Origin of the sequence: Pseudomonas syringae pv. tagetis (assembly GCF_022557255.1) — a bacterium.
Lineage (GTDB): Bacteria > Pseudomonadota > Gammaproteobacteria > Pseudomonadales > Pseudomonadaceae > Aquipseudomonas > Aquipseudomonas caricapapayae.
Genome location: NZ_CP092923.1, coordinates 3,156,404 through 3,214,074, shown reverse-complemented (window position 1 = coordinate 3,214,074; position 57,671 = coordinate 3,156,404). Strand labels below are relative to the sequence as shown.

General features: G+C 57.6%; 48 protein-coding genes and 5 pseudogenes (2 of these 53 running past the window's edge). 26 read left to right on the top strand and 27 right to left on the bottom strand.

The window, feature by feature from the left end:
* Both MME58_RS14200 and MME58_RS14195 read left to right on the top strand, forming a co-directional pair.
* On the top strand, positions 1–66 hold the 3' end of the coding sequence (locus MME58_RS14200; RefSeq protein WP_055005027.1) for an L-dopachrome tautomerase-related protein. Its footprint begins 1,119 nt before the window's first position; 66 of the gene's 1,185 nt are visible here — the last part of the coding sequence; its start codon lies beyond the left edge, outside the window; the stop codon is at positions 64–66.
* Between the two features lie 26 nt (positions 67–92).
* Positions 93–401: a putative quinol monooxygenase gene (locus tag MME58_RS14195; RefSeq protein WP_054987387.1), complete on the top strand. Its 309-nt coding sequence runs from the start codon at positions 93–95 to the stop codon at positions 399–401.
* Positions 402–467: 66 nt separating this feature from the next.
* Here MME58_RS14195 and MME58_RS14190 read toward each other — a convergent pair whose 3' ends face one another.
* From MME58_RS14190 to MME58_RS14180, 3 genes and pseudogenes are all read right to left on the bottom strand, one after another.
* Positions 468–1,430: a DUF3829 domain-containing protein gene (locus MME58_RS14190; RefSeq protein ID WP_055005028.1), complete on the bottom strand. Its 963-nt coding sequence runs from the start codon at positions 1,428–1,430 to the stop codon at positions 468–470.
* Entirely contained in the window at positions 1,420–3,093 is a 1,674-nt protein-coding gene (locus MME58_RS14185; protein WP_055005029.1) for a J domain-containing protein, read from the bottom strand. The genes MME58_RS14190 and MME58_RS14185 overlap by 11 nt, the downstream gene beginning before the upstream one ends.
* Before the next feature lie 170 nt (positions 3,094–3,263).
* Positions 3,264–3,605, bottom strand: a pseudogene (locus MME58_RS14180) (OprD family outer membrane porin); the annotation flags it as partial.
* On the opposite strand from MME58_RS14180, the pseudogene MME58_RS14175 reads away from it, so the two are divergent.
* The 9 genes and pseudogenes from MME58_RS14175 to MME58_RS14135 all read left to right on the top strand — a co-directional run.
* Positions 3,592–4,044: pseudogene (locus MME58_RS14175) on the top strand (5-oxoprolinase subunit C family protein); the annotation flags it as partial. The pseudogenes MME58_RS14180 and MME58_RS14175 overlap by 14 nt on opposite strands.
* A gap of 11 nt (positions 4,045–4,055) precedes the next feature.
* Positions 4,056–4,466: a biotin/lipoyl-containing protein gene (locus MME58_RS14170; RefSeq protein WP_054984189.1), complete on the top strand. Its 411-nt coding sequence runs from the start codon at positions 4,056–4,058 to the stop codon at positions 4,464–4,466.
* Positions 4,467–4,470: 4 nt separating this feature from the next.
* Positions 4,471–5,241: a LamB/YcsF family protein gene (locus MME58_RS14165; RefSeq protein WP_055005031.1), complete on the top strand. Its 771-nt coding sequence runs from the start codon at positions 4,471–4,473 to the stop codon at positions 5,239–5,241.
* Positions 5,242–5,368: 127 nt separating this feature from the next.
* A complete protein-coding gene (locus MME58_RS14160; RefSeq protein ID WP_054984191.1) occupies positions 5,369–6,121 on the top strand; it encodes an SDR family oxidoreductase in 753 nt (250 codons plus the stop codon).
* Positions 6,122–6,242: 121 nt separating this feature from the next.
* On the top strand, positions 6,243–6,944 hold the full coding sequence (locus tag MME58_RS14155) for an amino acid ABC transporter permease (RefSeq protein WP_055005032.1): 702 nt from the start codon (positions 6,243–6,245) through the stop codon (positions 6,942–6,944).
* A gap of 6 nt (positions 6,945–6,950) precedes the next feature.
* Entirely contained in the window at positions 6,951–7,691 is a 741-nt protein-coding gene (locus MME58_RS14150) for an amino acid ABC transporter permease (RefSeq protein WP_055005033.1), read from the top strand.
* Positions 7,692–7,710: 19 nt separating this feature from the next.
* Positions 7,711–8,439 (top strand): amino acid ABC transporter ATP-binding protein, encoded by a 729-nt coding sequence (locus MME58_RS14145; protein WP_183139159.1) that lies wholly within the window; start codon positions 7,711–7,713, stop codon positions 8,437–8,439.
* 52 nt (positions 8,440–8,491) lie between these two features.
* The gene (locus MME58_RS14140; protein WP_055005035.1) at positions 8,492–9,325 is read left to right on the top strand and encodes an ABC transporter substrate-binding protein; all 834 of its coding nucleotides are present in this window, start codon (positions 8,492–8,494) and stop codon (positions 9,323–9,325) included.
* Positions 9,326–9,517: 192 nt separating this feature from the next.
* Positions 9,518–11,183: pseudogene (locus MME58_RS14135) on the top strand (PqiB family protein).
* Positions 11,184–11,200: 17 nt separating this feature from the next.
* Here the strand turns inward: MME58_RS14135 and MME58_RS14130 are convergent.
* Positions 11,201–12,475 (bottom strand): glucarate dehydratase family protein, encoded by a 1,275-nt coding sequence (locus MME58_RS14130; protein WP_055005036.1) that lies wholly within the window; start codon positions 12,473–12,475, stop codon positions 11,201–11,203.
* Between the two features lie 18 nt (positions 12,476–12,493).
* Positions 12,494–13,882 carry an MFS transporter gene (locus MME58_RS14125; protein ID WP_055005037.1) on the bottom strand — a complete coding sequence of 463 codons (1,389 nt, stop codon included), beginning with the start codon at positions 13,880–13,882 and terminating at the stop codon, positions 12,494–12,496.
* 88 nt (positions 13,883–13,970) lie between these two features.
* Between MME58_RS14125 and MME58_RS14120 the strand changes: the two genes are divergently transcribed.
* Both MME58_RS14120 and MME58_RS14115 read left to right on the top strand, forming a co-directional pair.
* Positions 13,971–14,870, top strand: a complete 900-nt coding sequence (locus tag MME58_RS14120; RefSeq protein WP_241409102.1) for a LysR substrate-binding domain-containing protein — start codon at positions 13,971–13,973, stop codon at positions 14,868–14,870.
* A gap of 138 nt (positions 14,871–15,008) precedes the next feature.
* Positions 15,009–15,701, top strand: coding sequence for a hypothetical protein (locus tag MME58_RS14115; RefSeq protein ID WP_054984196.1), 693 nt, complete (start codon positions 15,009–15,011; stop codon positions 15,699–15,701).
* Between the two features lie 87 nt (positions 15,702–15,788).
* On the opposite strand, the gene MME58_RS14110 is transcribed toward MME58_RS14115, so the two are convergent.
* Entirely contained in the window at positions 15,789–16,781 is a 993-nt protein-coding gene (locus MME58_RS14110; protein ID WP_055005038.1) for a nucleoside hydrolase, read from the bottom strand.
* Positions 16,782–17,025: 244 nt separating this feature from the next.
* Between MME58_RS14110 and MME58_RS14105 the strand changes: the two genes are divergently transcribed.
* Positions 17,026–18,996 carry a putative bifunctional diguanylate cyclase/phosphodiesterase gene (locus MME58_RS14105; RefSeq protein ID WP_055005039.1) on the top strand — a complete coding sequence of 657 codons (1,971 nt, stop codon included), beginning with the start codon at positions 17,026–17,028 and terminating at the stop codon, positions 18,994–18,996.
* A 72-nt stretch (positions 18,997–19,068) separates the two neighbouring features.
* Positions 19,069–19,779: a GntR family transcriptional regulator gene (locus MME58_RS14100; RefSeq protein ID WP_054984199.1), complete on the top strand. Its 711-nt coding sequence runs from the start codon at positions 19,069–19,071 to the stop codon at positions 19,777–19,779.
* On the opposite strand, the gene MME58_RS14095 is transcribed toward MME58_RS14100, so the two are convergent.
* From MME58_RS14095 to MME58_RS14085, 3 genes and pseudogenes are all read right to left on the bottom strand, one after another.
* Positions 19,780–20,730, bottom strand: a complete 951-nt coding sequence (locus tag MME58_RS14095) for a PDR/VanB family oxidoreductase (protein ID WP_054984200.1) — start codon at positions 20,728–20,730, stop codon at positions 19,780–19,782.
* A gap of 73 nt (positions 20,731–20,803) precedes the next feature.
* Positions 20,804–21,868: an aromatic ring-hydroxylating oxygenase subunit alpha gene (locus MME58_RS14090; RefSeq protein ID WP_054984201.1), complete on the bottom strand. Its 1,065-nt coding sequence runs from the start codon at positions 21,866–21,868 to the stop codon at positions 20,804–20,806.
* Between the two features lie 147 nt (positions 21,869–22,015).
* Positions 22,016–22,919, bottom strand: a pseudogene (locus MME58_RS14085) (LysR family transcriptional regulator).
* A 127-nt stretch (positions 22,920–23,046) separates the two neighbouring features.
* Between MME58_RS14085 and MME58_RS14080 the strand changes: the two are divergent.
* Positions 23,047–23,802 (top strand): gamma-glutamyl-gamma-aminobutyrate hydrolase family protein, encoded by a 756-nt coding sequence (locus MME58_RS14080; protein WP_054984203.1) that lies wholly within the window; start codon positions 23,047–23,049, stop codon positions 23,800–23,802.
* A gap of 125 nt (positions 23,803–23,927) precedes the next feature.
* A complete protein-coding gene (locus MME58_RS14075) occupies positions 23,928–24,476 on the top strand; it encodes a cupin domain-containing protein (RefSeq protein ID WP_054984204.1) in 549 nt (182 codons plus the stop codon).
* Positions 24,477–24,558: 82 nt separating this feature from the next.
* Here the strand turns inward: MME58_RS14075 and galE are convergent, their stop codons facing one another.
* Positions 24,559–25,587 (bottom strand): UDP-glucose 4-epimerase GalE, encoded by a 1,029-nt coding sequence (gene galE / locus MME58_RS14070; protein WP_055005040.1) that lies wholly within the window; start codon positions 25,585–25,587, stop codon positions 24,559–24,561.
* A 431-nt stretch (positions 25,588–26,018) separates the two neighbouring features.
* Between galE and MME58_RS14065 the strand changes: the two genes are divergently transcribed.
* The 5 genes from MME58_RS14065 (at position 26,019) to MME58_RS14045 (ending at position 32,763) form a co-directional block, all read left to right on the top strand.
* Positions 26,019–27,194 (top strand): glycosyltransferase family 1 protein, encoded by a 1,176-nt coding sequence (locus MME58_RS14065; protein WP_055005041.1) that lies wholly within the window; start codon positions 26,019–26,021, stop codon positions 27,192–27,194.
* Positions 27,191–28,372 carry a UDP-galactopyranose mutase gene (gene glf, locus MME58_RS14060; RefSeq protein ID WP_055005042.1) on the top strand — a complete coding sequence of 394 codons (1,182 nt, stop codon included), beginning with the start codon at positions 27,191–27,193 and terminating at the stop codon, positions 28,370–28,372. Before MME58_RS14065 ends, glf begins: the two co-directional genes overlap by 4 nt.
* Positions 28,373–28,374: 2 nt before the next feature.
* Positions 28,375–29,550 carry a hypothetical protein gene (locus MME58_RS14055; protein WP_055005043.1) on the top strand — a complete coding sequence of 392 codons (1,176 nt, stop codon included), beginning with the start codon at positions 28,375–28,377 and terminating at the stop codon, positions 29,548–29,550.
* Positions 29,551–29,658: 108 nt separating this feature from the next.
* A complete protein-coding gene (locus MME58_RS14050; RefSeq protein ID WP_055005044.1) occupies positions 29,659–31,263 on the top strand; it encodes a hybrid sensor histidine kinase/response regulator in 1,605 nt (534 codons plus the stop codon).
* A 480-nt stretch (positions 31,264–31,743) separates the two neighbouring features.
* Complete coding sequence (locus tag MME58_RS14045; protein WP_054984210.1) at positions 31,744–32,763, top strand: hypothetical protein; 1,020 nt, start codon at positions 31,744–31,746, stop codon at positions 32,761–32,763.
* Positions 32,764–33,006: 243 nt separating this feature from the next.
* Here the strand turns inward: MME58_RS14045 and MME58_RS14040 are convergent, their stop codons facing one another.
* Entirely contained in the window at positions 33,007–35,433 is a 2,427-nt protein-coding gene (locus MME58_RS14040) for an RICIN domain-containing protein (protein ID WP_055005045.1), read from the bottom strand.
* 365 nt (positions 35,434–35,798) lie between these two features.
* Positions 35,799–36,005 (bottom strand): hypothetical protein, encoded by a 207-nt coding sequence (locus tag MME58_RS14035; protein WP_054984212.1) that lies wholly within the window; start codon positions 36,003–36,005, stop codon positions 35,799–35,801.
* On the opposite strand from MME58_RS14035, the pseudogene MME58_RS14030 reads away from it, so the two are divergent.
* A pseudogene (locus tag MME58_RS14030) lies at positions 35,992–37,120 on the top strand (hypothetical protein). The gene MME58_RS14035 and the pseudogene MME58_RS14030 overlap by 14 nt on opposite strands.
* Before the next feature lie 33 nt (positions 37,121–37,153).
* Here the strand turns inward: MME58_RS14030 and MME58_RS14025 are convergent.
* Genes MME58_RS14025 through arnB form a run of 8 tightly spaced genes read right to left on the bottom strand, consistent with a single transcriptional unit; the run spans position 37,154 to position 45,974 of the window.
* Positions 37,154–38,548: a UDP-glucose dehydrogenase family protein gene (locus MME58_RS14025; RefSeq protein WP_054984213.1), complete on the bottom strand. Its 1,395-nt coding sequence runs from the start codon at positions 38,546–38,548 to the stop codon at positions 37,154–37,156.
* A complete protein-coding gene (gene arnF / locus MME58_RS14020; protein WP_054984214.1) occupies positions 38,526–38,930 on the bottom strand; it encodes a 4-amino-4-deoxy-L-arabinose-phosphoundecaprenol flippase subunit ArnF in 405 nt (134 codons plus the stop codon). Before arnF ends, MME58_RS14025 begins: the two co-directional genes overlap by 23 nt.
* Before the next feature lie 26 nt (positions 38,931–38,956).
* Entirely contained in the window at positions 38,957–39,301 is a 345-nt protein-coding gene (arnE, locus tag MME58_RS14015) for a 4-amino-4-deoxy-L-arabinose-phosphoundecaprenol flippase subunit ArnE (protein ID WP_054984215.1), read from the bottom strand.
* The gene (arnT, locus tag MME58_RS14010) at positions 39,298–40,947 is read right to left on the bottom strand and encodes a lipid IV(A) 4-amino-4-deoxy-L-arabinosyltransferase (protein WP_055005046.1); all 1,650 of its coding nucleotides are present in this window, start codon (positions 40,945–40,947) and stop codon (positions 39,298–39,300) included. Before arnT ends, arnE begins: the two co-directional genes overlap by 4 nt.
* Positions 40,947–41,831: a 4-deoxy-4-formamido-L-arabinose-phosphoundecaprenol deformylase gene (arnD, locus tag MME58_RS14005; protein WP_371913035.1), complete on the bottom strand. Its 885-nt coding sequence runs from the start codon at positions 41,829–41,831 to the stop codon at positions 40,947–40,949. The genes arnT and arnD overlap by 1 nt, the downstream gene beginning before the upstream one ends.
* Positions 41,828–43,819 carry a bifunctional UDP-4-amino-4-deoxy-L-arabinose formyltransferase/UDP-glucuronic acid oxidase ArnA gene (arnA, locus tag MME58_RS14000; RefSeq protein WP_055005048.1) on the bottom strand — a complete coding sequence of 664 codons (1,992 nt, stop codon included), beginning with the start codon at positions 43,817–43,819 and terminating at the stop codon, positions 41,828–41,830. Before arnA ends, arnD begins: the two co-directional genes overlap by 4 nt.
* Positions 43,816–44,829, bottom strand: coding sequence for an undecaprenyl-phosphate 4-deoxy-4-formamido-L-arabinose transferase (gene arnC / locus MME58_RS13995; RefSeq protein ID WP_055005049.1), 1,014 nt, complete (start codon positions 44,827–44,829; stop codon positions 43,816–43,818). Before arnC ends, arnA begins: the two co-directional genes overlap by 4 nt.
* Entirely contained in the window at positions 44,826–45,974 is a 1,149-nt protein-coding gene (gene arnB, locus MME58_RS13990; protein ID WP_055005050.1) for a UDP-4-amino-4-deoxy-L-arabinose aminotransferase, read from the bottom strand. The genes arnC and arnB overlap by 4 nt, the downstream gene beginning before the upstream one ends.
* A 213-nt stretch (positions 45,975–46,187) precedes the next feature.
* Here arnB and MME58_RS13985 point away from each other — a divergent pair, with 213 nt between their 5' ends.
* Together MME58_RS13985 and MME58_RS13980 are read left to right on the top strand one after the other, a co-directional pair.
* On the top strand, positions 46,188–46,460 hold the full coding sequence (locus MME58_RS13985; RefSeq protein WP_147479893.1) for a hypothetical protein: 273 nt from the start codon (positions 46,188–46,190) through the stop codon (positions 46,458–46,460).
* 76 nt (positions 46,461–46,536) lie between these two features.
* Positions 46,537–47,862 carry an NAD(P)/FAD-dependent oxidoreductase gene (locus tag MME58_RS13980; protein ID WP_055005051.1) on the top strand — a complete coding sequence of 442 codons (1,326 nt, stop codon included), beginning with the start codon at positions 46,537–46,539 and terminating at the stop codon, positions 47,860–47,862.
* A 53-nt stretch (positions 47,863–47,915) separates the two neighbouring features.
* On the opposite strand, the gene MME58_RS13975 is transcribed toward MME58_RS13980, so the two are convergent.
* Genes MME58_RS13975 through MME58_RS13945 form a run of 7 tightly spaced genes read right to left on the bottom strand, consistent with a single transcriptional unit; the run spans position 47,916 to position 55,755 of the window.
* Positions 47,916–49,511, bottom strand: coding sequence for a gamma-glutamyltransferase family protein (locus tag MME58_RS13975; protein ID WP_055005052.1), 1,596 nt, complete (start codon positions 49,509–49,511; stop codon positions 47,916–47,918).
* Positions 49,512–49,542: 31 nt separating this feature from the next.
* Positions 49,543–50,415: an ABC transporter permease gene (locus MME58_RS13970; protein ID WP_055005053.1), complete on the bottom strand. Its 873-nt coding sequence runs from the start codon at positions 50,413–50,415 to the stop codon at positions 49,543–49,545.
* Positions 50,415–51,359, bottom strand: coding sequence for an ABC transporter permease (locus MME58_RS13965; RefSeq protein WP_055005054.1), 945 nt, complete (start codon positions 51,357–51,359; stop codon positions 50,415–50,417). Before MME58_RS13965 ends, MME58_RS13970 begins: the two co-directional genes overlap by 1 nt.
* A gap of 28 nt (positions 51,360–51,387) precedes the next feature.
* Positions 51,388–52,890 carry an ABC transporter substrate-binding protein gene (locus tag MME58_RS13960; RefSeq protein ID WP_055005055.1) on the bottom strand — a complete coding sequence of 501 codons (1,503 nt, stop codon included), beginning with the start codon at positions 52,888–52,890 and terminating at the stop codon, positions 51,388–51,390.
* Complete coding sequence (locus tag MME58_RS13955; RefSeq protein WP_055005056.1) at positions 52,887–54,008, bottom strand: ABC transporter ATP-binding protein; 1,122 nt, start codon at positions 54,006–54,008, stop codon at positions 52,887–52,889. Before MME58_RS13955 ends, MME58_RS13960 begins: the two co-directional genes overlap by 4 nt.
* Positions 54,005–55,021 carry an ABC transporter ATP-binding protein gene (locus MME58_RS13950; RefSeq protein ID WP_055005057.1) on the bottom strand — a complete coding sequence of 339 codons (1,017 nt, stop codon included), beginning with the start codon at positions 55,019–55,021 and terminating at the stop codon, positions 54,005–54,007. Before MME58_RS13950 ends, MME58_RS13955 begins: the two co-directional genes overlap by 4 nt.
* Positions 55,018–55,755 (bottom strand): FadR/GntR family transcriptional regulator, encoded by a 738-nt coding sequence (locus tag MME58_RS13945; RefSeq protein WP_055005058.1) that lies wholly within the window; start codon positions 55,753–55,755, stop codon positions 55,018–55,020. The genes MME58_RS13950 and MME58_RS13945 overlap by 4 nt, the downstream gene beginning before the upstream one ends.
* 1,675 nt (positions 55,756–57,430) lie before the next feature.
* Between MME58_RS13945 and MME58_RS13940 the strand changes: the two genes are divergently transcribed.
* Positions 57,431–57,671 carry the beginning of a hypothetical protein gene (locus tag MME58_RS13940; protein ID WP_055005059.1) on the top strand. The gene runs 1,055 nt beyond the window's last position, so 241 of the gene's 1,296 nt are visible here — the first part of the coding sequence; its start codon is at positions 57,431–57,433; its stop codon lies off the right edge, out of view.

Sequence of the window (57,671 nt, the reverse complement as noted above, 5' to 3'; positions counted from 1 at the left end):
AAGCGGGAAAAACCCTACAGCCTGCTGCGTTTGAAAATAGACGCTGCGCCCGCACCCACCCATTGATCGAATCGAATACCGGAGTATCTATAATGAACACACCTGCAAAACCACTGGCCTTGATGGCAGTCCTGAAAGCCGGCGCTGGCAAAGAGTCTGCGTTGAAAGAAGCGTTATCAGCACTGGTGGAACCGACCCGAGCGGAGCCAGGCAATATCGAGTACATACTGTTCGAAGCGCGTGATGAGCGCGGCACGTTCTACATGCGTGAATGCTTCAAGGATCAGGCAGCACTGGAGGCGCACGTTGCCACGCCGCACTACCAGCAGTTTGCGGCGGCCAGTGGCGAGTGGCTTGCAGAGCCGCCGCAGCTGATATTCCTCGATCAGGTGTCTGGCTGACTTCATTGATCTCTCAAGAGAAATGCATCTGTTGACGCATTTCTCTGCCAGCATCACTTGACGCGGTCAGTACTGCCCAAGCACCGACGCGTTGTATTGCCTCAGAAGTTGATCGTACCGCTGTTCTACCGTCAGCAGACTTTTGTTCAACTGGTCAACATCGGCATGAGCGGCCCACTGCCGTTGCAAGGTATCCAGAGCAGAGAGCCAGTCCTGAGCGGGCGTTTTGATCACAAACCATACCGGACGTTTCCCGTTGGCAGACTTCAGGTTGGGCATATTCTTGAAGTAATGCTCGGCATCCTGCCATGCGTCAGCCAGTTCGGTGCGCAAGGCTTGAAGCCCGTCCGGGTTCAGGTGAACGTTATCTGCGTTCTGGTTCAGGTAATTGATCGTTTGTCGGGCAAGGATCATGAAGTTGAGCGTATGCCAGTGTTGATCGTGGCCAAGCCGATAATCGATGGCGGCGAGCTGCTCGCTGCGTGCCAGAAATTGAGGTTCCTCGAAGCGTTTACGAACCGCAAGACTGCGCTGCTGCAGTTGTTGTATACCTCCGGCAATGTCTGCATCCAGCTGCCGGGCACGCTCGATATCGGGGCGCGGTTGATTGTAGAGCGTCTCGGCATCAAAAGTTTTGTCGCGTAGTGCGTTGAGTGTCTCGCTGTACTCGGTCACGGCAATGACCAGCGGATCGGACTTCGGGTAGAACAGTTGTGAATACCTGATACGGCAGGCCAAGCGCTCATTGATTGCGGTGGAACGACTGCTGCCACCCATTGCAAAGCTTTGGATAAACGGCAGCATGCCCTGTTTGCCATCAACCAGCGCCTGATAGTGCTTGCGATAATCAGCATAGCGTTCAAGCAGAAGAGCATCGTCAAATACCAGACATGCTGCCGCGTCCCGAATCATCGAAGTGTCTGCAATCGTGTCTGTCGAAACGCGGTGAGTGCTGGTCAATCTGTGATGCGCCCAAACGATGGCCGCGAAAACACAGATAGCGGCGATGAACGCTCGATTACTGATCATGGCCAGCTTCCAGAGAGGATGCGGGCGCATACCACTGCTCCCGGGAGGGCGGGCGACAGGGCTGGTTTGCATCGAGGAGGGCTGCGCACAGTCGCTTCGGCCACGCCTGCAGACCTTGACCTTCTTGCACAGGCCGGTAGTTGATGACGGTGCCGGAGATGAATAGCAACGAGACTGTCAGACCCAGTACGGTGCCAATCATCAGTTCTCTGGTCGGCGAGCCTGGAGCGATTGAAAACGTCTGCTTGAGCCATTCCGGCCAGGCAATGCGAGTGCCGGCAGCCGCCACCGCGAGTATTGCGGTGTAAACCAGCAACGCTTTCCATCCCCCGATCAGGTAGGCCGGCAACGCGGGTAGCCAGCTTACGGTGCTTTCTCGCAGCAACAGCGGCACCGGGCGGCGTAGCGTAAGCCAGCGGCCAAGTCGCTTGGTGAGTTGCTCATCAAGGCGCCAGGCAAAAACGCCAAGCGTCTGGCAGCCTACGTAAACCAGACTCGCCACCAGGCCAAGTGCGCCAATAATCAGCAACAGGGCGATCATTGTTTCACTCGGACCACTTCCCAATCGGTAGTAACTCTGCCATGCCGTCATGGACGCTGCGCCGATGATTGCAAACGGCAATGCCCAGTACGATGTACGTCGGCGCAGCGGTCGCCAGAAGTACAGATCTTTGCCGGGCACATGGCTCGCCAAATCCGGGTAATGTCGCGCCACGGTGTTGGCCAGCGATTCACAGGTTTGCCAGTCATCTGGGGTGAAACGGATGGTCATTGACACGCGAGCATCATCGCTCATTGGCACGAACAGCAGGCGGGCTGCACGTGAGCCTGTGCTGTCGATTTTCTGCGTGGCAAGACGATGCTGCTCTTCGAGAAACAAGGCTTGACGACTGCGTGCCAACAGCCGACTCCAGAAGGGCTCCGGGCAAAAAGCGCGCCCGTCGGGTTTCTTCCAGCCTTGCCACTCGCACACCGCATCGAAAATAGGGCTGGACCAGACTTCAGAGTGGGCCAGCAGTCCGGCGAGGTATCTGTTAAGCCAGATACGCCGGTCGAGAGTCTGCATCCAGGCTGCCTGGTCAAGGTGTAGATACAGACTGGAGAAGGACTTGGCATCGCTGCTATTCAGCGCCTCTGCCAGCTTCTGTTCGGTATTGCGTAACAGGTTGTTCAGCACATTATTCGTTGCCCGCAAGGGCAGGTCGATGCGTTGCCAGGCGCTCAGCCACTGAAAGCGCCCGATTGCGCGTTCGGCCAGCTCGCAGACCTCGGGATCATCCGATTGGCAATATTCCAGCAGGCCCTCTTCGAACGCCTGCTCACACCCTGTCGCTCGGGCGAGTTCCAGTCGCTGGTCCAGATTCTCTGTACTTATACCTTCGAGCAGAACGTCAGCCCTTTGGCGCTTCGGGTCCGGCGTGCTGAAAGCCTGAGCTGGCGACGACAGTTCGGAAACCGGCACAAGCAACGGGTGTTGTTGTGCCATCGGCTGTTCTTGAGCTTCGGCAGCCCGGCTCAGCGCTTGCTCATAGGCATCACGCAGCCGCTGAAAGCCTGCCGGATCCTCGTCCGGGCGGTTCTGTTTGAGCAGCGCAGCATAACGGCGCTTGATGCTGCGCACATCAGAATGGGCGTCCAGCCCCAGAATAGACCAGCAATTCACTGCATTGCGCTCAGGTCTTTATCTGCAACCATGGGGGGCACGAACTCCTTGTATATCAACACAGAGGTGCAAAAACGTCCGGGCAGGATGCCTGGACGTGAAAAATAGCGGCGAGGAGTCTAACAGGTGCATGAACAGCAGACACGTCCTGCATCTGCTGTCCCGTTGCCTCAGAAAATATTGATCGGGTAACTCACGATCACCCGATGCTCGTCGGAATCACGCTGGCTGGCGAATTCGGTGCGCAGTTGCGCGTGCCGCAGCGCGACGCTGAGGTTTTTTGCCGGGCCGGACTGCACCACGTAACTCAGGGTCACGTTGCGTTCCCATTCCTTCTTGTCGCCGTCGGACGTCTGGATGTTCGAGCCGCTTTCATACATTGCCAGGAAGTTGAGACCCGGTACGCCCAATCTGGCGAAGTCGTAGCCGTAGCGAACCTGCCAGGTACGTTCTCCGGCGCGCTGGAATTTACCGATCATTGATTCGGTCATGAAATAGGCGGCCTTGCCGTTGAAGGTCGACGGGATGCCGGCCATCCGCGTGCTGCCGGCTGCGGAATTCGACTGTTTCAGCGCAGAGGCCCAGGAAACGTTTTTTGCCGGCGAGTGGAGAATCACCACGCAAAGCAACCGGTACGGTTACCGCATGGAAGGTACGCCCTTGCTGGCACGCGAGGCAGTGGAAATCCGCTCTCATGGCATTGGGCCTGGCGTGATTCAGGTGCCCCACGGCGGTCAGCCAATCGTGCAAATGCGTGATGCCCAGCCCAGCGGCGGCTACCCCAAGTTCGCGACGGTCATCGAGGCCGATCTGTGGCGTCTCGGTCAGGCCCCTATCGGCAGCAAGGTGCGTTTTGTGCAGTGCGGCTACGACGAGGCGGTCGACGCACTGGAGACCAATCAGGCTTTCATCGAGGACGCCCGGCGCATGCTCGCGCTGCGCGGTCTGTAAGGACATTGCTGATGAACATCAATGAGATTCGCCAGCTGGCAGTCTGGATCCGGGATGCCGGGCTTACTGTGCTCGAACTGAAACGTCCGGGGTTCGAACTGTTGATCCGTCGCGGCGAGCCCGGGCAGAACCGTGCCCTGGAACCTGCTGCGGTGCGCATCGCCGCCGAGTCGTCTGCGGCGTCCGCCCATGTGATAACAGCCAGCAACCCTGGCGTGTTTGTGTCGACTCATCCCGATGAACGCAACAGCTACGTAAAACCTGGAGATACCGTGGCTACAGGGCAGTTGCTGGGGCTGTTGCGCATCGGCCTGCTGTATCTGCCGGTGCGCAGCAAACAGGCAGGACGCGTGGTGCGTTTTCTGGCCGCCGAGGAAGAATGGGTCGGTTACGGCCAGCCGCTGATAGAACTGGAGGGATAACAGAATGCGCATCGATCTGAATGCCGATCTGGGCGAAGGCTTTGGGCCGTGGACCATGGGCGAGGATGAGGCCCTCATGCAACTGATTTCCTCGGCCAATGTCGCCTGCGGGTTTCATGCGGGTGATCCGCTGATCATGGACGGCACCGTACGCCGCGCAAAGGCGCTGGGCATTGATCTCGGCGCACACGTCGGCTTTCCTGATCTGCAGGGATTCGGGCGGCGCCGGATGAACATCGAACTCAACGAGCTGTGCAGCATGGTGGTGTATCAGTTGGGCGCTCTGGCAGGCATTGCAGCGGCTGCCGGTTACCGCGTGACGCACATGAGTTTCCATGGCGCGCTGGGCAATATGGCCGCAGCCGATGCCGAACTCGCCAGGCCGTTGGTCAACGCGGTCGCCCGCTTCGATCCGCAGATGATCATCAGTTCATCCAGCAGCGCCGCCATCGAACAGGCCGCCGAGGCGTGCAACCTGAGGGTGGCGACGACCTTTCTGGCCGATCGTGCCTACGACGAAAACTGCCTGCTGGTGCCGCGAGGCATCACGGGCGCGGTGGTCAAGGACCCCGAGCAGGTCCGCGCCAGGGTTGCGCAACTGCTTCAGGACGGAACCGTTACCACCCTTGGCGGCAAGCGTGTGGCGGTCAATGCCCAATCGATTCTGCTGCATGGCGACACACCGGGGGCGGTGGAGCTTGCGCGCAGCATTCGGCACAGCATCGAAGAGCAGGGCGGTGTCATTACCCCCGTTTCCAGCTTGCTCGGGTCATAAGCGCAGCTTATTGCCACACAACCATTGTGTCTTGGTCGCTGCCCATGACGCTCGTTAAAGTCCAGTACAAGGCGATCAGCATTAATAGCCAAGCGGCTGATCGACGCTTATTCAAGGAAACCCCGACATGCCTTTTTCCGATTACAAAACCGCGCTGGTCACCGGCGCATCTTCCGGCATTGGCGAAGCCGTGGTGGAACGGCTGTGTGCCGAAGGTCTGCAGGTGCATGCGCTGGCGCGCAGCGCAGACAAGCTGGCAGCGCTGGCGCAGCGCACCGGTTGTGTTGCGCATGCTATCGATGTGACTGATCTGGCTGGTCTGACAGCGTTGTTTCAGGCTCATCAGTTCGACGTTGTGGTCAACAATGCCGGGGTCGACCGGCCCGGCTCACTGCTCAAGGCTGACGCCGAAGGGATCGATCTGCTGGTTGATGTAAACCTGCGTGCAGTGTTGCAGATCGCCAGGCTTTCGTTGCCGGGTATGGTCGAGCGTGACTGCGGGCACATCATCAACATCAGCTCGATCGCCGCCGCCTACAACTTCGGTGGCAACTCGACGTACCACGCGACCAAGGCTGCCGTGAGCATGCTTTCCCGCCAGTTGCGTATCGATGCCTTCGGCAAGCGCGTACGGGTGACCGAAATCTGCCCGGGCCGCGTGGCCACGGACATTTTCGCGCATGCGCATGGCGACTCCGAGGACGTGCGTAAACGCTTCATCGAAGGGTACGAGTTGCCTGTTGCCAAGGACATTGCCGACGCGATCGCTTACGTGATTGCCGCGCCCATCGCGGTCAACATTGGCCATATGGAAATCACCCCGACGCTTCAGGTCCCGGGCGGGCTGTCAACGGCGCGTCCGCAGGACTACGAAGGCTGAGCCCGCGCCTCGTTGCACGCGCTGTACCTATTACGAGAGCGGCATCAGCCGCCACGCCACATTCGCGACAGAACCTCTGTCGCCTTGTTTCTGCCCTGGCTGAATGTCTATGGAACACACCATGACCAACGACTTCGATCTTTCAGCGATCCTGCAGGGCGGGTACGCCGGGCTGATCGTCAAGGGTATAGAAACAACCGTGCAACTGGCGTTTGTTGCCTGGTGCATGGCCATGGCGGTTGCCTTGCTGCTGGTGTCGATTCGCCTGACGGGAAACAAATACGCCGAACGCCTGGTTGCGGGTTACGTGTCCTACCACCGCAATGTGCCCACGCTGGTGCAACTGATGCTCTGGTATTTCGGTATTCCGACGCTGCTTTCCGAGAGTACCCAGATCTGGTTGTCCAACTACAGCACCGAATACCTGTTCTCGGTCATCGCGCTGGGACTGTGCCAGGCGGCTTATTTCAGTGAAGACATACGCAGCGGGTTGCGTGCCATTCCGGCCGGGCAAGTTGAAGCGTCGCGAGCCTTGGGCCTGGGCTATGTGCGCTCGATGCGCTACGTGATTCTCCCGCAAGGGATACGCAACTGCCTGCCTTCGTTGATCAATCACTCGGTCCTGCTGTTCAAGAACACCAGTCTGGTCATGGCCATCGGCGTCGTCGAGTTGACCTACGCCACGCGTGAAGTCGAGAACTACACCTTCCGCACTTTCGAAGCGTACCTGGTCGCAACCGTGGTCTATCTGGCCATTTCATTGATGCTGATGGGCCTGGGTGCGTTGCTCGCCCGGCACTTCAGCAAAGCCATGGCGAGGTAGGCGGCGATGTTCGATGTACTTACGATTGTTCGCGAGAACTGGACCTTGCTGTTGGTCGGCCAATACCCGCACGGGCCGATGGGGGGGCTGGTTTCGACGCTGATTCTGGCTGCGCTGGCATTGCTGCTAGCGTTTGCGCTGGGCCTGCTGCTGTCGCTGGCGCGGGTCTCGCCGTGGCGCTGGCTGCGTTATCCGGCGACGGTGTGGGTCTACGTGATGCGTGGCATTCCGCTGTTGATGGTGATTTTCTGGACCTACTTTCTGGTCCCGTTGCTGATCGGCTACAACATCACAGGCTTCACCACCATGCTCTGCACGCTGGTGGTCTATCAAAGCGCCTACCTGTGCGAAATCATCCGCGGTGCGATTCAGGCACTGCCGACCGGGCTGTACGAAGCGTCCCGGGCTTTGGGCATGGGCTACCCGCGCACCACGGTCTGGGTCATCCTGCCGCAGGCGCTGTACAACGCATTACCGAGCCTGATCAGTCAGTTCATTTCGATCATAAAAGAGACGTCGCTGGGCTATGTGATCAATGTCCAGGAAGTGACCTTCGCTGCCAATCAGATCAACAACCAACTGCTGACCAAGCCGTTTCAGGTGTTCTTCATCCTGGCGATCACCTACTACGTGTTGTGTTACGGCCTGACCCGTCTGGCCGCAGTGGTGGAACAGCGGATTGCCCGCAAGCGTGAAGGCAGCGTGTTGCCTGCACCCGTTCCCCGGCCTTTGACTACCGACAATTGAGGGTTGCCCGATGCATCCTATGATCATGTTTTCCAGGATCAACAAATGGTATGGCGAGTACCAGGCCCTGACCGAAATCACCGCTGAAGTGCAGCGCGGCGAAGTGGTGGTGCTGTGCGGGCCTTCGGGCTCGGGCAAATCGACGCTGATCCGCACCGTCAACCGTCTTGAAGAGGTTCAGCAGGGCCAGATCCTGTTTGACGGTCATGACGTGAACGGCACTGACGCCAACGTCAATCGGTTGCGCAGCCGCGTGGGCTTCGTGTTCCAGAGCTTCAATCTGTTTCCGCATCTTTCGGTGCTCGACAACATTATTCTGACCCCGACCAAGGTACGCGGCTTGAAGAACAGCGAGGCACGCGCCAGAGCAATGGAACTGCTGGATCGGGTAGGGATGGCTCACAAGGCCGGCGCCTATCCGGCACAGTTGTCCGGCGGTCAGCAACAGCGTGTAGCGATTGCCCGGGCGCTGGCCATGGAGCCGCCTGTGATGCTCTTTGACGAGCCCACCAGTGCACTCGACCCAGAAATGGTCGGCGAGGTGCTCAGCGTCATGAAAGGCCTGGCCAAAGAAGGCATGACCATGATGTGTGTCACTCATGAGATGAATTTTGCCCGGGAAGTGGCAGACACCATCTGGTTCATGGATGCGGGGCAGATTCTAGAAAAATCCAGCCCCGAAGCGTTCTTTCAGCAACCGGACCATCCGCGTGCCCAGCGCTTCATTGCCGACCTGCGCAGCCATTGAGCGCAGGTCCTGATTTCCCCGAATTCGTTCATTCATTTCCAGGAGTCTCACCATGCCTATGAAGTCTTTGCTGGCTGCACTGGCGTTGTCGCCATTGGCGGTTTCGATTGCCCACGCTGATCAGCTCAGTGATGTGATGAGCAAGAAAACCCTGAGTTGCGGCGTGTATGCCGACGTCCCGCCGTTCTCGGCACCTGACCCGAAAACCCGCGAACTGGTGGGCATGGACGTCGACCTGTGCAGGGCTCTGGCCAAGCACATGGGCGTCGAACTGGAATTGAAACCATTATCGGTCGAAGCGCGTATTCCAGAAGTCAAAATGGGGCGCGTGGACGTGATTTTCGCCAATCTGGCGTACACCAGGAGCCGCGCTGATCAGATCCAGTTCAGTGATCCTTACTACATCGCCAAGGAAACCCTGGTGGTGCGGGCCGCCAACGCCGATCAGCCCAAGACTTTTTTCAAGGGCAAGCGCATCAGTTCGACCAAAGGCTCTACGTCCGAACAGTCGATCCGCCTGGCTGACGCTACGCCAGTGACCTTCCAGGACACCGGCTCTGCCTACATGGCGTTGCAACAGAACAAGGTGGTAGGTCTGGTGACCAACACCATGACCGCGATCAAGCTGGTCGGGCAGGCCAAGGCCAGTGGTGTCGAGCTGGCCATCGCCAAGGAGCCGATGGCACTGGAGCCCATTGGTGCCGGCATGCGCCAGGGCGAACCGGCGTTCCTGGCAAAGGTCAATGAATCGCTGCGGGCGATGGAGGCGGCGGGCGAAATCGACGCGATATGGGCGCAGTGGATCGGCCCGAATACCGAATACAAGATGGTTCGTGAAGACAAGGTGCAAAGCCTCAGCGAATTGAAGTTCGATCCATTGCCCTGACACGCAGCATGAAGCCGGCTGGAAAAACGTCGGCTTCATGACCTGCCGACCTCGGGACCCTGCCACGACGGTGCAGCAGCGTCTTGATCAAACCTTGATAGTTCCTTGAAGGTTTATTGATAGTCGACGTTCAAAGTGCTGCCAACCGTCTGAATCGTTGGCAGTGCCCGTGTGGGTGCCTGAAAGGAAAAAATGTCTGATCGCTCAGGTTGCGCTCCTCCGTTGCCGGTCGGCGCCTTCAGGCGCCAAACCCAAGCGTTTCGGCCTATCGCCGGTATGGCTGGTTCCTGTCATTGCGGCCCTGATATGCCTGTCGCTGTTGATCAACAGTGCGCTTTCGAAAGGCCCGAGAATTTTTATCAGCTTTCAGAGCGCCGAGGGACTTGAAGCGCACAAGACAAAGGTCAAGGTCAAAAATGTCGTCATCGGCGAGGTGTCAGCCGTTGCCCTGAGCAAAGACCGCACAGGTGTGGTGGTGACGGTGGATCTCAACGCCGACGCCCGGCCTTTCACCGCTCAGGACTCCATGTTCTGGGTAGTTCGTCCACGTATAGGCACCCAGGGCGTGACCGGTGTGGATACGTTGCTGTCCGGGTCATTTATCGCGGCAGACAGTGGTACTTCCACGCACATGAAAAAACACTTTGTCGGTCAGGAAAGCCCGCCACCCCTTACGTTTGGCGTAAAAGGCACGCGCTTCACCCTGCACGCCCAGGATATGGGCTCACTCGATGTCGGTTCTCCGGTCTACTACCGGCGCATTCAAGTCGGTCAATTGGTTGCCTGCCGTCTGGCCGATGATGGCAAAGGGGTGGACGCCGAGATCTTCATCAATGCCCCCAACGACAGGTTTGTAACCACTGACACGCGGTTCTGGAACGCCAGCGGCATCGGCATGACGGTTGATGCCGATGGATTGAAGATAAAGACCGAATCGGTCTCGACGGTATTGGCCGGAGGTGTGGCCTTCGTTGAACCGGATTACAGCGCTCATGCGCCCAGGGCTGCAGAGCATGCACGGTTCAACTTGTTCGAAGATCAGCAAAAGGCGCTGTCGCCGCCCGATGGCGAACCCGGTTACATCCGCATGATGTTCAGTCAGTCGTTGCGTGGTCTCGAGGTCAACTCGCCCGTAGAATTCATGGGGATCAATCTGGGGCGAGTGGTCTCGGTCGATCTGGACTACGACGCTGCCCGCCAGTCGTTCTCCAGTATCGTGGGGGCGGTGATCTACCCGGACCGCCTGGGGATGGCCAATGAAAAGATCGTAAGGACATTGGGCACTGCCGACGACTCGCGCACTGCGCAGTTGATCGCCGACTTCGTCAAGCGAGGCCTGCGTGCGCAGCCTCGCAGTGCGAGTCTGCTCACGGGACAGCTCTATATTTCTCTCGGGTTTATCGCAAACGCTGCGCCAGCGCAGTTCGATGTCAATGCACGGCCGCTTATAATTCCCACCGTACCCGGAGAGCTGGAAAAGGTGCAGGAGCAGGTGCAACTTATCGTTGAGAAGGTCGGTAAACTGCCGCTGCACGAAATCGCCGGGCATCTGGATAGCAACCTCAACGAGGCGCAAAAGACGTTCAAACTGTTCAACACTGACGTGATGCCTGAACTTCGCAGCATTCTGGCGCAATCCCGAAGCACGGTGGCGATTGCCGGTGCGACGCTTGCCGAGGACTCGCCGGTACGCCAGCAAGTCAACCGGACAATGGATGAAGTTCAGCGCACGGCACGCTCGGTGCGGGTGCTGACAGACTATATAAGCCGCAACCCCGAAGCATTGATCCGTGGTCGCAGCCAGCAGGATGAGCCCGGTGTCTATCCGGCGGCCAATCCTGCCCAAAGGTCTGATTGAGCTGGAGTCAAACGCGTTTAGTATCTCGGTTTTACTGCCTTCCATTCCGGCTTGTACTTCTGCATCTGCTTCACATCATCACGCTGACGGATGCCACAGCTGAGGTACTGGTCATTGAGCTTGCCGAGTTGATCATAATCCAGTTCAAGGCCCAGGCCCGGCGCGCGGGTGATATTGACGCAACCGTCGACAATCGGCAGCTTTCCGCCCTTGATGACTTCCTCGTCCGGCTCCTGCCACGGGTAGTGCGTGTCGCAGGCGTAGTCAAGGTTGGGTACGGACGCGGCGACGTGTGCCATGGCCATCAGACTGATCCCCAGGTGCGAGTTGGAGTGCATCGACACACCGAGGCCAAAGGTGTCACACATTTTCGCCAGCGCCTGAGTGTCGCGCAGGCCGCCCCAGTAATGATGGTCGGCGAGCACGATCTGCACGCTGTCGAGGGCCACACTGCGACGGAATTCGTCGAAATCGGTCACCACCATGTTGGTGGCCAGCGGCAGGCCCGTGCGTTTGTGCAGTTCCGACATGCCATCCAGGCCCGGTGTAGGGTCTTCGTAATACTGCAGATCATCGCCCAGTAGCTCGGCCATGCGGATTGAGGTTTCCAATGACCAGTTGCCATTGGGGTCGATGCGCAGCGGATAACCCGGGAAGGCCTTTTTTAACGCTTTGATGCAGGATACCTCGTGTTCCGGTTGCAGCGCTCCGGCCTTGAGCTTGATGCTCTTGAAGCCATAGGCTTCGATCATGCGCCGAGCCTGGGCAACAATCTGTTCCTCGTTCAGCGCTTCACCCCAGTTGTCAGGCGCATATGGCGCGTCGGTGTGCTGTGCGTATTTAAAGAAGAGATAGGCGCTGAACGGTATCCGCTCGCGAATGGCACCCCCGAGCAGGTCAACCAATGGCAGCTCCATGGAACGTGCCTGGAGGTCCAGAAACGCCACTTCGAATGCCGAATAAGCATTGCTTACCGCCTTGCTGGCGTGCGAGCCGGGCGCCAGTTCGGCACCCGCCAGGCTCGCAGGCTTATGCGCCGCGACCGTGGCCTGAACGATGCTGCGCAGTTGATTGAGGTTGAACGGGTCGATGCCGATCAGCTGGTTCTGTACGTGTTGCTGAATCAGCAGTGCCGGGGCGTCACCATAGCTTTCACCGAGTCCGATGTAGCCGTTATCGCTTTCTACCTCGATGATCGAGCGCAGGGCGAAGGGTTCGTGAATGCCGCTGGCATTGAGCAGTGGCGGATCGCGGAACGCGATAGGGGTGACGGTCACACGTATGATTTTCAAGGGGCTGTCTCCCGGTGGTCAGGGTTTGAGGCTGGAAGGGGTGCCAGGCATGGCAGCACTGTGAGTCGCAATCGGCTGTGCGCTGGGTGGACTGCCGACCTGCGGCGTGGTGCGGGCAAAGAAAATCACGACGGCAGCCAGTAATGAAGTCGCCGCCAGTCCGTAAAGCCCACCCTGAATCGACCCGGTGGTCTGTTCCAGAAAGCCGAACGTGGTGGGCGCAACAAAGCCGCCCAGATTGCCGATGGAGTTGATCAGCGCGATGACCGCTGCGGCAATGCGTGCATCCAGATAGCCCTGAGGAATCGGCCAGAACAGGGCAGACGCGGCCTTGAAGCCGATGGCCGCGAAGCAAATGGCTACAAACGCGAATACCGGGCCGCCAATGGTGGACATGAACATGCCGACGGCGGCGATGATCAGCGTGACAGCGACCCACGCCTGTTGGTGCTTGAAGCGCGCCGCCAATGCCGCAAAACCATACATGGCCACAATGGAAATGATCCACGGCACCGAGTTGAACAGCCCGACCTCGAAGTCATTGAAGCTGCCCATCTTGCGGATCATGCTCGGCAGCCAGAAGGTAGCGCCGTAGATCGTCAGTGCCACCGAAAAGTAAATGAAACAGAACAGTAGGATCTGCCGGTCCGCCAGCAAGCGGAACACCGACGGCCTGACGGTCTGTGCTGCTTCACGCAGCCTTTGTTCTTCAGCTAATGCAGTGCTGAGTGCGGTCTTTTCTTCTTCACTCAGCCAGCTGGCCTCGTGGGGGTATGACTGTAGCCAGAACCAGACGAAACCGCACAGCACGATCGAGGCGAAGCCTTCGATGAGGAACATCCATTGCCAGCCATGCAGGCTCAGACCCTCGATGCCGAGCAATGCACCGGACACCGGCCCGGAAATCACCGAGGCAATTGCCGATCCGCTGAGAAACAGCGCCATCGCCTTACCGCGATCGCTGGAGGGTAGCCACTGGGTGAAGTAATAGATGATGCCCGGAAAGAAGCCGGCTTCGGCCGCGCCAAGAATGAAGCGCAGCACGTAGAAACTGGTTTCTCCCTGAACGAACGCCATGGCCATGGCGGCTGCGCCCCAGGTAAACATGATGCGGGTCAGCCAGGCGCGGGCACCGTAACGCTGCAGCAGCATGTTGGACGGCACTTCGAACAGTGCATAGCCGACAAAGAACAATCCGGCACCCAGCCCATAGGCTGCTGCACCGATACCCAGATCGGTTTCAAGATGGCTGCGCACAAAGCCGATATTGACCCGGTCGATATAATTGACGATGAACATCACCACAAACAGCGGCAACACGTGGCGTTTCACCTTCGAGGCCGCACGGGCAAGTGCCGTGGGGTCAGTAGTACCAGGGACGGTATTCAAGGGGCGGCTCCCATTCATTGTTGTTTTTGGGGTGAGTCGATCATGCGCGGGTGTATTATTCCTGTCCAATCCAGTTAGTGACTTGATTGATACCGGGAGTGGATCAATGTTCGAGCTTTCCCAGCTGCGTTGCTTTACCACGGTGGCCACGGAACTGAACTTCCGCCGTGCCGCCGAGCGGCTCAATATGACTCAGCCGCCATTGAGTCGGCAGATCCAGCTACTGGAGCACAATCTGGGTGTCGAGCTGTTCACGCGCAGCACCCGCAGCGTGGCGTTGACGGCAGCGGGCAGGGCGTTCTTCATCGAGGCGCAGACGTTGCTGGAGCGTGCGCAGCAGGCGGCTCTTTCAGCCAGGCGCTTTGCCGAAGGCGATATCGGCTCGGTAACCATCAGCTTTGTCGGCAGTGCGGTATACGAGTTTCTGCCCAGGGTGATCGCCGAGGCGCGGCTCAAGCAGCCACAGGTGAAGATTTCCCTGACTGAGATGAACACCTATCAGCAGCACGAAGCGCTCAGGGCGCGGCGCATTGACCTGGGTATCGTAAGAGCGCCGCTGTTTCAGCCGGGCTACGAAAGCGAATGCCTGGTACGCGAACCATTCGTGCTGGCGGTGCCGGCCAATCATCGGTTGGCTCACGCTGACGCAGTCGCGGTGGCTGATCTGGATGGCGTGCCGTTTCTGATGTATTCGCATTCGGCCTACCCACCGTTCAACGAACTGCTGACCGGCATGTTTCGTTCCGCACGAGTGGCGCCGGAGTATGTCCAATGGCTTGGATCGTCACTGACTATTCTGGCACTGGTCAACGCCGGCATGGGCCTGGCACTGGTGCCGCGTTGTGCGACCAATGTGGTGTTCAAGGACGTAGTGTTTCGTCACATTGATCTGGGTGAGGGTGTGCAGAGCGAGTTGCATCTGGTCTGGCGTGGCGACAATGACAATCCGGCGTGCAGGATGCTGCTGGAGGCCATTCGCGCGGCCGTCAGGGCTGATGAAAGTTGATGCGAAAAACCTTGCTGTATGCTGGCGTCGACTATCATTCATTCAGTCGATAGTCATCATCATGCAAGGCAAGTTCTGTTTTTCCGGCAAAGGAGGAGGATGGCGCCATAGCCACCTGCTCCAAAGGGAGACGACGCGATGAGAATGTTTAATCTGTTGACGTTTGCTGCCGTGTTAAGCACCAGCATTGTGTTCACTGCGTCGGCCAACGCCGCCGTCTCGCCGGTCTCTGCGTCTTCCGCCCAGTCTTGCCATTTTGCGCCGGTGGCCGACAGCGCCTCCAGCCTGCAACACACTCAGTCGGTGGGTGTTTTGTACAGCGAAAATACCCTCAGTAATCTCCAGTACCTGAACAACTACCATTCTGTAGCGCTCAAAAGCGGGCAGAACGGAGCGCTCGATTCGCGTATTCGCAACGCATTCGTCAGCAGTTCGGACCCAAAACTGGCCACCGCCTGGCTGGTGGGTTCATTACAGAAAGAGTTTGCCTCGGTGACTGTCTACGATAGCCTCGACGCGCTGATGCATGCGCGCCCGGATGTTGTGGTCATGCTCGACACCTACAATCGTCTGGTGAGCAAACGCAACAGTCAGGTCGAAGCACGTTTCATGGCCCGCTTTTACGACACCAATCTGCAGTACATCGGCAAGGCGGAAGGTGAAGTGGTCAAGGACATGACCTCGGTCTGGGTGCAGGGTAAAGCCGCTCCGGAAATTGCCGCACAGATCGATCAGCAGCGCGAGCTGCAAGTGAACGCGCTGAAACAATTCGATGCGTCGCTCAAGGCGCTGGTCATGCAGGCCGATCGGGCTCAAGTCGCGGCGAACTGAGCCTGAATCACGCCTGGAAATGGAGCGCTGGCCTGGCGGACACTGTCAGATATGCCTTCTGCCTCGCGCTCCGCATTACACCCGCCTTCAGCTATTGATGACCTCGGCGAAGTGCTTGCTGAACGCGAACTGTGACACTCCCAGTACGCAAGTGATGGTTCGCGAACCGTTGCCTTGCAGTTGTATCTGTCCGCAATGGTTGTCCTGTGGCGTGATGTTGGTGTTGACGGACAGAAACTGCTCATCCACTTTCGTCGCTTCAATGCCGCCCGCCATCAGCACGGTCGCCAATGGATCGAATATCGGTACCGGATAACCTTCGGCGTGCGTGCCCGATTTGGTTTCAAGCACCTGCCTGACCAGAGTGGCCACTGGATCGGTGGCGGTAATCTGCTGCGAGTAACTGGCGTCGAGGATAACCTGATTGCAGACGTCAAGCGGCACAAGCGTCAACGGCAGGTTCGACTGGAAAACGTTATTGGCTGCGACGGGGTCTATAAATACATTCCATTCGGCAGAGTGGTTACTGCTGTAGGACTCACCCTGATCCCACGCCTTCTGAGCGTCGTTCAATGTGGCGACATTGCCATCAACATAGACGGCACCCGCCATGGCAACAATCCTGTCGATCATCTGCACGTCTGCGGGCTGGCTGCTCAGCGAGAGCATCTTCGCGATGTTGGTAAAGCCGCCGAGCGATAGAACAGTGATTGTATCCTGGCTGTTTTTTACCGTCTGATACAGGTACTCCCACGCAGTAAGGTTCGACACCTCCGGTAACGCAGCAGGATTAAGGCTTCCCAGAAGACCCATGATGTCATTCATATCGTTTTTGAATGGTTGTGGAAACCGGTTGTCGTATTCGAGTGGCTGAGCGGTGCCTCTTGCAACGACGGTGCCGAGTCGATTGCCAATGCCCAGCAAATACTGCGCGATGATCACGCCCCAGCCCAGATCCGTTTCGCCGCATCCCGTGACGGTAATACCGACGATGTCGATGTCCGGTCTTTTCATCAGGTAGGCGATGGACAGCACGTCGTCCCAGCCCATGTCCGTATCGATAATGACTTTCCTGCTCATGGTAATGCTCCCTGCCCATAGGGGGTAAATGAAAAGAGGTTGCAGACGCTGTTGATATGCCCGGGCACACGACCAAACAGTGTATCGCCGGTTTATTTCAATTAAACCGATACGCGGCCCGATTTAACCGTAAAGAATTAACCACACCCGCCGAGAGCATGACAAGCAAGCCGACTATCACGTGGCTTGCATGATGAGCAGCAAGCCACGTGTGCTTTGACTGTAGTGACAGAGAAGCCTTGCGATGCTGAAAAAACTAGTGGGTGCTTTGCGCACCCTGATGTCTGTGCCCGCTGATAATCCCAGGCTATTGCAGGCCCAATACGTTGCGTTGTCCCGACAACTGCCGTTGATGTACTTTGTGCTGCTGGTCAACACCTGGGCGTTGGCGTTCACCCATTGGAGCACCGCGCCGATGTGGCTGACGCTGCTGGTTCCGGCGCTGCTGACGACTATCTGCGCCATTCGCGCGCGCAAGTGGCTGCTCACGGTAAACCGCCCGCCACCGGCCCCGGCAACCATTCTGGCGACGTTACGCGGCACCAATGCTCTGGCAGGTTTGATCGCTGCCGGTTTCGCCGCGTGGTCACTGTCGCTTTATCCCTATGGCGATGCCTATGCCCAGGCGCATGTGGCGTTTTTCATGGGCATCACCGTGATTGTCTGCATCTTCTGCATGATGCACTTGCAGCCTGCAGCGTTGACCACGGCAGTGGTGGTCAACACTGCGTTCGTTGTGTTCTTCGCCTCGACGCACAACATCACGTTTATTGCCACGGCGGCGAACATCGTGCTGGTGTCCATTGGCATGCTGATCATTCTGCAGTATCAGTACCGTGACTTCACCAGCCTGGTGAACGTGCAGGTCAGAACCGAACAATTGAGCAATGAGAACCTGCTGCTGGCCAATCAGGACAGCTTGACGGGGCTGCCCAATCGTCGACAGTTCTTTCAGACGCTGGACGCGGCCATGAACGAGGCGCTGGCGCATCGCAGCGGGCTGGCGGTGGGTGTGCTGGATCTGGACGGATTCAAGCCGGTCAATGACCTTTACGGGCATCGTACGGGGGACATGCTGCTGATGCTGGTCGCTGAACGCCTGACCAGTGTCTCTAGCAATACAGTGCATGTATCCCGGCTGGGCGGTGACGAGTTCGCGCTGGTTATCAAGGGCGACATCAGCAACGAGGCATTGCTGGCGTTCGGTAAGCACCTGTGCGACCTCATGCACGAAAGCTTCGAGCTGTCGGACATGCCGATCCAGATCGGCGCGACCCTCGGCCTCGCGACGTTCCCGGCCACTGCGGACAATGCGACCCAGCTGTTCGAATTTGCCGATTACGCGCTTTATCAGGGCAAAAATCATAACCCAGGCACCACGTGCCTGTTCTCTGCCAGTCACCGCCAGCAGTTGCATGCCGATGGTGTGACTGAGCAGGCATTGCGACGTGCCAATCTCGACACCGAGTTTCACGTGCTGTTTCAGCCGATCGTTGAAAGCTGCACTCGTCAAACCGTGGCTTTCGAGGCGCTGGCGCGCTGGAACAGTCCGGAGCTGGGTCCGGTATCACCGGCACATTTCATTCCGATTGCCGAGCGAATCGGCATGATCAACAAGCTCACCGCGCCTTTGCTGACTCACGCGCTGCAGAGGGCTTTGTCATGGCCTGCACCTGTCAGGCTGTCGTTCAATCTGTCTGCCCACGACTGCGCGACCTGGGAAAGTGTCAGCAGAATTGTCGAGATCATTGAAAGCAGCGGCTTCGATGCCTCGCGGCTGGATCTGGAAATCACAGAAACCGCGGTGATGCAGGATATCAACCAGGTGCAACAGGCCATCGCGCAGTTCCGGAAACTGGGCTGCGGTATATCGCTGGATGATTTTGGCACCGGGTATTCGAGCCTCAGCCAGTTGCATGCTTTGGCACTGACCAAGCTCAAGATCGACCGCAGCTTTGTAACCGGCGTGCATAACAATCCGGCCAGTTACAAGATCGTCAAATCGCTGATCGCCCTGAGCCTGGACATGTCCCTTGGCTGCGTGATCGAAGGCGTCGAAACGCAGGATGAATTGAATGCACTGACCAGCCTGGGATGTACGATGGTTCAGGGTTACTTCTACAGTCCGCCGATCAGCTTCGAGCAGACGCTGGTGTGGATTGAAACACCCGATGAAGAGCGCACCTTCGGCTATGCCGCCTCGTGCCCGCTCTGATCAATCTGGCTTGAGCCACTCACCTGCGTGCGTGGAGTAAGATGCACTTTTGATCTCCACGGAATCTTTCTGATGAGCAAACCTGGGCAGACCGTTCTTGTCGCGCTGCGCAAGATGATTGCGTCAGGCGAGCTGGCTGCCGGCGAGCGTTTGATGGAAGTGCCGACCGCCGAGCTGTTCGGTGTATCACGCATGCCGGTGCGCATGGCGTTTCGGACGCTGGAGCAGGAAGGCCTGCTGGTGCCCTTCGGCGGCCGTGGTTTTCAGGTGCGCTCGATCAGCCCGATGGAAATCGCCGGTGCGGTCGACGTGCGCGGCGTTCTGGAAGGGCTGGCGGCGCGGCAGATGGCCGAACGCGGTTTGACACAGGACGCACGCGACGAGCTTGAGGCCTGTCTGGTGCAGGGTGATGGGCTGTTCGAAAAGGGCTATGTCACTGAGGATGACCTCGAGGTCTATCACGATATGAACATGCGCCTGCATCGAGTGATTGTCGCCGGCAGTGGCAACCGAGCCATTGCCGATGCACTGGCGCGTAACGACCACCTGCCTTTCGCCTCGGTGACTGCACTGGCAGTGGATCGGGACAACCTGATTCGCGAATACCGACGCTTCAATTTCGCGCATATGCAGCATCATGCGGTAGTGGATGCGTTGATCAGCGGGCAGGGCGCTCGTGCCGAGGCCATCATGCGCGAGCACGCCAACGCCACCTTGCGTTATGCCGAGATTTTCGGGGCTGGCGTGAACGAGCGCATGAAGGTCATTCCGCGCCCGGACTGATCAGAGTTCGAGCACCAGCAGTGGGGTTTTCGAGCGAGAGCAGCAGGGCGTGAACTGATCGTTGAGGGCCTGTTCGTCTTCAGTCATAAACAGGTCCCGATGATCCGGAATGCCCTTCAAAACCCGCGTCAGGCATGTACCGCACACGCCTTGCTCGCACGACAGCGGGATATCGATGCCGTGGCTTTCGAGCACCTGAGCGACCGTCTTGTTGGCTGGAATGGCAATGACCTGGCCAGTGCTGGCGATCTCGATCGAAAAGCTACCGTCATTGCTGGTATCTGCAGGCTGTGCGGAAAAGTACTCGCGATGCAGATTGTCTTCAGACCAGCCAGCCGCGCGGGCGCTGTCGAGGATGTATTGCATGAAGCCACCCGGTCCGCATACGTACAGATGGGTATCGGGCTGCGGGTGGGCGAGTAGCTTAGCGGCATCCAGCGCAGTGTCGGGCTGCTCGTCAAAGTGCAGCGTTACCCGGTCGGCAAATGGCGAGTGTTTCAGACGTTCGATAAACGCGCCGCGCTCGACGGAACGAACGCAGTAGTGCAGTTCGAAATCGGCACCCTCAAGCGCCAGCTGTTCCGCCATGCACAGGATGGGCGTGATACCGATGCCTCCGCCGAACAGGAGTGTGCGACGGCTGGTCTCGGTCAGCGGAAACAGGTTGCGCGGTTCGCTGATGCGCAATTGCGCCCCTGGCTGAATCTGTTCGTGCAGGCCGCGCGATCCGCCACGTGAAGCTGGATCGTTAAGCACGCCGATCAGATAGCGATGACGCTCGTTCGGCGCGTTGCACAGCGAGTACTGGCGTATCAGCCCGTTCGGCAGATGCACATCAATGTGTGCACCTGCCGTGAAGGGTGGCAGCAGTTCGCCATCAGGTCGCGCCAGTTCAAAGCTGCAGATATCCAGCGCTTCATCGTTACGTGATAACACGGTCACGTCGATCATGGTATGTCCTCGGGTGACCGCGACAAGGGTCACTTCTGATTGTTTTCAACACATCCGGACTGGCAGAAGACCGTCATTTCGTGGCCATCACGGGAATCTGTTCAGGCGAGCCGGTCCGCTCGGCAGCGATCAGGCGTTCCAGAATCTTGCGCGACTGCACGCCGCCGGCATCGATATTGAGTTTGAGCAGATTGCGCTGTGGGTGCTGAAGCAGGTTCTGTTGCTGGCGTTCAAGCATCTCCAGATCTTCGGTGAAAATCTTGCCCTGACCTTCGCGGATCGACGCGGTCAGTTGTTCGTCAGCCGGATTGAAGTTGCGCGCCATGCCCCAGAAGTACCAGATCGAAGTATCGGTTTCCGGTGTGATGAAGTCGACGACGATGCTCGACGCCTTGAACTCCTGGGGCGCGTGATAGCCGCCTTTACCTGCGTGGGCCACGCCGACTTCGATCAGCACATGGCTGGGCGGTGTAAAGCGGCAGATCTGCCAGCGATCGACCGGCACATCGTCGGCCAGATTGTTGCCACGCAGCGCCATTTGCCAGAACGGCGGCGGCATGATGTTTTCCATGTGGCGCGCGGTAATGACTTCTTCGCCTTCGACAGTCGTGACGGGAGCTGCCTCGTCAATTTCCTTCTGGCCGATGCTTGACGCATGCACGTAAGTTTCGTGGGTAAGGTCCATCAGGTTGTCGATCATCAGGCGGTAGTCGCACTGAATATGAAAAAGACCGCCACCGTAGGCCCATTCGTCGCTGACGGCCCACTCGAGATGATGGATGAGTGCCGGATCAGCCTTTTCCCGGTCGCCTGGCCATACCCAGATGAAGCCGTAGCGCTCGACTGCAGGAAAGGTCCGGTTGCACGGGAAGCCCCGAACACGTTGGCCGGGCATGGAAACGGTCTTGCCGTCGCCGCCCATCACCAGCCCGTGGTAACCGCACACCAGGTGACCGTTTTCGACATAACCCAGCGAGAGCGGCGCGCCGCGGTGCGGGCAGAAGTCTTCGACCGCGACCACTTGTTGGTTCTGGTCGCGATAGAACACCATCTTTTCGTTGCAGATCTGCCGGCCCAAAGGCTTTTCGGCGACTTCATCCGCTGTACAGGCGACGTACCACGTATTTTTCGGATGCATGGCGGTTCTCCACGGTTCGATTATTGATCTTATGGATCCACAGAATGAATCATGTTGCTGTCCTCGCGATTATTAATGCCACAGGATTGAGGTTAAGCCAATGATTAAATTTATTAACTATTATTTAGTGGATCCACTGAAGGCCGCTCATGCGGATCCGGATGCCAGCAGTGCAGCTCGTAAACGGGGCGCGAGCGCTTCCAGCAGGGTCTGCACAGAACGCAGTGCCCGGCAGTCGGGACGGGTCAGTAGCCACAGATCAGTGCTGCATCCTTGCAGCGGCTCACTCAGCCGCTCCACAGTACCGAGACCCTTGACAGTGAAATCGGTCAGGGCCGCCACGCCCAGACCGGCAGCGACCATCTGAGAGATCGCCGACATGTTGCTGCAGCGGTAGCGCGGGCTTACCCCCGGGAACGCCTGCTTACGCCAGATCACTGAGGTGTGATCCGGCATTGAGTCGTCCGGGCTGATCCAGGGGACGGAGGCGGGGCTTTGCGCCAGTGCATCGCGGTATTCGGGACGGCCACAGATAAAATAGTCGGCACTGCCCAGGCATCGTCCGATCAAGTGCTCGGGCGGGGTGTTGGTCAGGCGCAGGGCAATATCTGCATCGCGACGACTGAGGTTGGCGAACGCATTGGAGGTGGCCATTTCCAGCGTGAGGGCAGGGTACTGCGGCATGAAATCCGCGAGGGTCGGCAACAGCAGGCTGTGCAGGACAGCGTCGGTGCAGGACAGCGTCGGTGCAGGTCAGGCGCACCGTACCGCTGACGACCTGTTCGCCTTGCTGCAAGGCGATACGGGCAGCGGCGAGTGCCTTTTCGGCGTGCTCTGCCTGCTCGGCCATGGCCTGGGCAGTGTCCGTCGGGATGTAGCCGCGTCGGTTCTTCTCGAACAACGCTGCGCCAAGAGCGGCTTCAAGGCGTCTGATCGAGCGAAACACTGTCGAGATATCAACGTTCAGCAGATCGGCAGCACGTGCCAGCGTGCGGCCGCGCACCAGTGCCAGTACCAGGGAAAGATCGGCATGGGTGATTTCATATTGCATTGGTGCAATGTTCCTTTGCCTGGGTGCCTATGTTTGTTGCGTGAGTGACTATCCTAGACTGGTTTCATTGTGGTTGGATAGCCTGCTATCGACCTGCAGGCCCACCAGACTTCCGAAGGATTCACATATGTCACGACCTCCCTTGATCGGCGTTACCGCCTGCCGCCAGCAGTTGGGCAAGTATTCCTCTCACACTGCGGGCGACAAGTATGTCGAGGCCGCAGCGTTCGCTGGGATTCCGGTCATCCTCCCTGCGCTCGATGTGCCTGCTGAACCTGAGCAACTGCTCGCGTCACTGGACGGCCTGCTGTTTACCGGTTCGCCGTCCAATGTCGAACCGCGCCATTACAACGGACCGGCCAGCGCGGAGGGCACTGCCCATGACATCTGTCGGGATCGTACTACCTTGCCGCTGCTCAGGGCCGCCATCGCTCAGGGTGTGCCGGTGTTGTGCATTTGCCGTGGCTTTCAGGAACTGAATGTCGCACTCGGTGGCAGCCTGCATCAGCGGGTGCACGAGTTACCTGGGTATCTGGACCACCGCGAGCCGCACAGCGATGTGCTGGCCGTGCAGTACGCGCCGCAACACGCAGTGCATGTGCAGCCGGGCGGTTTGCTGGACGCTCTCGGGCTGGCACCGGGGTTCGAGGTCAACAGCCTGCACAGCCAGGGTGTTGACCGTCTGGCATCGGATCTGCGTGCGGAAGCGTTGGCACCCGACGGTCTTGTGGAAGCGGTGTCCTTGCCTGGCGCGCCAGGTTTTGTGCTGGGCGTGCAGTGGCATCCGGAATGGGCGCTCCTGGACAATCCCGTCTCGCTGAGCCTGTTCACGGCATTCCGTGAAGCCTGCCTGACTTATGCCAGGCACCGTCGCGACCGCTAAAGCGATGAGCTGCTGAGTGTTATTGCCAAACGTGATTTAATATCCGCCGTTACGGCCTCGGGCAGTGGACAGTCCATTGCGCCGAGGCCGTCTCATTTACCGGATATCTTTCGCATAAGGCCACTATGGATACGGGAGCACGACTCAAACTGGTGCGTGAGAGCTACAAGCTGTCGCAACGTGAACTCGCCAGACGCAGTGGTGTGACCAATGCCACGATTTCCCTGATTGAGCAAAATCGTGTCAGTCCCTCCATCAGCTCTCTCAAGAAGCTGCTGGAAGGCATCCCTATGACGCTGGCGGACTTTTTCACATTCGATCAGCCTCCCGGGCAGGATCAATATGTGTTCCGGGCCGGTGATCAACCTGACCTGGGGCGCAATGGCGTTCGCTTGTTACTGGTCGGCGCGACCCTGCCGAGTCGACAGATGCGTTTTCTGCGCGAGCAATACGCGCCGGGTGCCGACTCCGGCGAAGAACCTATCGTCCACAGCGAAGGCGAGGAGTGCGGGCTGGTGACGCGCGGCACGGTGGAGCTGACCATCGATGGGCAGGTCAATATCCTCGGTCCTGGAGACGGCTATTATTTTCCGACTACATTACCGCACCGCTTCCGCAACGTCGGCCAGGACGAGGCCGAGATCATCAGCTCCAACACGCCGGCCAATTTTTAAGGGGCAGTTGCCGTGTTACGTCTAAACCTCATTGACATGGCGTTGCGATAGTTCCGGAGCGTCTTGTCCCCCTGTATGCGGCTCAACTGACCAGCGCCGCGGGTATGTACCCTTGTGGGTTCATGCACTGCCAGCGCCATGCGTCGGTAAGCATCGAATCAAGGTCGTGCCTGGCGTGCCAATTCAATTCACGCAATGCTTTCGAGGGATCGGACCAGCACGCGGCGACGTCTCCGGCCCGTCGGGGTTCGAGGATCAAAGGCACGGCGTTGCCAGAGATACGCTCGAAGGCGTGAACCACTTCGAGCACTGAATAACCCTGTCCTGTCCCCAGATTCCAGACGGATACCCCGCGTTCGCGGTGTATTCTATCCAGCGCTTTCAGATGGCCATCGGCCAGATCCATGACGTGAAGGTAGTCACGCACACCTGTTCCGTCCTGCGTCGGGTAGTCAGTGCCATAAATATGCAGAGCAGGGCGCAGCCGATTGGCGACCTGGAGCAGGAACGGCAGCAGGTTGTTCGGTGTGTTGCAGGCCGACTCACCCAACAGGCCGGACGGATGTGCGCCAATGGGGTTGAAGTAACGCAGCAGTCCGATCGACCAGCGCGGATCCGAATGAGCGACGCTTTTCAGCACCTGCTCGGCCATCAGTTTGGAATGCCCGTAAGGACTCGTCGGCAAGCCGAGTGGACAGTTCTCATCCAGCGGCATCCGCTCACACTGGCCATAAACCGTTGCGGATGAGCTGAACAGCAACTCGAACACGCCTGCTTCTGCCATTACCTGACACAGCTTTACGCTGCCGCTTACGTTGGTCTCGAAATAGCGCAATGGCTCCCGGACACTTTCGCTCACAGCCTTGAGCCCGGCGCAATGCACCACCGCCTTGACAGGGTAACGAGCGAATAATCGGTGCAGCGTCGCTTTACTGCGAATATCGCCATGAATGAAATCTACGTGTCGCCCGCTGAGTTTCTCTATCCGATTCAGCGTCTCTCGCGAACTGTTACTCAAGTTATCGAGTACCACTACATCGCGGCCCTTCTCAAGCAGCTCAAGCGTAATGTGAGCGCCAATGTATCCCGTACCGCCGGTCACCAGAATCATGGTTGTCCTTCCTGGATTTTCGCCGCCTCGGGAAGAGGCGAGCTGATGGCTCCATGCCATGACCTTTATTACCGGGCCGACAGGGGAGCCTTGCTTGCGAAAATCAGGACCAGACCACCGCGTGGGAAAAACGTACCGCAGGTGCCAAAAAGCATTCGCTCAAGACTAAGTGGGTATTCGTTCCGAGGAGTTCAACGGCTCATCCCCAATGGCGCTTACCCTTTATCGGAATCACTGAACAACTGTTTTGTCGTGCGCTCGACATTGATAAGCGTGTCCGTGACGCATTCCTGTTTTTTTCACTCACAGGGTTGCACCACGTACGACTATGAAACAGCCGCCCACGCACACTCCACATGAATGCCGTCGAAGTTCAGCCCTTTGCAGAGCCCTTCAGTTTCATCCAGGACTTTTAACAGAAGGGAAACTCTATGAACGGTGTTCAATCAATTCTTTCCGAAGCTTCGGTTTCAGCCGGGGTCGAGACTGCAATCAGACCTTTGCTGTTATGCCTGTCCCACCTCCGGTGGGGTTTCGTTTATCAGCGTCCACAGCACATCATGTCGCGCATGGCGCGGGATTATCAGGTGTTGTTTCTTGAGGAGCCTGTTCTGTCGGACTCTCCAGGTGTCTGGCTTGAGTCACTGCCGCAAGCATGCGGCGTCACTGTGCTGGTGCCGCATCTGCCCTTGAAGATGCCGGCCGGCGAGATGATTTCTGCGCAGCGCGCGTTGCTCGACAGCTTTCTTGATGCGCAACGGTTCGGCGAGCTGCTGCTGTGGTATTTCACCCCGATGAGCCTGGCATTTACCGACCACCTCAATGCGCAAGCGACAATCTTCGATTGCATGGATGAGCTGTCTGCGTTCAAAGGTGCGCCGCCACAGCTTGTCGAACAGGAGTGGGCGCTGATGAAGCGTGCAGATGTTGTCTTTACTGGCGGCTTCAGCCTCTGGGAGGCCAAGCGACTGCAGCATGCTAACGCACACGCCATGCCCAGCAGCGTCGATGTAGAGCATTTTTCAGCCGCTCGCAGCGTGCAGTCTGACCCGGTGGACCAGCGCTGCATTCCGTACCCGAGACTCGGTTTTTTTGGCGTCATCGATGAACGCTTTGATATTCAACTGGTTCGAGAGGTGGCAGCGGCACACCCCGAATGGCAAATCGTGTTGATCGGCCCTGTAGTGAAGATCGATCCGGCAAGCCTGCCGCTTATGGCCAATGTCCATTATCTGGGCAACAAGTCCTATGACGACTTGCCAGCCTATCTGGCCGGTTGGGACGTGGCGTTGATGCCATTCGCCCTGAACGACGCCACACGCTTCATTAGCCCGACCAAGACTCCTGAATACCTGGCGGGTGGCTGCCCGGTGGTCTCAACCCGGATTGCCGATGTTGTGAGAAGGTACGGGGCTTGCGGTGTCGTCGCAATTGCCGACGATGCCAAGGCGTTTACGCACGCGATTCACGAGGCGCTGACGCATAAAGGTGCTGACGATTTTCTGCGCAAGGTTGACGCAGTGCTGACCGGCGAGTCCTGGGATAACACCTGCGCTGCGATGAAGGCTCATATCAGCCGGGTTGTCGTCAGGAGGGAAATCGAATGACCGGTATAACGCCTGAATCAGCCGCTCTGGACGATACGTACTATGACTTCCTGATTGTCGGTGCAGGTTTTGCCGGCAGCGTGCTGGCGGAAAGGCTGGCGGCGGGGCTGGGCAAGCTTGTCCTGCTCATCGACCGACGTCCACATATTGCCGGCAATGCTTACGATCATCTGGACAGCGCCGGGGTGCTGGTTCATCAGTACGGGCCGCACATATTCCATACCAACGCCGAGCGGATCGTGGAGTATCTTTCACGATTTACCGAATGGCGAGACTACGAACACCGTGTACTCGCCAGTGTAGACGGTCAGTTGCTACCCATTCCGATCAACCTCGATACCCTCAACAGTCTGTACGGCTTGCAGATGAACGAGCAGCAAGCCGAAGCGTTTCTTGCCCGTCGAGCCGAACCCGTCGAGATGATAAGGACCTCCGAAGATGTCGTGATTAATCAGATCGGTCGCAAGTTGTACGAGAAGTTCTTCCGGGGTTATACCCGCAAGCAATGGGGTCTGGACCCGTCGCAACTCGACAAGTCGGTTACTGCCCGGGTACCCACCCGTACCAATGCCGACAGTCGGTACTTTACCGATACCTTTCAGAAAATGCCGCTGCATGGCTATACGCGGATGTTTGAACGGATGCTGGATCATCCGCTTATCAGCGTCAGGCTGGGGGTCGATTTTGTCGATGTTCGTGAGCGGGCGCAGTATCGACATCTTGTCTATTGCGGGCCGATCGATGAATACTTCGATTATGAATATGGCCGTCTACCGTATCGGTCGTTGCGTTTCGAACACAAGACCGTCGATCAGGCTCAGTTTCAATCTGTGGCGGTGGTTAACTACCCGGATGAGGCGGTTCCTCATACGCGTATCACAGAATACAAGCATCTCACCGGTCAACTGCACGCCAAAACCAGCCTCACGTATGAGTTTCCGTGTGCCGAGGGCGATCCTTATTACCCCATTCCCCGACCGGAAAACGCCGAGCTATACAAGCGCTACAAGGCATTGGCCGATCAGTCGGCTGACGTCACTTTCCTCGGGCGGCTTGGCACTTACAAGTACTACAACATGGATCAGGTCGTGGGGCAGGCTCTGGCGTTATACCAAAAGCTGGCCGATCAAGCACCTGGGCCGAATACCGAACCGCTTCAACAGCCTGCGCGAGGTTGAGCATGAGCGGGTTGTTCGACAGCTTTTTCATGGGCGGATTCGAGTGTGCCAGTCATCGGCGACGCGATGGTGTGCGACTCGACCTGCTTGATTCCACCGGCCACAGTCGTTGGCTCCAGGCAGACTTCGCTGCAATGGACGCATGCGCAATCCGTACGGTGCGCGACGGCTTGCGCTGGCATTTGATTGAAGCAAGCCCGGGCGCCTACGACTGGAGCAGTTTTCTACCCATGTTGCACACCGCGCGGCATCAGGGCATACAGGTAATTTGGGACCTGTGCCATTACGGTTATCCCGATGATCTGGATATCTGGAGCCCGCAATTTGTCGAGCGCTTTGCGCGATTTGCCGCGGCGGCGGCTCAGTTGATCAAGGATGAAGGGGAGACAGCACCTTTCTATTCGCCGATCAACGAGATTTCGTTTTGGAGCTGGGCAGGGGGCGAAGTGGCTTATTTTAATCCCGGCAGCCGGCAGCGCGGCATGGAGCTCAAACAGCAACTGGTGCGGGCCAGTATTGCGGCAATAGACGCGATACGCACGATAGCGCCCAGCGCACGCTTTGTTCAGGCCGAGCCATTGATTCATGTCGTACCGGCCACGCGAGGTCACGGCGAAGCAGCGGCGGCAGAATGTTATCGACAGGCGCAGTTCGAGGCCTGGGATTTTTTATCCGGACGGCAATGGCCCGGACTGGGCGGTCGCCCCGAGTATCTGGATGTGCTGGGCGTCAACTTCTATCCCCAGAATCAATGGCAGTTCAACGGCCGAAAGCTCTTGCAGAGCGATCCGCAATACAGACCCCTTCAAGGTATGCTGAGCGAGCTGCACAGGCGATACGCCAGACCGCTATTGATCTCTGAAACCGGAGCCGAAGGCGCTCAGCGTCTGCCCTGGTTCAATTACATATGTGCAGAGGTTGGCAAGGCCGTCAGGGCCGGCATACCGGTGGAAGGTATCTGCTGGTACCCCATTCTCGATTATCCGGGCTGGGACGACGACCGATACTGCCCGGCAGGATTGCTCGGGTATGCTGACGAACAGGGCAAGCGGTCTGTCTTTAAACCTCTGCAGAATGCAGTGCGCGACAACGCAAGTGAATGGGCTGCCCTATTCAAAAAAAGAGCGGAAAAGCGCTGTTTGAGTGACGGTGTTCCAAGCGCCAAGCCCCTCGAATGAATATAATCCGGTTTTTTATCAAAGACCTCAGAACCCTTGAGAGGGTAGACCGGTCTCAGGTTTTAGCACACGTGGCAGTCCCAACCAATTATTCGTGGAGTTTCTGGAGTGTCGGAAAATAAAACCCGTGTCGACAACGCGGCGACGGGAGATATCAAACATCAGGGAAAAGATATCTTTTTTGCGGCGGTGGAAACGACACGGATGCCGATGATCGTGACCGACCCCAATCGCGCTGACAATCCGATTATTTTCGCCAACCGTGCCTTTCTGGAAATGACGGGGTATGCGTCAGAGGAAATTCTCGGCAGCAACTGCCGGTTTCTGCAAGGGCCTGAAACTGATCGGGCGGTGGTGCAGTCCATCCGCGATGCGATAGACGAGCGCGTGGATATCTCTACCGAGATTCTCAACTACCGCAAGGACGGTTCTTCGTTCTGGAATGCCTTGTTCATTTCTCCGGTTTACAACGATGCCGGGGACCTGATCTATTTCTTTGCCTCGCAACTGGATATCAGTCGGCGTCGAGATGCTGAAGAGGCCTTGCGTCAGGCGCAGAAGATGGAAGCCCTGGGGCAGCTTACCGGGGGCATCGCTCACGACTTCAACAACCTGTTGCAAGTCATGGGTGGCTATATTGATCTGATCGGCAGCGCTGCGGAAAAACCCGTCATCGATGTGCAGCGGGTTCAGCGCAGCGTTTATCACGCAAAGTCTGCAGTCGAGCGCGCGAGCACGCTAACCAAGCAATTGCTGGCATTTGCCCGCAAACAGAAACTGCAGGGGCGAGTGCTCAACCTCAACGGCCTGGTTTCTACCACTGAGTCCCTGATCGAGAGTACGTTCGGGCCGGAAGTTACGATCGAAACCGATCTGGACCCGGCATTGAAGAACTGCCGTATCGACCCGACTCAGGCAGAAGTTGCCCTGCTGAATATTTTCATCAACGCCAGGGATGCTTTGATTGGCAGACCGGACCCGAAAATATTCATTGAAACCCGCAACCTGGTTGTCGATGAGCTGGCCAATATGTCCTATGACGGCCTGCTGCCGGGCCGCTACGTTTGTATTGCCGTGACCGACAACGGCATTGGCATGCCATCCAGTATCAGGGATCGGGTAATGGACCCGTTTTTTACCACCAAGGAGGAGGGCAAGGGCTCCGGCCTCGGTCTCTCGATGGTCTACGGCTTTGCCAAGCAGTCCGGTGGCGCGGCCAGGATCTATACCGAAGAAGGGGTTGGAACAACACTGCGCCTGTATTTTCCGGTAGACGAGGCTGTGTTGAGCAAGACCGACCCGCCAAAAGCCTCCGAGAGACGTATAGGCAGCTCCGAGCGGATCCTGATCGTGGAGGACCGGCCAGACGTCGCCGAGCTGGCGAAGATGGTGCTGGATGATTACGGGTATGTCTCCGAAATTGTCCTGAATGCCCGTGAAGCACTGAAGCGGTTTGAATCCGGCAGCATGTATGACTTGCTGTTCACTGACCTGATCATGCCGGGCGGCATGAACGGCGTCATGCTCGCACGGGAAGTGAGGCGCAGGTATCCCAAGGTCAAAGTGTTGCTGACCACCGGGTACGCTGAAAGCTCGATCGAACGAACCGACATCGGTGGTTCCGAGTTCGATGTGGTGTCCAAGCCATGCATGCCTCAGGAGCTTGCCAGGAAGGTCAGGCAAGTACTGGACGGGCCGAACGGTATCGCCTGAAGGAACGGTATCGCCTGAAGGGGGCCGGACAATGAGGACCTGTCTGTTTCAGCAGGTCCTCATACCGTAAGGCGAACTGAGGCAGGCGCCGGAGTACTATTCCGACACTGTTATTCTGGCGTGCGTTCTTTTGCGCTGTTATCAAAAACCGAACAGTGGATATGCGCACTCAGTGTGTGGCGCTTTACGTTGCGCATTCTTCTGATTATCTCTGTTTTCATCAACAGACATCAGACAACTTCAATCATCAGCATAACGGTATAACAAGATAACAAGGCCGGAAAGTTGTAAGGCGCTTGGAGCGTTGCCCTCACGTTACATTCCCTTGATAGGGATCAATATCGTTACCGATTTTATGGGCCGGTGGGCGCGCGAAAAAAAGTTTATAAAAATTTTAAACTTCTTGAGCGCCGTCTGGGTCATTGAAGTGTACGCCACACATTTGTGCGTTCACTGCCAATGACTCAAAGGACTATTATTATGATTCGCGACGACCGTATCGCCCCAGGTGCCCCTGTGTACCACGAAACTCATGCAGCGGCTCCGCTGCTTAAACGAATCTCCTGGAGTGCGATTCTGGCCGGTGTTGTTCTGGCCATGGTTGTTTCGCTGCTGTTGAATCTGTTGGGGACGGCAATCGGAAGTGCCAGTATCGATCCCATGCAGGAAGCCAATCCACTGTCCGGCATTGGTACGGGTGCAGGTATCTGGGTAGTGGTCAGCTCGGTTATTTCTCTGTTCGTCGGTGGTTGGGCGGCAGGCCGTCTGGCTCAACGCGAAGGCGCTTTTCATGGTCTGCTGGTCTGGGCGAGCGTATCGCTGATCACGGTCTATCTGGTGTCCAGCGCAGTGACAGGTGTCGTGCGCGGTGGCCTTAATCTGGCAGGTAGCGGTATGTCGGCACTGGGCAGCGGTATCGCTCAGGTGGCACCTGCTGTTGGCGGCAAGATTCAGGATCAGCTGCGCGCTCAAGGCATCGATTTCAACCTGGATGACATTCAGGGCGAGATCGAAACAGCCATGCGTCAGACCGGCAAGCCTGAGTTGAACCCGGACAATGTCAAGCAGGAAGCCCAGGCAACTCAGGAAGATGCGCAGAACACTGCCAAACAAAGCGCACAGAATCCTCAGCAAGCCGATGAGCAATTGGGCGGCCTGATGGACCGTATCAAAGCCAAAGGCGACCAGGCGTGGGATGCTGCCGATCGTCAGGCGCTGGTTAACCTGATCAAGGCGCGCGGCAACAAGACTGACGCCGAAGCCAATCAGATCGTCGATCAGGCTCAGGCCAGCTATCGTCAGGCTTATGCCAAGTACCAGGAGCTGAAAGCTCAGGCAGAACAGAAAGCTCGTGAAGCCGCCGAAGTGACTGCCAAGCGCGTTTCGCAAGGTGCCTGGATTCTGCTGATCACTCTGGTGATCTCGGGTCTGGTCGCGGCGGGTGCAGGTGTACTGGGTCGCCGTACTCAGCCGCCAGCCAAGGTCGTTGCTGCGGTTTGATGTAATGCGCTGTATCCAGATCTGAAGGAATGGGGAGCGTTTATCGCTCCCCATTTTCTTTTCTGGATACCGATTCTGATGTATCCAGTATTGTTGGGTGTGTCATAAAGCTGTTTGTCATTGTACGTAAAGCGCACTCACTCAGCGCACTATCCAAAGGCGCCAGTGTCGGCGCCCGCATCTATAATTTGGCCGAGGTCACCCTACTCACCGGCCAGTAACTTCCAGTCATGCCGCAGACGTTTATCGCTCACGGCCCACTTTTCCACTTTCCAATTCCTGTTCGGGTGGCTCTACCGCCTGGATCATTGCGGAACGCTCAAAAATCAAATGTGCTGACAACGCGTTATTTGGGAGGTCGCTGATCTCAACTGTGGCACCTGTGTCATCAATGCTGCTCACGGTGATGCGCTTCCCCGACAGCAAATCGTCTAACGACTTGTCTTGCTCCAATGGAGCGTCTTTCATTCCTCTCGGGCTGTCTGGCGTTGTATCCACGAGCGTGTTGGAGACGGAGTTGCGACCAAAACGAGCCACTCTCACAATAACGCCGTTGACAAATGGGTCGTCCGGGGACCAGCTTTCAAAGCCTGGTGAAAGCGCACGAAACTCCAGCGTCAGATAGCTACCATCGCTGCGATACAGGTGTAAGCCTCTGACGACCGAGGCGGTGGCTTCTTTAAACAAGGGCGCAATTTTATACGTTCCATTTTTAATCACTTCAGTGAACTGTTGATCTGTAAGCCAGCCTGCATAGTACAGATAAGGAATAGGATAAAGACGTGACCCTCCGCCATTCAGGGTATCCGAGGGATCACCGCTGTCAGTGACGACGCACTCATTGCCACTGAGTTGCACAACATTTTGACGGTACGAACAACGTTCCAACGATTTCGCGTGCGGCCCGCCGAGACTATGACCAAACTCGTGTTGCCACATCCACGGCTTCCACCCCGAACCATTACCCATGGCCCAAGAGCCCGGCCTTGCAGCAAGCCCCGCCCAAAAGCATGACGTTGAAGGAATTTCGACGGCGACGTAATTATAACTGCTTGCGTCAAATCCTCTTTCGCGCGCGAGGTTTATGGCTTTATGCCTCAGCTCATCTGATGGGCAATCCGAAGGTAGCGGACCCAGGTCCAGGTCCGTCACCGTATCCACCTTGAACGTTAGTTGTCCGCCGGAGGCCATACGAACCGCGTTGATGAACGAATAGTTATCGCCAGGGCTGCCCACAAAGCCCTGTTGAACCTTTGCGAGGTCGGTAGCGGGTTCATTACTGTATTTTGCATGCAGCAGCAGAACTGTCTTGTCCCCTGTGAAGGGGCGACTGGGGATGGAAGGGACCGCCAGCTCGAACTGCCACGTCACTGCAGGCGACTGTACCGCCGGCACCATCTGGACCGTATCTCCTGAAAAACCTAGCGTCTCCTGGCCACCCAGATCGTTTCGGTATTTATTGCCTAGAATAAAACCAGGCACAGAAACGAGCAGGGGTCTGCTATAACTCCACGAGCGTTGCGAGGTATAGCCACTGCCTTGACAATCCATCATTTTGACAGTGGAGCCCAGACACTTTTCTCTTTCTCCGCCGGCCAGTGAACGATTGGTCAGCTTGTCGTATCCCGCCGCGATCAAGGACATCCGCCAGTCTTGCCTGGCGTCACTCTTGCAGGGAGAAAATTCGACATCGACGTTATTGGGAGACAGCGCGAGACACGTTTCCTGCCCCCTCTCAACGTTCCTGATATACCCATAGCGTTTGGCGATCATCCAGTTCACTCCGTCGTCCCTGGGACTACCGAATACTAACTGTTCGTCTGCATTGCTGTGCAGATAGTTGTCATATCCTCGATCGCTAATGTATTTATTTGATAATAGACTCGGGGTGTTGCCTTCTCTGCTCCAAAGACGCTTGGACTGATAGTCATTACCGTCAGCACTGGCGCAGGTTGCCATTTTGACGCTGTTTTGATTCTCTGCAAACAAGCACATTTGTTGCTGAAATTCGCCCAGAGCTTTGTTTTTTATATACAGCCTTGGCCCAACTGGAGTGAAAAGCCATTGCTGAGTGTGCCGGCCTGTGCAGGTTTCCAGCGCCACGGAGGTCGCGTCATCGACCAGCGTCAAGCACTTTTCGCTGCCCCGAATGGTGTTGACTATCTCCTCATAAATAGGTTGAGTGATTGTCCATTCTGCGGCGGCCTCTTTGGCACTGCCAAATACCAACTGCTCGTTTTCAGCGCGACTCAGGTAGTGATCAAACCCCAGATCAGCTATATATTTATTCGACAATATACTTGGCGTTTTTTCGTTTCGGCTCCATAGCCGCTTGGACTGGTAGTCATTACTGTCAGCACTGGCGCAGGTGGCCATTTTGACGCTGCTTCGATTGACCGCAAACAAACACATTTCCTGCGCTGACCCGCCCAGCGCTTTGTTCTTTATATAAAACATGTTGCCCGATGAAATGAAAATCCACTGCTGACGGTCTGTGGTGTCACACACCTGCAGTGACACAGCGCTCAAATCACTGTCGAGCGCCAAGCACGCGGAGGTGCCGTGAGACGTGTTAAGTATCTGTTCATAAGGATTCATCTCTGCGGAGAAGGCACTCGAATGAAAAAAACACAGCAAGGATAAGTACGCAAACGCCAGTAATGTTTTCATGACACTCCCTGTATCGTGGTGGCGTAGTATCCCTTACGCCGTTCATTTTTACTTATTCCAAAACGACTTCACCCTCAGCACCGGACTGAACCAATGGGGCGGTAAAGTCCGGGCATGTACCACGATAAGTCATGGTGTCTATAACATTAGCAGCTCCGCAACGTGACTTGACTCAGTCGATGAGCGGTGCGCTCATGGTGTCGAATGTAGGGGGGAGGCGCGTGCGCAGCGTTCAACATTTTTCGTTTATACCTTCCCTTTGCAAAGGGCTGTATTGGCATAACAGTTTCCAGTCTGCGACCCGTACCGGCCTGAAAGAACAATCATGAAAATCCTTTCACTCAACTTTATCAATTTTTCATATCTCATTGACCAGGCATCGACGTCTTGCTGATCAACCTGTCCTTTGGCAACAGGCAGCGCCAGCACAGTCGCTGTTTGCTGAACAGGTCAGGCATGCGGAGCGAATTGATGAGCCAGGGTGACAAATCCAGAGTGACGAATACCAGGGCGTTGGTGCCTTCTGGCGGCAGGCGCAGCAATGGGCTGTATGCTTCTATGAGTTCACGCATACTTTCGCCGTTATTGCTGCTGCTGAGTGCCTTGCTGTTTTTCTTCGCACTGGGAAATCACCAGTTGCAGAACTCGACAGAGCCACGCGTTGCTGGCATCGCCATGGAAATGCACCTGAGCGGCAACTGGATTACGCCGAAGCTGAACGATCAGCCTTTCCTGGAAAAACCACCGATGAGTGTGTGGCTGGCATGCCGGGGGAGGTGATTTCGCCGTGCTGGTGTGCGAGTCCGTGCAACACAAACGCATTGTGCTGGCTGATTGGCTGCGCCCGGCAATGTTCACGTTGCTGGGCCTGACCCCGCTGCTGTGCTGGTTGTGTTTCCTGTATAGCCAAGGCGGTGTGCAGGCCTTGAAGGATGTTCTCTGGACCAATAGCGTCGGCCGCTTCAGTGGTTCGTTCGAAGAAGCGGGGCATTATGAGCCTGCCTATTATTACCTGACAAAACTGCCCGAATCCTTTTTACCATGGAATGTCCTGGTTTATCTGGGACTGTGGCACTTGCGCAAGCAGCTAATGGCCAACCGTTATCTGCTGTTTTTCACCCTGTGGTTGAGTGCGCAGTTCCTGCTGTTATCGCTGGCTTCCAGTAAACGCATGGTTTATCTGATGTCGTTGGCACCCGCCGCGGCGGTTATTGCAGCGGAATATGCGTTTTTTCTGGGCGAGCGATTGCAGGCTCGGTCGGGTGATTCTTCGTTTGCGGCGCTTATCAGTCGCAATCAAAAAGCAATCATTGCCGCCGGAGTCGTGCTGATAACGGCAGGTTATCTGAGCGCAGCCGTATAGCGGGTACCACGAGCAGACCGGCAGTTGTCATTTCTGCCGTTGACCGACAAGGTTCACGCCCTGCAGTTGCAGGGACGGCAGGTTGCTTTGTTCCAGCCCAGTGAACGGCTGGCAGGGGCCATCGTGTTCTATAGCCAGAGCTTGCTTGAAACACTCGCTTCTGACAGGCAACTGAACAGCTTTCTTGCAAACGCCGACAAAAACGTCGCCGTCATGGAAAGTCTGCAGGTGCCGAGGCCACCGCTGCGGATTATTGACAGCGTCAAGGTCGGAGAGCGTAGTTACTATTTTGTCAGCCAGGCACCAATGGCTGTCGATAACTGACGGCCACCCAGCATCGTGATCGGCGCTGAGCTGTTATACGGCCTGGCCACTGACCACGTCGTCGTAATGCGTCCACTGTTTCTGCGGGATCGGCAGGTCGCACGATTCACCTCGACCCATGGGGAAGTAGTGGAAACCTCGTTTTGCCAGCCGTTCCGTGTCATACAGATTCCGGCCATCGAAGATGACGGGCGCGCTGAGCCGCTGCTGTATCAGCTCAAAGTCCGGAGCTTTGAACTGCTGCCATTCGGTGCAGATGATCAGTGCGTCTGCATCGTTGAGCGCCGATTCCGGTGTTCCCATGAGAATCAGGTCCTTGCGATGACCATAGATGTGCTGGGTTTCCTGCATGGCTTCCGGGTCAAATGCCCGAACGCTGGCACCGGCTTCCCACAGTGCTTCCATCAGGACACGGCTGGGGGCATCGCGCATATCATCAGTGTTGGGTTTGAATGCGAGGCCCCACAAGGCAAATGTCTTGCCGCGCAGGTCGCCCTCATAAAAAGCATTGACCCGCTCGAACAGTTTGTTCTTCTGCCGCTCGTTAATTGCCTCGACGACCGACAACAGGTCGTTGGAGCAGTGGACTTCTCTGGCGCTGTGGATCAGCGCGCGAATGTCCTTGCCAAAGCATGAGCCACCATAGCCGCAACCCGGATAGATGAAATCGTAACCAATGCGTGAGTCTGCACCGATGCCCAGTCGCACGGACTCGACGTCAGCGCCCAGATGCTCTGCCAGCTCGGCGATCTGGTTGATAAAGCTGATCTTGGTCGCCAGCATGCAGTTGGCGGCGTATTTGGTCAGTTCTGCGCTACGCAGGTCCATGAACATGATCCGGTCATGATTACGGTTGAATGGCGCATACAGCTCGCGCATGACTTTGCGCACCGCTTCATTTTCGCAGCCGATGACAATCCGGTCCGGTCGCCGACAATCGTTGACCGCCGAGCCTTCCTTGAGGAATTCCGGGTTGGACACAATATCGAATTGCAACAAGCGACCGGCGTGACGCAGCGCTTTGTCGATATGGCCTCGCAGGGCATCTCCACTGCCGACCGGCACGGTGGACTTCTCGACGATAATCAGCGGGTCACATCGGTGTCGGGCGATAGCTTCGCCTACTGCGAAAAAACCGCTCAGATCGGCCGAACCATCCATTCGGGAAGGCGTACCGACCGCAATGAAAAGCACCTCGGCGTGGACCACCGCCAGTCGCTCGTCGGTGGTGAAGTGCAGGCGCTCATGGTCCAGGTTGTCGCGCACGAGATTGGCCAGGCCAGGCTCGTAAATGTGCACCTGCCCTTGACGCAGTTGATCGATTTTTTCCTGGTCAATATCCATGCAGACAACATCATGGCCGACTTCGGCAAGTACGGTCGCTTGTACCAGGCCTACATATCCGCTACCGAAAACGCTGATTTTCATGGGAAAGATCCTGAGTGGGTGAGCTGGGGATGCGGCGCAGGTTGATGGTCAGGACACCTGTCACGATCAGCGTGACACCCACAGTTTTCGATACCGTGAACGTCTCGTTGAAAAATGGCAGTGCAGCGGCCAGCGTATAGACCAGCGCATAGCTGATACTGAGCAACGAATAGGCACGGCTCAGAGGCAAATCGCGAAGCGCCAGCAGCCAGAAAAGCATGGAAAATGCATAGGCTGTGATCGAGACGCAGATGACGGCGACAGCGCCGGACTCGACCTGCGCGGCAGCCTGCAGGTTGAGCCACTGTCCGGGCGAGGGCAGGCGGCTCATGCTCCAGCGCATGCCTAATTGCGCGCCGCTGACCAAGCCAACGCTGGTCATTGCGCACATGATCGCGCGGCGGCGGCTCATGCCTGGTGCCCCAACTGAAGTACACCGACAAGGATCAGCGCGATACCAAGCCAGTGTTGCGGATCAACCGGCTCTTTGAAAACATAGCGACCCACCAGTGTGATCAGTACGAAGTTGAGGCCCAGCATCGGATAAGCGATGCCTACCTCCATGCGTTGCAGTACCAGTAGCCAGGTCAGCAGACCCAGCCCGAGGAAGACCATCGCCAGCCAGAGCCGCTTCGAGCGCAGTGCAGTCAGCACGCCGGGAAATGCACCGCGCCAGCCTTCCACTGCGTACTTCTGTTCGATCTGGCCCAGGCACGTCAGCAGGCATGCGCTCAGCAGCATCAGCCAGGTCATAATGTTGACTTCTCGTAAATGAGGATGACCAGGTTGCCTTCTTCGTAGCGCATGCTGCTCTTGGGAAGTCGCTCAAGCTCTTGCTGCTCTTCATCGCTCCTGCCACGCATGATGACGCCGACCCGGCCGTCGCTGCGGGCGTTAGCCAACCAAGTGTCGATGTCCTGCAAACGGACTTTCCGGTTCTGCGCGTCCGGATAACCCAAGCCGTATTCCAGTTCGCCCCAGGTATTGAACAGGGCGATTTCCGGTCGTTTCAAACGCCACGACAACGCAGAGGCAGCGCCCAGATCATTGCTCAGCAAATGTGTGCAGGCTGCCAGCTCCGCGTGATGCCTGGCGATAAACTGGTCGGGAGTCTTGTTGTACACCACCTCGTTCGGTAGCGCCGTGGGCAGCAAGGCGATCAGCAACCAGCTGCCCACTGCCGGCATGGCCCAGAAGGTCAGGGGCCGGATGCCCTGCAGGGCGCAGGAGAGCGTCCACCCGACAAGCACGATGACCGCCAGCAGCAAGTGCATCGGTTCGTTTTCGTACACGGGCTGCTTCAATTGCAGGTAAATCAGCGCCAATAGCCCGAGAAACGTCACGGTCGCGTTCAGTATTCCGTTAACGCGTAACGCCGTGCCCCGGCCCTGATTGAGACATTCGACCAGAGCGTCGGCCATCAGCAGCGCTACAGGCAACAGGCAAGGCAGTATGTAGGTCGGCAATTTGCCTTTGCTCAGACTCAGAAATGCCAGCGGCAGTACCAGCCACATCAGCAGGAAGGCAGTCTCGGACCGACTCTTTTGTTGCCACGCCTGCTTCAGCGTCGTCGGCAGCAGCGCTGCCCACGGAAGGCAGGCCGCTACCAGCAGAGGCAGATAGAACCACCAGGGTTGGGCATGCTGCGCATTGTCCCCGGCGAATCGGCGAATGTGTTCGTGCCAGAAAAAGTAGCGCCAGTAGTCAGGCTCTTGCCGGTACACGGCCAGCGCCCAGGGGAGGCAAAGTGCAACGGCAATCGCCACCGCGAGCGGGCCGAACCTGAACAGCTCAGCCAGCCGTCTTTGCCACAGCATGTAGGGCAGAGTGATGATGACCGGTAGCGCCCAGGCCAGAAATCCCTTGGTCATGAAGCCTATGCCGCAGGCCACGCCGACCAGCGCCCAGGCAATCAGACGGGCGCGGCCGATGCTGTGCACGGCGTACCAGAACGTTACCAGCGTGGCGTTGGTCCAGAGGGTAAATTGTGGATCGAGATTGCTGTAACCCGCCTGGCCGGCAACGAAAGCGAAACTCATGAACAGCAGAGCGCTGGCAAAACTTTTGCGCGGGTCGCCCCAGATTTTTCCTGCCAGCAGGTAGGCCAGCAAGATGCTTAAACCTGTGCTTAACGCCGAGGCGATGCGCACACCGAACAGATTCTCGCCAAAGACCGCCTGGCCAAGGGCAATCAGCCAGTAGCCGGCAGCCGGTTTTTCAAAGTAACGCAACCCCATGAAGTGCGGCGCGATCCAGTTGCCGCTGTGCAGCATCTCCTGGCTGATCTGGGCATAGCGGGTCTCATCGGGAATCCACAAGCCGTGGAAGCCAAGTGGCAGCAGATAAGCCAGCGCGAACGCCAGTAACAGCAGTGCGCAGTCACGGTGTCTGCAGTGCATCACTGTTGTACCCCCAGCCAGCCTTCGCGACGGGGCAGGTGGCCGCGAACAAGGTGTCCGCAAGGCAGCGTTTCAATGGACTCCGGCAGCAGTCGGCCCAGCGGTTTGAAGTGGATTTCCCGGGCATTGGCTTGCCGTAACAACTGCCTGAAGCCATCAGCCATGAGGATGCCCTCAACTTCAGCGTGAATCGTGTAAACGTTGAGCTTTCGCGCAGAAAAACGGCTGAGAATATAGTCGTTGAACGCTCCCGGCTGGAGTTGCGGGCCCACCACCTCATCGAAGGTTGGCAAGTCCACCGGAATCTGAGGTGCGCCGAGGCTGCCATCGGCCAGTTCTGGTCGAAACAGGCTGGTGCCGCGGCAGTCGCTGTTGTAGCGAAAGCCGAAAGCCTGTTTGGCCTGCACGATATGCTGATCGGCACGCCAGCCTGCTGCTGCCGAGCAGATCACCGGGTTGCCCAGAATGTCGCTCAGGCAATCGACGCCCCGGTGTATCTGTGCGGTCAACTGTCTGTCGTTCCAGCGCCCGGCATTGGCTTGCCAGCCATGATGATCCCATGCATGCAGGCCGACCTCGTGACCTGCATCCAGCGCCCGGCGCATCAGCGGGCCAAGGTCTCGTCCGATCGGTTTGCCCGGCCAGGCAGTGCCCGCCAGCAAAATGTCCCAGCCATACAGGCTCGCTGCCCTGGAGCGAAGCATCTTCCAGAAAAACGCGGGGCGTGCCAGGCGCCACAGATGGCGGCCCATGTTGTCGGGACCGACGCTGAAAAAGAACGTCGCCTTGAGCCTGGCTTCGTCAAGTATGTCCAGCAGTCTTGGCACGCCTTCGCGGGTGCCCCGGTAAGTGTCGACATCGATTCTCAGGCCTGCGTGCATCAGCGCTGGCCCGCCTTTTCAGCCATGGCTTCGCGAAGGAAGAAGTCCAGGGTTTTGCCGATGGTCTCGCCCAGCTCGATACCGGGAGTCCAGCCAATCAAATGCCGGGCGTTGTCGACGCTCGGTTTACGGTGGCTGACATCCTGATAACCCTTGCCATAAAAGGATTGGCTTTCAACTTCGCGAAATCCTGCAAACGGTGGAAAGTTGCCGCGCAGCGGGTGCGCTTCGAACTGGCGCAATAGCTCCTCACCCAACTGGCGGATGCTGGCTTCATTGTCGGGATTGCCGATGTTGATAATCTGACCGTTACAGCGGCCATCGCGATTTTCAATAACCCGCGCCAGCGCCTCGATGCCGTCGGCGACGTCGGTGAAACAGCGTTTCTGGGCTCCGCCATCCACCAGCCGGATCGGCGTACCTTCCACCAGATGCAAAATCAGTTGGGTGATGGCCCGGGAGCTGCCAATACGCGCCGAGTCCAGTCGATCAAGACGGGGACCCATCCAGTTGAACGGGCGAAACAGGGTAAACTGCAAGCCTTTCTGCCCGTAGGCCCAGATAACGCGGTCCAGCAGTTGTTTGGACACTGAGTAGATCCAGCGTTGTTTGTTGATCGGGCCAACAACCAGATTCGAGGTGTCTTCGTTGAAGCTGGCGTCCTGGCACATGCCATAGACTTCAGACGTCGACGGGAAAATAACCCGCTTGTTGTATTTCACGCAGTAACGGACGATCTTCAGGTTTTCTTCGAAATCCAGCTCGAACACCCGCAGTGGATTGCGGGTGTATTCAATCGGCGTGGCGATTGCCACCAAGGGCAATACCACATCGCATTTCTTGATGTGATACTCGATCCACTCGGTATGGATGCTGATATCACCTTCGATGAAGTGAAAGTTCGGCTTGGTGCGCAAACGCTCGATGGCGTCCGAACCGATGTCCATGCCGTAGATCTCGTAACGATCGTCCTGCAACAGACGCTCTGAAAGATGGTTGCCTATGAAACCGTTAACGCCAAGGATCAACACACGTGTACGGCGGGCCGGGCGACGCTTCTCTGTCTCCATCAGTTGCGAGCCTTGCACCAGACCGAACTCGCGAGCCAGCTGCGCGCCACTGAGGTATAAGCCGTTGTCGCCGCGCTGCCCTGCATCGATCACCAGCGAACCCTCGCCGCAGGCAATACGTAGCGGGTCTTGGCTGATGACCGTACCAGGTCTGTCGCCAGCGCTCCGTGCTTCGACACGGGCAGCCCAGACAATCAGCCTGTTCTCGCCTACGGGGTAAAATGCGCCAGGGTAGGGCTGTGTCACCGCACGGATCAGGTTGTATAGCTGGGTGGCCGGAAGCGCCCAGTCGATCAAGCCGTCGGCCGGCGTACGGCGACCGAAGCAGGTTGCAAGGGCTTCGTCCTGAGGCGTGCCTGAAAGTTGCCCGTGGGCAAGCAGCGGTAATGTTTCGCCAAGCAGGTCGGCAGCCGCTTCACGCAGCTTGCCATGCAGCGTCAAGGCCGTATCGGTAGCACTGATCGAGACCCGCTGCTGAGCGAGTATCGGCCCTGCATCGGCACGTTTGACCATTTGGTGCAGGGTTACGCCGGTTTCACTTTCGCCGTTGACCAGGACCCAGTTCGCCGGCGCACGTCCGCGATAGCGCGGTAACAGCGAGCCGTGCAGGTTCAATGCGCTTTTTTTTGCGCAGGCCAGTAACGCATCGCCGAGAAGCTGGCGGTAATAGAAGGAAAAAATGAAATCCGGGGCCAGCTTGCCGATGCGCTCCACCCACAATGGATGATTCGGGTCTTCAGGCGCATGCACTGGAATGCCATGCCGAGCGCATAACTGAGCCACAGAGCCGAAGAAGGTTTTTTCCCTGGGGTCGTCGGCATGAGTAAACACTGCAGCGATTTCATAACCTGCGCCCAGCAATGCTTGCAGGCCGACACAGCCAATATCGTGATAAGCGAAAACGACAGCTTTAGGACTCATGGCGCAACCTTGTTTGTATAGGGAGTTACAGAGGAATCAATGCTGTCGGCGGCGATACCCGACGAGCTGCGCGCGATCTTTTCGATGAAGAAACGCGGGCGCGCACGGACATCGCTGTACATCCGGCCGAGGTACTCACCCAGCAGTCCCATGCCGATGAACTGTCCTCCGGTGAATACGAACAGCACGGCAAACAGCACAAAAGTGCCGTCACCGGCCCATGACGCCCCGAAAATCAGGCGCAGAACGATCAGTACGGCAGCGAATAGAACACCGAGAAACGCCATGCTGAAGCCGATTATGCTGAGCAGGCGCAGCGGCGTAGTGGTCATGCAGGTGATCAGGTCGAACATGAGGTTGACCAGACGCATCGGGCTGTATCTGGAATCGCCATGTTCGCGTTCGGCGTGGTCGACCAGCACCTCGGTCGTGTGCCGTGCAAAGCTGTTTGCCAGGATCGGAATGAAGGTGCTGCGCTCCCGACAGGCCAGCATCGCATCGACTATCGTGCGTCGATACGCCCGCAGCATGCAGCCATAATCGCTCATGGCCACGCCGGTGGAACGCTGCACCGCCAGGTTGATAAGTTTTGATGGCCAGCGTCGCCAGGCAGAGTCCTGGCGATTGTTGCGCACGGTGCCGACCACGTCGTATCCCTGTTCGGCGAGCGTCACCAGACGGGGAATTTCTTCGGGAGGGTTCTGCAGATCGGCATCAAGGGTGATCACCACGTCACCTTTGCATTGCTCGAATCCGGCCATGATTGCGGCGTGCTGACCGTAATTGCGGTTCAGTATGACCGCAACGAAGGGACTGCTGGCCCGTTCTGCAGCCTGCTGCAGGATTTCTGCCGAGTCGTCACGGCTGCCGTCATCCACGAGGACGATTTCGTACCGGTGATTCAGTTGCTCGCAGGCTGTTTCAGTGCGCCGCAACAGCTCGGGCAGACTCTGTCGTTCGTTGTAGACAGGAATGACGACAGACACGAACTTGATTGGATACGGTTTCAATGGCTGGATTCCACGATCGATTCGATGGCACCGACAACCCGCTCGGCATCATCGAGCGTCATGTCAGGGAACAGGGGGATAGAGCACAGTCTTGATGAGTTCCATTCGGTGTCGGGAAGGCAGATATCAGGGAATCGCTTGCGGTAATAGCTGTGCAGGTGAGTGGCGATGAAGTGGATGCCGGTCCCGATGTTCCGGACCTGCAAAGCCTTCATGAACGCATCGCGATCCAGCCCGCAACGCTTGCGATCAATGCGCAGAATGAACAGGTGCCATGCATGGTGCTGGGCATGGCGGGGCAGGGACAGAGGCAGCACAGGGCTTGCAGCCAGCCGTTCGAGGTAATGGCTGGCGAGCGCATGGCGCTTTGCATTGATTGCATCAAGGCGTTGCAGCTGCACCAGCGCAATGCTGGCGTTGATGTCGGCCAGGTTGTATTTGAAGCCGGGTTCCATGACTTCGGCCTGGGGCTTGCGACCCAGAGTCAGGCGGTCGTAAGCGTCGACCCCAAGGCCATGAAATTTAAGCTGGCGCACCTGATCGGCCAGTCGGGCATTGTCAGTGACGAACATCGCACCTTCGGCACAGGTCAGGTTTTTGATTGCATGAAACGAAAATATCGCAGTGCCCTGCTTGCCGACCGGACGGCCTTTGTAGCCAGTCCCGACTGCATGCGCCGCGTCTTCGATCACGGTGATGCCGTGTCGGTTTGCCACTGCATAAAGCGGATCGAGGTCGAATGCGGCTCCGGCGTAATGTACCGGTATGATCGCTTTGGTTCGGGGTGTGATGGCTGGCTCTATCAGTGCTGCACTGCTCATCAGGGTGTCTCGGTCGACATCCACAAAAACCGGCGTGGCCCCTAACAGGCAGATCATGTTGGCGGTCGACACCCAGGTTTGCGACGGCGTAATCACTTCATCGCCAGGCCCTACACCCAGTGCCAGCAACGCAATATGCATCGCCCCGGTGGCGGACGACAACGCAACCGCGTGTTGTGCGCCAACCCGTTCGGCGAATTGCTCCTCGAGCTTCTGACATTCCGGTCCGGTCGTGATCCATCCGGAACGCAGCACGCGCGTCACCGCAGCAACTTCTTCATCACCGATGGACGGCCGTGAAAAGGCAAGAAACGCTGTGCTCATCTATAGCTTCCTCATTTTTCGGCAGGACAATTCAAGCCGCGGACAGGTGAACGCAAAACAAAAGTGTCCGACCCCGGACAGTGCTTATTAAGAGAATGGCACCGCAACGGTAGTCGCCAACTTATAAAAATAGTGTGGGCAATGTGTCGGTTTTTCATTCCTTTTTATCGTTCGCAAGGCATAGGGTAGGGGCTGATTTATTACGGTGGCAATATGGCAATGGCTCTATGTAAAATTATTAATGTGCTGCACAGATTTAATTTAACGAGTGGTGAATGGACAGCTGAAGTTCAGGTTCGCCGTGCTACGGTTGGCTGTTTATATCGCGTTATAACGCTGTTTAAAAATAAGCGCCGCAGCGTATTAAATACACTGTCTCTCGGCGCAGAAAACGGCGGTGCCGGCAGAGTGTGCCGGGTCAATGGGTTAAAACAGTGGTTTATAACAAATGCCGCTGCGTATCACTCTTTTTATTGTGCGTCATGATGGTGTAATAAAGTCATGGTGCCCCTGCTTGAGTATCGAGTAGTCGCCTCCATCGACTCTCAATGGATCTTCAACTATGCCTGCACCCTTGACGTTTGTAGAAACTTCCTCCGATCTGCCGACCGAGGCCGATGTGGTCGTGATTGGCGGGGGAATCATTGGCGCGTTTACAGCCTATTACCTGGCCAGGCGCGGCATGAACGTCGCCCTGGTCGAAAAGGGCCGGATCGGCGCTGAACAATCGAGCCGCAACTGGGGCTGGTGTCGGCAGCAGAATCGAGACGCACGCGAGCTTCCAATGGCGACCAAAAGCCTTGAATTATGGGAGCAGTTCAGCGCAGACACAGGTGAGCAGACAGGCTTCACGCGATGCGGTCTGCTCTATTTAAGCAATAGCGAGGCAGAGCTTGCCGGTTGGGCGCGCTGGGGTGAGTTTGCCCGCAGCGTCAACGTAAAGACGCATATGCTGAGCGCGCAACAAGCTGCCGAGCGCGCCAAAGTCACGGGCAAACAGTGGAAGGGAGGTGTCTTTTCACCTACTGACGGTATCGCCGATCCTTCCCGTGCTGCGCCAGCAGTTGCTCGTGCAATCATGGCGCTGGGCAGCTCGGTCCATCAGGGATGCGCCGTACGTGGCATAGAGACTCAGGGCGGTCGACTGTCGGCAGTTGTCACTGAAAAAGGCAGCATTCGCACTCGCATTGCAGTCCTTGCGGCGGGTGCCTGGGCGTCTTCGTTCTGCCGCCAGTACAGCATCCGTTTTCCTCAGGCCACCGTCCGCCAGACCGTGCTTTCCGTTTCTCCACCTTGTCACGAACTGCCCAGCGCATTGCACACGGCCGGTGTCTCCATGACACGCCGCTTTGACGGGAGTTACACGCTGGCGATCAGCGGAAGAGGGCGAGTGGACGTGACACCCCAGTTACTGGGTTTCGCCACGAAGTTCCTGCCCATGTTTCAGCGCAGGTGGCGCAACCTTGCGCCTGGCGGACTCGACGGCATACGTGCCGGTCATGAAAGCTGGAAGCGCTGGCGTCTGGATGAGACGACGCCGATGGAAAGAATGCGCATTCTCGACCCCAGGGCAGACCTCAAGGTTGTCGAGCTGACTTACAGGCGTGCGGTCGAACTCGTCCCGTTTCTCAGCCAGTCATCTGTTACTGCGGCTTGGGCAGGCTACGTTGACAGCACGCCTGACGGTGTTCCGGGAATCGGAGAAATGGCCAGCCTTCCAGGATTGGTGCTGGCAGCCGGGTTCAGTGGTCACGGTTTCGGCATTGGGCCGGGTGCTGGCCATCTGATTGCCGACATCGTCAGTGGCGTCACACCCATCGTCGATCCTCGGCCGTATCACCCGGACCGTTTCAACACCTCGGCCTGGGGCAAGGTCGCAGACTTCTGAGCGGGTTGGGCAATGTGAGCAGCTGCGCGACCTGGCCCGCGCGCAGCGTTCGATCAATAAGCCGCGACCAGCCCGTCTTTCCTTGGATCAGTCCCGCCCACATATCCATGCGCGGTGCGCTGGATAATCTGCGCACCGCCAAAGGCAAATACACCGCTTGGTTCTTCGACATCAATGGCATGCCCCTTGGCGCGCAATGCGTTGATCACTTCAGGGTCAAACGCACGCTCCACTGCCACTTTCAGGCCGGATTCGATCCTCCAGCGCGGTGCATCGGCGGCGGCTTGAGGGTTCTGCTTATAGCGCAGGATGCGCATCATCATCTGTAAGTGGCCCTGCGCCTGCATCGGGCCGCCCATCAAGCCGAATGACATCAGCGGCGTGCCGTCAGCATTCATGACAAAACCGGGGATGATCGTGTGGAACGGGCGCTTGCGCGGTGCAACGTAGTTAACGTGCTGCGGATCCAGAGAGAAGCCTGCGCCGCGGTTCTGCAGGCTGATCCCCGTACCGGGTACAACGACACCCGAGCCGAAGCCCATGTAGTTGGACTGGATGAACGAGATCATCATGCCGTTTTCGTCTGCCGCTGACAGGTACACCGTGCCGCCCGGTTTTGGCGAACCGTGCCCGGGGTTGGCGGCCTGATCGGTGACCAGTCCCGCGCGCTCCATCAGGTATGCCTTGTTGAGTAAATCCATTGCAGGAACGCGCATGTGATCGCTGTCGGCGACATGTTCGTCGAGGTCGGCCAACGCCAGCTTCATTGCTTCGAGCACCGAGTGAACCGTCTCAAGGCTGTCCACCGGGTGCTCGCCGACGCCCAGTGCTTCGAGCATGGTCAGGCCGGCGAGGGTCGCAATGCCCTGGCCATTCGGTGGGAGTTCGTGAACCACAGCACCTGCGTATGGCACTGACAGGGTGTCGATCCAGTCCACTGTGTGCGTTGCCAGATCGTCGAGGCTCATTACGCTGCCATTGGCGTTGGCATGGGCGATGATCGCTTGCGCCAGTTCACCGCGATAAAACGCTTCCCCTTTGGTCTGCGCGATCAGTTCCAGCGTGCGGGCGTGGTCCTTGAGCTGGATTTTCTCCCCGGCCATGGGGGCCTTGCCACCTGGCATGAAGCACTCGGCAAAGCCCGGTTGGTCCTTGAGCAGATGCGAGCCGCGTTTCCATAGCTCGGCGATGATCGGCGTCACTTGATAGCCATCGCGCGCATAGCCAATCGCCGGTTCGGCCAGAGCTGCGAAGGGCAGTTTGCCATAACGCGCTGACAGCTCCACCCAGGCCGACACCGCACCCGGTACGCTGACCGCAGGCCAGCCGCGTTGCGGCATCTGGCTCTGGCCTTCGAAGTATTCAGGGGTCCAGGCTTGTGGCGCGCGGCCGGAAGCGTTCAAGCCTTGCAGTTTGCTACCGTCCCAGACAATGGCGAAGGCATCGCTGCCAATCCCGCAACCGGTGGGCTCGACCACGGTCAGCACCATGGCCGCTGCGATCGCGGCGTCCACTGCGTTGCCGCCACGGCGTAACATGTCCAGCCCGGCCTGAGCGGCCAGAGGCTGGGAGCAAGCGACCATGTTGCTGCCCATCACCGGCGAGCGAGCCGAAGCGTAGGGTTGGCTGTAATCCAGATCATCGAACATAAGCGTTTCTCTTTGACAGAAGACGAAAGGTTTAGCCCTTGGGGTCCAGCGCATCGCGCAGGCCGTCACCCAACAGGTTGAAACACAGGACCGTGATGTAGATCGCCACACCCGGCGCAATCGACATCCACGGAGCCTGCTCCATGAAATTCTTCGCAGTATTGAGCATCGATCCCCAGGACGGCGACGGCGGTTGCTGGCCCAGGCCAAGGAACGACAGGCTGGCTTCAGCCAGAATCGCGGAAGCGATGGTCAGCGTTGCCTGCACTACCAGCGGCGACATGACGTTGGGCAGGACGTAGCGCAGGATAATCCAGCGATCCGGCAGACCGATGGCGCGGGCACCTTCCAGATAATCCTCATGCTTGATCGACAGCACCTGGCCGCGGGTCAGTCGGGCAAAGATCGGCATGGCGGACAAGCCGATGGCGATCATCGCATTGGACAGGCTTGGGCCCAGAAAGGCACCCAAAGCAATGGCCAGGACCAGAAAAGGGCAGGACAGCAGCGCTTCCATGACCTGTGAAATGATCATGTCCAGCTTGCCCCCAAAATAGCCTGCCAGCAGCCCCAACGGTACGCCGACGAACATGGCGATGGCCACCGAGACACCGCCCGCCAGCAGCGAGCTGCGGGCGCCATACAGCAGGCGTGAAAGCAGATCGCGACCCAATTCGTCGGTACCCAGCCAGTAGATCAGCGAAGGGGCTTTGCGTACGGCGAGGAAGTTGGCTTTGAGTGGGTCGTGCGGCGCGATCCAGGGTGCCAGAACGGCTGCCAGGACAAACAGCAACAATACCGCCGCGCCAATCACGGCACCTTTGTTAGCGAGGAATTTTTTCAGGAACGGTGAGCGGCTGCGGGGCAGGGTCGCGCTGTGCGGGAGGCTGGCAATAGCGGTCATCAGGCAGTCCTCAGGCGTGGATTGATCAGGCGGTAGAGCACGTCGGCTAGCAGATTCAACATCACGAAGCCAATCGCGACACACAACACCACACCTTGCACCACGGCATAGTCACGGTTGAATACCGCGTCGACGATCATCTTGCCGAAACCTGGAATGCTGAACACTTGCTCGGTCAGCACCGCGCCGCCGAGCAGCTCACCAAACAGCAAGGTCGTGAGCGTGACGATGGGCATCAACGCGTTGCGCAACGCATGCCTGAAAATCACCGTGCGCGGGAACAGGCCTTTGGCCCGGGCTGTGCGCACGTAGTCAGTGCGCAATACTTCCAGCATGGCGCTGCGGGTGTGGCGCATGAGTATTCCCGACAGCCCTGCACCCAACACGAATGCTGGCAGTATCAGGGTCTTCAGGTTTTGCCCGAAGTCCTCACCCATCGGCACAAAGCCGGAGGCGGGCAGCCATTGCAGTTTCACTGCAAAGACCATGATCAGCAGGATGCCCAGCCAGAAGTGCGGAATGGAAATGCCCGACAGCGCTATCACGTTGGCACCGTAATCCACGGCGGAGCCTTTGCGTACCGCCGAAATGATTCCGGTCGGAATGCCTATCGAAAGCGCAATCAGCAAGGCCAGCACAGCCAGTTCAATGGTGACCGGCAGCTTGGACGCGAGCAACGTAGTTACCGGTTGTTCGGTGCGCAGCGAGGTGCCGAAGTCGCCGGCCAATACGTTGCCGACCCAGTTCAGATACTGCAGGGGGATCGGGTCATCGAGTCGATACTTGTCGCGCAGGTATTCCATGACCACCGGATCACGTTCTTCCCCGGCCATCGCCAGCACCGGGTCACCCGGCAGCAGCTTTTGCAGGGTGAAGACGAACAGCGAAACCAGAATCAGCGTCGGTATCGAGCCGAGCAGGCGTCGCAGGATGAACATCAGCATACCGGAACCTCGCAGTTGCGCCCGTCAGTCATGGCTTGAACGCGACATTGGTCAGACGAATCAGACCGTCCGGGTTAGGGACGAAACCGGTCACGTTATTACGCAGGGCAATGATTCGCGGATCGAAATACAAGTAGGCGGTCGGCACTTCATCGGCCAGTAAACGCAAGGCTTCGTTGTACAGAGCCTGGCGTTGTGCAACGTCGTTTACAGTGCGCGCCTGGTTGAGCAGTTCGTCGAGCCTGGCGTTGCAGTACTTGCCGTCGTTCTGGCCGCCTTTGCAGGTCACGAACTGATGGATATCGCCATCCGGATCCGGGCGACCCGACCAGGCGCTCATGCCGATCTGGAAGTTACCGCTCTGTTGTTCGCTAAGCATCGTGGCGTACTCAGTCGCAACCAGGTTAACCTTGAAACCCGCTTCTTCCGCCATTGCCTGAATGATCTGCCCTACCTGTTGCGCAATAGGGTTGTTGGCCACTTTGAGGTCAACTGCCAAAGGCAATTTCACACCGGCCTCAGCCAGCAGCGCTTTGCTTTTTTCGATGTCGCGCGCCGGGATCGGCAGATCCTTGTCGTAATACGGACTGTTTTTCGGGAACGGCTGGGCACTTGGCGCATACAAGCCCTCGAACACCACCTGGTTAATGGCATCGCGGTCTATGGACAGCTCGAACGCTTTACGTACGCGTTTGTCCTTGCCCATCGGCGAGTTGGCTTTTTCACCATTGCCGATGTTGAACATCAACTGCATGTAGCCCAGGCCTGGAGTGTTGTAGATCGCCAACTTGCTGTCGCTTTTGACGGTCTTTACATCAGTGGGTGCAACGCGCTCGATGATGTCAAGGTCGCCGGAACGCAGGTTGGCGAGGCGCACCGAGGTATCCGGAATGGGCAGGAACACTACTTTGTCGAAATGGTAAGCCTGCTTGTTCCAGTAGTGGTCAAAACGCTCCAGAACGATTCGATCCTGCTGCACGCGCTGCACAAATCTGTAAGGACCTGAACATACGGGGCTGGAGGCGAAATCGCCCTGAGCAGCTTTCGGCGCAAGCATCATCCCGGCACGGTCCGAGAGCTGCGAAACCAGCGTTGCATCGGCTTGCTTTAACTTGATGGCGATGGTTTTTGCATTAACCACTTCCACGCTGTCCACCGAGGCAAGCTCGCTTTTGCGCAGGGAGTCGGGGAGGGTGCGCGCGCGGTCCAGGTTGAACTTCACCGAGGCGGCATCAAAGGGCTCGCCGTCGTGGTACGTAACGCCTTCGCGCAAGCTCATGGTCAGGGTTTTGCCATCCGCACTCCAGTTCCATGCCGTAGCCAGTTGTGGTGCATACGTCAGGTCCGGATTGACGTCCACCAGCTTGTCGCACAATGCGGTGTAGACCAGTCGACCGGAGTAGGTACGCGAACGATGCGGATCAAGCACATCGGGATCGTCCTGAATGCCGATGCGCAACGTCGATTCGGCAAACGCGGCGTTGGCGGCCAGCAATAACAATGTTCCTGTCATGACGCGTGCGATTTTCATGGCTGGCTCTCCACTGCAAGGGATTGATGGGTCTTGAACAGATTCAGGCGCTGCGTGTATGCAGCGCTGGGTGTTGTGATTAACGTTCCGCTGCCTGCATTGGCGAGCTCTCGCCAGAAGTGGCAGGCCACCTGGCGTGTGGTGTCGACTGTTTCCATGACTGGCGCTGCTTCCTTGCACAGTGCGCGGGCATGCGGGCAACGGGTATGAAAACGGCAACCCGAAGGAGGGCGGCTCGGGCTTGGCATGTCTCCGCCGAGCAGAGGACGTGGCTGGCGCTGGTCGGGATGACTGACCGGCACAGCAGCCATCAGCGCCTGCGTGTAGGGATGCAGAGGGTTTTCGAACAGCGCGTTGACCGGCGCCAGTTCGACGATTTCACCCAGATACATCACCGCCACGCGGTCACTCATATGGCGGATCACGGCCAGTCCATGAGCAACAATCACAAGGGTAAGGCCGAACTGATGTTTGAGGTCTTCGAGCAGGTTGACCACTTGTGCCTGCACCGAAACGTCGAGCGCCGACACCGGCTCGTCACCGAGTATCAAACGGGGCTCGGAAGCCAGTGCGCGAGCAATGCCTATGCGCTGGCGCTGACCGCCGGAAAATTCATGGGGATGCCGACCGCTGTGTTCCGGGGCGAGACCTACTGTGCGCAATAACTCAGCGACCCTGGCCTGGCGGTCACTGCGGCTGGCTTCGCTGTGCAGCCAGATCGGTTCGCCTACGATGGATTCCACGGTCATGCGCGGATTCAGCGACGCAAACGGGTCCTGGAAAATGATCTGTAAATCTCGACGTACCTGACGCAGTTTTTCCGGCGGCAGGTTGGCCAGGTTACGGCCTTCGTAAATCACATCACCTGAAGTTGGCTGCAGCAGATTGAGCAGCAGGCGGCCAAGGGTTGATTTACCCGAGCCGGATTCGCCCACCAGCGCCAGCGTTTCGCCTTTGCGGACAGACAAGTTGACGTTATTGACGGCCTGCACCGGTGGCTTCTTCGCCTGGAACAGGCCGCTTTCAACGGCAAAGTGTTTGCTAAGGCCGATGCTCTCGAGAATGGGTTTCTGCACACTGCCGCTCGTGCTGGCGATATTGTGTTCGGAAAGGCTCATGCACTGACTCCCACATGCTGTTCCAAAGGCGCTCGGATGCACGCGGCGAAGTGTCCTGGAGACAGCTCGAGCAGCGGCGGACGCTCATCTCTGCATTGCTGGATCACGAACGGGCAGCGACCGGCAAAGCGGCAACCCGCTGGCATTTCTGCCGGCGTCGGTACCCGGCCGTTGATCGTTGCCAGACGGCCTTCGCGAGGGCCAATGGATGGCATCGAACCCATCAGGCCGATGGTGTAGGGATGCTGCGGATCGTCGAACAGTGTTTTCACCGGGCCGCTTTCCACGACGCGTCCGGCGTACATGACCATGACGTCATCGGCTACTTCGGCGACCACGCCCAGGTCGTGAGTGATCAGAATCATCGCTGTGCCGGTCTCGGTCTGCAGGTTGGCGATCAGCGAAAGGATCTGCGCCTGAATAGTCACGTCCAGCGCAGTGGTCGGCTCATCCGCAATGATCAGTGCAGGATCATTGGCCAGCGCCATGGCAATCATGGCGCGTTGACGCATGCCACCCGAAAGTTCATGCGGGTAGGCGTCCAGCCGCTGGCGAGCGTCCGGCACGCGGACCTTTTCCAGCATGTCCAGAGCCCGCTGGCGGGCGGCCTTGTCTGAAAGCCCCTGATGACGCATCACGCTTTCAGCAATCTGCTCACCGATGGTGAAGACCGGATTCAGAGAGGTCATCGGTTCCTGGAAGATCATCGCCATGCGGTTGCCGCGTACATCCAGCAGTCGATCTTCGGACATGCCCAGCAAGGCTTCATCTATCAGTAAAGAGTCACTGGCACCGACCTTGGCAGTCGCTGGCAGCAGGCCCATCAGTCCCATTGAGGTCACGCTTTTGCCGCAGCCGGACTCGCCGACGATGGCGAGGGTCTTGCCGCGATTGACGGAAAAAGAAACGCCGTCGACAACGTTGGCGGGCGCACCGTCAAAGCGAACGGTCAGGTCCCTGATGCTGAGCACTGTGCTATCGACGGTTTCTGCGGGGTAGGCGGTGGCGCTCATGAGCTGGCCTCCAGATCTTGATTGATGACGTTATCCAGCGCTTGTTGCAGCGCCCGTAAATGACCGCGCATGGCTGTGGCTGCCTTGATCGGATCTCGGCTTTCAATAGCGGTAACGATGTCGTCGTGATCGTGGCTGTAAGTGTCGAGCCGGTCGGCGTTGCGCGCCCGTTGGCGCAAATCACGCCAGGTTGGGTCCAGACGGATCGCATCGAGCATTTCGAAGATATCCAGCATCAATCGATTGCCCGCTGCTTCAGCAATGGCTCGGTGCAAGGCGCTGTCCCACAGCTCAATGCCTTCGGCATCGGTCTGCTCGGCAACCTGCTGGCGAGTGGTGCGCTCGGCAAGGCGGCGCAGAATCGCCATTTGTTCGCCATTGGCCCGTACTGCGGCCAATGAGGCGAGTGCCGGTTCCAGGTGCAGGCGAGCCTCCATGACCTCACTGAAATTGGTCCGGCCGGACAGGCGGGCGAAGCTCATGGCGGCGCTGGGTGGGGTCGGTCCGACAAAGGTCCCTTTGCCTTGCCGCCGCCAGATCTGGCCTTCAGCCTCGAGTACCGACAGAGCTCGACGAATCGCCCGTCGGCTAACACCGAAGTCGGCAGCCAGGTCCCGTTCCGTGGGCAACGCTCGCTGCGGGAATGCAGCTTGCTGGGCAACGATCTGGCGCAAGGCATCCAGTGCCAGTTTTGAAGAGTTGTCGATAGGGGTGTCAGGGTCGAACCTTTGCATCGTGGTACTCGCGCCAGACCAGAAAAAAAGTGCCCTGAGCTGCCTACAGGCAGAGATTCACGGCAAAGGGGAGAGTGCAAGAGCGATGCCAATGAAAATTGGTTCGGCCAGTTTTGAGCGGCAATAAGTCTGCTGATTAACAGTGATCAAGGCTTGATGGCCAATTCTCAATGGTTCTCCAAGTAGGTTCAGGGTATGAAAGAGGATTGGTTCGCTGGCAGGTGAACCAATTTTTCAGGTGGTACGGACTTTTTGCATCAATGCGGGCATGGTGCGCCAGTGAGGCGCGCATTTTGTAGGCAGTTACCCAGCGCTACCGAAGCCGAGCAGTCTTACTAGTAAGCACAGGATTCGTCAGAGCAGTAAGGACTCGCGACAAGCCTGTAGCGGTTTGGATGTATGGCTGACGAGGCGATAGGGCACTTAATAAGTAAGTCTGCCAGGTAGCTAACGGGATAACTCAACTAAATGGTGGTTTAGTTGAGTTGGAACGGGTAGTTGCAAGGGACGCGGAGCGGCGGTAGAGGTCGACTGACTTTAACAGGTTTCATGACACATTGCGGTTGCCTTCGTTTTGTTACCCGGCCGACATACCGCGCGGGCTATAAGCTGCGCTGACACTGTAATCCGCCGTATTAAAGGCTGGATTTACACGCCCGCAATGTGTCATGCCGGTAAGAGGATAACCATGTTGTAACTTCGGCTCGGACAGGTGAATACGCAAGCTTTAATGCTGAGGCCAATCCCATGCTTGAAGCGCTCGATTTAGCGCTCGTTTTCAAGGCGTAAACAGCCTGGCTCGGTCAAGTGGATCCGCGGAGCTTTAAGCCAGGCCACCAAGCCAGCATTGACGTTCCTGTCTTGGCTGTATCCCGAATAGCTGCAATGTGCGGTAGCCCTTGAGTTTTTTTAATCGCATCGGCTGTCAGTAGCGTGTGTACGCTGAGATGTAAATGTGCTCGTCAGTAACCGAGCTGAATGATCGGAGGAATGCATGGGCTCGGAAAATATGATGCTGTGCATTTTGTGTTAGCGCTGGATGGAGGTGCATCAAATGGAAGGTATCGATCAGCGCGGAGAGAAACTGAAATGCCTGTGAGATTGACGTTCGGAAAACGTGGCCAGGTCAAGATCGTGAGAAACGCATTCTGGAGGCAGGCCTGACATCTGCCTGGGACTGAGCTCAGTGCGTAATACCTTGTTGCGCATAATGTATATTATGTTAAATTGTATCCATGTGTTTCCAGACGGCTCGATTGTCACCGGTACTCGTAAACCATAATTTGCAGGCATTGACCATAAACCCTGCAAATCAAGCAGTTGCCAAGCATATCTATCACCCTCTCTTAGGGTTGGCTTTCCTTCTGCCCGGATTCGAACGGCGTAAAAGCCATAATGTGGGGTTCAGTTTGAAAACATCCGCCTCGCAAACTCAAGCACCAGTCAGTGACTCCGATTGCATTTTACGCTTCTCCTGCACGTTCAGCTGACCACTCGACGACTGGCACCTCGCTAGGCTTTCCATTCGTTGACCTCGGTCGGCGCTATCGCTCTAGGCGTAAGGAACGCTATCACCCTCGACCTTCTATCATTGACCTACTGCCACGTATGTCAAGCTCTTCAAGGGCGGCTATGCTTGCATGTCGATCTAGCTGGCCGGCTGAAGGAGCTGAGCGTGACGCCGAACACATTCGTGCCTTACCCGTTATTTCCGCCTTACGATTTGTTGGGCGAACACCTAGGCTTGCTGCGGCCGGTCAACAGCGACGTGCGTAACCGGCTTGATTCCATTGACGCCGCCCTTGAGCCGCATTTGACCTGGCGTTTGGGAATCGATTTCCTAGCTCAGCAATGCCAAAGCGCGAAATTCACTGCGCGGCACTACAAAGTCTTATGCCCAGTGATCGAATCAATGA

What these genes read in the sequence shown, in the direction of transcription:
- MME58_RS14195 (WP_054987387.1), top strand. Translation starts at nt 93, where the DNA reads ATGAACACACCTGCAAAACCACTGGCCTTGATGGCAGTCCTGAAAGCC.
- MME58_RS14190 (WP_055005028.1), bottom strand. Translation starts at nt 1,430, where the DNA reads ATGATCAGTAATCGAGCGTTCATCGCCGCTATCTGTGTTTTCGCGGCC.
- MME58_RS14170 (WP_054984189.1), top strand. Translation starts at nt 4,056, where the DNA reads ATGAACATCAATGAGATTCGCCAGCTGGCAGTCTGGATCCGGGATGCC.
- MME58_RS14165 (WP_055005031.1), top strand. Translation starts at nt 4,471, where the DNA reads ATGCGCATCGATCTGAATGCCGATCTGGGCGAAGGCTTTGGGCCGTGG.
- MME58_RS14160 (WP_054984191.1), top strand. Translation starts at nt 5,369, where the DNA reads ATGCCTTTTTCCGATTACAAAACCGCGCTGGTCACCGGCGCATCTTCC.
- MME58_RS14155 (WP_055005032.1), top strand. Translation starts at nt 6,243, where the DNA reads ATGACCAACGACTTCGATCTTTCAGCGATCCTGCAGGGCGGGTACGCC.
- MME58_RS14150 (WP_055005033.1), top strand. Translation starts at nt 6,951, where the DNA reads ATGTTCGATGTACTTACGATTGTTCGCGAGAACTGGACCTTGCTGTTG.
- MME58_RS14145 (WP_183139159.1), top strand. Translation starts at nt 7,711, where the DNA reads ATGATCATGTTTTCCAGGATCAACAAATGGTATGGCGAGTACCAGGCC.
- MME58_RS14140 (WP_055005035.1), top strand. Translation starts at nt 8,492, where the DNA reads ATGCCTATGAAGTCTTTGCTGGCTGCACTGGCGTTGTCGCCATTGGCG.
- MME58_RS14125 (WP_055005037.1), bottom strand. Translation starts at nt 13,882, where the DNA reads ATGAATGGGAGCCGCCCCTTGAATACCGTCCCTGGTACTACTGACCCC.
- MME58_RS14120 (WP_241409102.1), top strand. Translation starts at nt 13,971, where the DNA reads ATGTTCGAGCTTTCCCAGCTGCGTTGCTTTACCACGGTGGCCACGGAA.
- MME58_RS14115 (WP_054984196.1), top strand. Translation starts at nt 15,009, where the DNA reads ATGAGAATGTTTAATCTGTTGACGTTTGCTGCCGTGTTAAGCACCAGC.
- MME58_RS14110 (WP_055005038.1), bottom strand. Translation starts at nt 16,781, where the DNA reads ATGAGCAGGAAAGTCATTATCGATACGGACATGGGCTGGGACGACGTG.
- MME58_RS14105 (WP_055005039.1), top strand. Translation starts at nt 17,026, where the DNA reads ATGCTGAAAAAACTAGTGGGTGCTTTGCGCACCCTGATGTCTGTGCCC.
- MME58_RS14100 (WP_054984199.1), top strand. Translation starts at nt 19,069, where the DNA reads ATGAGCAAACCTGGGCAGACCGTTCTTGTCGCGCTGCGCAAGATGATT.
- MME58_RS14095 (WP_054984200.1), bottom strand. Translation starts at nt 20,730, where the DNA reads ATGATCGACGTGACCGTGTTATCACGTAACGATGAAGCGCTGGATATC.
- MME58_RS14090 (WP_054984201.1), bottom strand. Translation starts at nt 21,868, where the DNA reads ATGCATCCGAAAAATACGTGGTACGTCGCCTGTACAGCGGATGAAGTC.
- MME58_RS14080 (WP_054984203.1), top strand. Translation starts at nt 23,047, where the DNA reads ATGTCACGACCTCCCTTGATCGGCGTTACCGCCTGCCGCCAGCAGTTG.
- MME58_RS14075 (WP_054984204.1), top strand. Translation starts at nt 23,928, where the DNA reads ATGGATACGGGAGCACGACTCAAACTGGTGCGTGAGAGCTACAAGCTG.
- galE (WP_055005040.1), bottom strand. Translation starts at nt 25,587, where the DNA reads ATGATTCTGGTGACCGGCGGTACGGGATACATTGGCGCTCACATTACG.
- MME58_RS14065 (WP_055005041.1), top strand. Translation starts at nt 26,019, where the DNA reads ATGAACGGTGTTCAATCAATTCTTTCCGAAGCTTCGGTTTCAGCCGGG.
- glf (WP_055005042.1), top strand. Translation starts at nt 27,191, where the DNA reads ATGACCGGTATAACGCCTGAATCAGCCGCTCTGGACGATACGTACTAT.
- MME58_RS14055 (WP_055005043.1), top strand. Translation starts at nt 28,375, where the DNA reads ATGAGCGGGTTGTTCGACAGCTTTTTCATGGGCGGATTCGAGTGTGCC.
- MME58_RS14045 (WP_054984210.1), top strand. Translation starts at nt 31,744, where the DNA reads ATGATTCGCGACGACCGTATCGCCCCAGGTGCCCCTGTGTACCACGAA.
- MME58_RS14040 (WP_055005045.1), bottom strand. Translation starts at nt 35,433, where the DNA reads ATGAAAACATTACTGGCGTTTGCGTACTTATCCTTGCTGTGTTTTTTT.
- MME58_RS14035 (WP_054984212.1), bottom strand. Translation starts at nt 36,005, where the DNA reads ATGCGTGAACTCATAGAAGCATACAGCCCATTGCTGCGCCTGCCGCCA.
- MME58_RS14025 (WP_054984213.1), bottom strand. Translation starts at nt 38,548, where the DNA reads ATGAAAATCAGCGTTTTCGGTAGCGGATATGTAGGCCTGGTACAAGCG.
- arnF (WP_054984214.1), bottom strand. Translation starts at nt 38,930, where the DNA reads ATGACCAGCGTTGGCTTGGTCAGCGGCGCGCAATTAGGCATGCGCTGG.
- arnE (WP_054984215.1), bottom strand. Translation starts at nt 39,301, where the DNA reads ATGACCTGGCTGATGCTGCTGAGCGCATGCCTGCTGACGTGCCTGGGC.
- arnT (WP_055005046.1), bottom strand. Translation starts at nt 40,947, where the DNA reads ATGCACTGCAGACACCGTGACTGCGCACTGCTGTTACTGGCGTTCGCG.
- arnA (WP_055005048.1), bottom strand. Translation starts at nt 43,819, where the DNA reads ATGAGTCCTAAAGCTGTCGTTTTCGCTTATCACGATATTGGCTGTGTC.
- arnB (WP_055005050.1), bottom strand. Translation starts at nt 45,974, where the DNA reads ATGAGCACAGCGTTTCTTGCCTTTTCACGGCCGTCCATCGGTGATGAA.
- MME58_RS13985 (WP_147479893.1), top strand. Translation starts at nt 46,188, where the DNA reads ATGGCAATGGCTCTATGTAAAATTATTAATGTGCTGCACAGATTTAAT.
- MME58_RS13980 (WP_055005051.1), top strand. Translation starts at nt 46,537, where the DNA reads ATGCCTGCACCCTTGACGTTTGTAGAAACTTCCTCCGATCTGCCGACC.
- MME58_RS13975 (WP_055005052.1), bottom strand. Translation starts at nt 49,511, where the DNA reads ATGTTCGATGATCTGGATTACAGCCAACCCTACGCTTCGGCTCGCTCG.
- MME58_RS13970 (WP_055005053.1), bottom strand. Translation starts at nt 50,415, where the DNA reads ATGACCGCTATTGCCAGCCTCCCGCACAGCGCGACCCTGCCCCGCAGC.
- MME58_RS13965 (WP_055005054.1), bottom strand. Translation starts at nt 51,359, where the DNA reads ATGCTGATGTTCATCCTGCGACGCCTGCTCGGCTCGATACCGACGCTG.
- MME58_RS13960 (WP_055005055.1), bottom strand. Translation starts at nt 52,890, where the DNA reads ATGAAAATCGCACGCGTCATGACAGGAACATTGTTATTGCTGGCCGCC.
- MME58_RS13955 (WP_055005056.1), bottom strand. Translation starts at nt 54,008, where the DNA reads ATGAGCCTTTCCGAACACAATATCGCCAGCACGAGCGGCAGTGTGCAG.
- MME58_RS13950 (WP_055005057.1), bottom strand. Translation starts at nt 55,021, where the DNA reads ATGAGCGCCACCGCCTACCCCGCAGAAACCGTCGATAGCACAGTGCTC.
- MME58_RS13945 (WP_055005058.1), bottom strand. Translation starts at nt 55,755, where the DNA reads ATGCAAAGGTTCGACCCTGACACCCCTATCGACAACTCTTCAAAACTG.